Annotated in this window: 50 protein-coding genes and 1 riboswitch (1 of these 51 cut by a window edge); of the genes, 30 read left to right on the top strand and 20 right to left on the bottom strand. The window is 69.4% G+C overall.

Annotated elements, in window-relative coordinates:
• The first annotated feature begins 98 nt into the window (after nt 1-98).
• From ACFYPC_RS08000 to ACFYPC_RS07990, 3 genes are all read left to right on the top strand, one after another.
• The gene (locus ACFYPC_RS08000; protein ID WP_388672532.1) at nt 99-1259 is read left to right on the top strand and encodes an alkaline phosphatase PhoX; all 1161 of its coding nucleotides are present in this window, start codon (nt 99-101) and stop codon (nt 1257-1259) included.
• A 125-nt stretch (nt 1260-1384) separates the two neighbouring features.
• Nucleotides 1385-2341 (top strand): twin-arginine translocation signal domain-containing protein, encoded by a 957-nt coding sequence (locus ACFYPC_RS07995; RefSeq protein WP_388672530.1) that lies wholly within the window; start codon nt 1385-1387, stop codon nt 2339-2341.
• A 366-nt stretch (nt 2342-2707) separates the two neighbouring features.
• Complete coding sequence (locus ACFYPC_RS07990; RefSeq protein ID WP_388672528.1) at nt 2708-3622, top strand: carotenoid biosynthesis protein; 915 nt, start codon at nt 2708-2710, stop codon at nt 3620-3622.
• A gap of 131 nt (nt 3623-3753) precedes the next feature.
• On the opposite strand, the gene ppdK is transcribed toward ACFYPC_RS07990, so the two are convergent.
• Both ppdK and ACFYPC_RS07980 read right to left on the bottom strand, forming a co-directional pair.
• On the bottom strand, nt 3754-6495 hold the full coding sequence (gene ppdK, locus ACFYPC_RS07985) for a pyruvate, phosphate dikinase (RefSeq protein WP_388672526.1): 2742 nt from the start codon (nt 6493-6495) through the stop codon (nt 3754-3756).
• Nucleotides 6496-6960: 465 nt separating this feature from the next.
• The gene (locus tag ACFYPC_RS07980; protein WP_388672524.1) at nt 6961-8160 is read right to left on the bottom strand and encodes an ROK family protein; all 1200 of its coding nucleotides are present in this window, start codon (nt 8158-8160) and stop codon (nt 6961-6963) included.
• A gap of 143 nt (nt 8161-8303) precedes the next feature.
• On the opposite strand from ACFYPC_RS07980, the gene ACFYPC_RS07975 reads away from it, so the two are divergent.
• Both ACFYPC_RS07975 and ACFYPC_RS07970 read left to right on the top strand, forming a co-directional pair.
• Entirely contained in the window at nt 8304-10193 is a 1890-nt protein-coding gene (locus ACFYPC_RS07975) for a hypothetical protein (RefSeq protein WP_388672522.1), read from the top strand.
• Nucleotides 10190-12127 carry a glycogen debranching N-terminal domain-containing protein gene (locus ACFYPC_RS07970; protein WP_388672520.1) on the top strand — a complete coding sequence of 646 codons (1938 nt, stop codon included), beginning with the start codon at nt 10190-10192 and terminating at the stop codon, nt 12125-12127. Before ACFYPC_RS07975 ends, ACFYPC_RS07970 begins: the two co-directional genes overlap by 4 nt.
• Before the next feature lie 10 nt (nt 12128-12137).
• Here the strand turns inward: ACFYPC_RS07970 and ACFYPC_RS07965 are convergent, their stop codons facing one another.
• Nucleotides 12138-12602, bottom strand: a complete 465-nt coding sequence (locus tag ACFYPC_RS07965) for a VOC family protein (RefSeq protein ID WP_388672519.1) — start codon at nt 12600-12602, stop codon at nt 12138-12140.
• Between the two features lie 198 nt (nt 12603-12800).
• Between ACFYPC_RS07965 and ACFYPC_RS07960 the strand changes: the two genes are divergently transcribed.
• The gene (locus ACFYPC_RS07960; protein WP_388672517.1) at nt 12801-13493 is read left to right on the top strand and encodes a carbon-nitrogen hydrolase family protein; all 693 of its coding nucleotides are present in this window, start codon (nt 12801-12803) and stop codon (nt 13491-13493) included.
• Nucleotides 13494-13574: 81 nt separating this feature from the next.
• Here ACFYPC_RS07960 and dusB read toward each other — a convergent pair whose 3' ends face one another.
• Nucleotides 13575-14747, bottom strand: a complete 1173-nt coding sequence (dusB, locus tag ACFYPC_RS07955) for a tRNA dihydrouridine synthase DusB (RefSeq protein WP_388672515.1) — start codon at nt 14745-14747, stop codon at nt 13575-13577.
• 81 nt (nt 14748-14828) lie between these two features.
• Here dusB and ACFYPC_RS07950 point away from each other — a divergent pair, with 81 nt between their 5' ends.
• Entirely contained in the window at nt 14829-16280 is a 1452-nt protein-coding gene (locus ACFYPC_RS07950) for an MFS transporter (protein WP_388672513.1), read from the top strand.
• Nucleotides 16281-16431: 151 nt separating this feature from the next.
• On the top strand, nt 16432-17151 hold the full coding sequence (locus ACFYPC_RS07945) for a tetratricopeptide repeat protein (RefSeq protein ID WP_388672511.1): 720 nt from the start codon (nt 16432-16434) through the stop codon (nt 17149-17151).
• Nucleotides 17152-17425: 274 nt separating this feature from the next.
• Here ACFYPC_RS07945 and ACFYPC_RS07940 read toward each other — a convergent pair whose 3' ends face one another.
• Nucleotides 17426-18334 carry a helix-turn-helix transcriptional regulator gene (locus tag ACFYPC_RS07940; RefSeq protein ID WP_388672509.1) on the bottom strand — a complete coding sequence of 303 codons (909 nt, stop codon included), beginning with the start codon at nt 18332-18334 and terminating at the stop codon, nt 17426-17428.
• 101 nt (nt 18335-18435) lie between these two features.
• Here ACFYPC_RS07940 and ACFYPC_RS07935 point away from each other — a divergent pair, with 101 nt between their 5' ends.
• The gene (locus ACFYPC_RS07935; protein WP_388672507.1) at nt 18436-19866 is read left to right on the top strand and encodes an MFS transporter; all 1431 of its coding nucleotides are present in this window, start codon (nt 18436-18438) and stop codon (nt 19864-19866) included.
• A gap of 203 nt (nt 19867-20069) precedes the next feature.
• Entirely contained in the window at nt 20070-20276 is a 207-nt protein-coding gene (locus ACFYPC_RS07930; RefSeq protein WP_388672505.1) for a hypothetical protein, read from the top strand.
• 176 nt (nt 20277-20452) lie between these two features.
• On the opposite strand, the gene ACFYPC_RS07925 is transcribed toward ACFYPC_RS07930, so the two are convergent.
• Nucleotides 20453-21043, bottom strand: coding sequence for a TetR family transcriptional regulator (locus ACFYPC_RS07925; protein ID WP_388672503.1), 591 nt, complete (start codon nt 21041-21043; stop codon nt 20453-20455).
• 26 nt (nt 21044-21069) lie between these two features.
• Nucleotides 21070-22074, bottom strand: a complete 1005-nt coding sequence (locus ACFYPC_RS07920) for an aldo/keto reductase (protein ID WP_388672501.1) — start codon at nt 22072-22074, stop codon at nt 21070-21072.
• Nucleotides 22075-22353: 279 nt separating this feature from the next.
• Between ACFYPC_RS07920 and ACFYPC_RS07915 the strand changes: the two genes are divergently transcribed.
• Complete coding sequence (locus ACFYPC_RS07915; RefSeq protein WP_388672499.1) at nt 22354-23406, top strand: chitinase; 1053 nt, start codon at nt 22354-22356, stop codon at nt 23404-23406.
• 87 nt (nt 23407-23493) lie between these two features.
• On the opposite strand, the gene ACFYPC_RS07910 is transcribed toward ACFYPC_RS07915, so the two are convergent.
• Nucleotides 23494-24876 (bottom strand): glycine--tRNA ligase, encoded by a 1383-nt coding sequence (locus ACFYPC_RS07910; protein ID WP_388672497.1) that lies wholly within the window; start codon nt 24874-24876, stop codon nt 23494-23496.
• A 132-nt stretch (nt 24877-25008) separates the two neighbouring features.
• Here ACFYPC_RS07910 and ACFYPC_RS07905 point away from each other — a divergent pair, with 132 nt between their 5' ends.
• From ACFYPC_RS07905 to ACFYPC_RS07890, 4 genes are all read left to right on the top strand, one after another.
• On the top strand, nt 25009-25971 hold the full coding sequence (locus ACFYPC_RS07905; protein WP_388672495.1) for a metal ABC transporter substrate-binding protein: 963 nt from the start codon (nt 25009-25011) through the stop codon (nt 25969-25971).
• Nucleotides 25972-26063: 92 nt separating this feature from the next.
• Nucleotides 26064-26834 carry a metal ABC transporter ATP-binding protein gene (locus ACFYPC_RS07900; RefSeq protein ID WP_388672493.1) on the top strand — a complete coding sequence of 257 codons (771 nt, stop codon included), beginning with the start codon at nt 26064-26066 and terminating at the stop codon, nt 26832-26834.
• A 61-nt stretch (nt 26835-26895) separates the two neighbouring features.
• The gene (locus tag ACFYPC_RS07895; RefSeq protein WP_388672491.1) at nt 26896-27798 is read left to right on the top strand and encodes a metal ABC transporter permease; all 903 of its coding nucleotides are present in this window, start codon (nt 26896-26898) and stop codon (nt 27796-27798) included.
• Nucleotides 27799-27857: 59 nt separating this feature from the next.
• On the top strand, nt 27858-28274 hold the full coding sequence (locus tag ACFYPC_RS07890; RefSeq protein WP_388672489.1) for a Fur family transcriptional regulator: 417 nt from the start codon (nt 27858-27860) through the stop codon (nt 28272-28274).
• Nucleotides 28275-28426: 152 nt separating this feature from the next.
• On the opposite strand, the gene ACFYPC_RS07885 is transcribed toward ACFYPC_RS07890, so the two are convergent.
• The 3 genes from ACFYPC_RS07885 to ACFYPC_RS07875 all read right to left on the bottom strand — a co-directional run bounded on the left by ACFYPC_RS07885 (nt 28427) and on the right by ACFYPC_RS07875 (nt 30432).
• A complete protein-coding gene (locus ACFYPC_RS07885; protein ID WP_388672487.1) occupies nt 28427-29272 on the bottom strand; it encodes an isoprenyl transferase in 846 nt (281 codons plus the stop codon).
• Nucleotides 29273-29400: 128 nt separating this feature from the next.
• The gene (gene recO / locus ACFYPC_RS07880) at nt 29401-30147 is read right to left on the bottom strand and encodes a DNA repair protein RecO (protein WP_388672485.1); all 747 of its coding nucleotides are present in this window, start codon (nt 30145-30147) and stop codon (nt 29401-29403) included.
• A 69-nt stretch (nt 30148-30216) separates the two neighbouring features.
• The gene (locus ACFYPC_RS07875) at nt 30217-30432 is read right to left on the bottom strand and encodes a hypothetical protein (protein WP_388672483.1); all 216 of its coding nucleotides are present in this window, start codon (nt 30430-30432) and stop codon (nt 30217-30219) included.
• A gap of 319 nt (nt 30433-30751) precedes the next feature.
• Here ACFYPC_RS07875 and ACFYPC_RS07870 point away from each other — a divergent pair, with 319 nt between their 5' ends.
• The 3 genes from ACFYPC_RS07870 (at nt 30752) to ACFYPC_RS07860 (ending at nt 33427) form a co-directional block, all read left to right on the top strand.
• Nucleotides 30752-31585, top strand: a complete 834-nt coding sequence (locus ACFYPC_RS07870) for a Scr1 family TA system antitoxin-like transcriptional regulator (protein WP_388672481.1) — start codon at nt 30752-30754, stop codon at nt 31583-31585.
• Nucleotides 31567-31839: a DUF397 domain-containing protein gene (locus tag ACFYPC_RS07865; RefSeq protein ID WP_388672480.1), complete on the top strand. Its 273-nt coding sequence runs from the start codon at nt 31567-31569 to the stop codon at nt 31837-31839. Before ACFYPC_RS07870 ends, ACFYPC_RS07865 begins: the two co-directional genes overlap by 19 nt.
• A gap of 325 nt (nt 31840-32164) precedes the next feature.
• Nucleotides 32165-33427 carry an MFS transporter gene (locus ACFYPC_RS07860; protein ID WP_388672478.1) on the top strand — a complete coding sequence of 421 codons (1263 nt, stop codon included), beginning with the start codon at nt 32165-32167 and terminating at the stop codon, nt 33425-33427.
• Nucleotides 33428-33590: 163 nt separating this feature from the next.
• Here ACFYPC_RS07860 and ACFYPC_RS07855 read toward each other — a convergent pair whose 3' ends face one another.
• The 3 genes from ACFYPC_RS07855 to katG all read right to left on the bottom strand — a co-directional run bounded on the left by ACFYPC_RS07855 (nt 33591) and on the right by katG (nt 36788).
• Nucleotides 33591-33914, bottom strand: a complete 324-nt coding sequence (locus ACFYPC_RS07855) for a helix-turn-helix domain-containing protein (protein ID WP_388672477.1) — start codon at nt 33912-33914, stop codon at nt 33591-33593.
• Nucleotides 33911-34291 (bottom strand): type II toxin-antitoxin system RelE/ParE family toxin, encoded by a 381-nt coding sequence (locus ACFYPC_RS07850; RefSeq protein WP_388672475.1) that lies wholly within the window; start codon nt 34289-34291, stop codon nt 33911-33913. The genes ACFYPC_RS07855 and ACFYPC_RS07850 overlap by 4 nt, the downstream gene beginning before the upstream one ends.
• Nucleotides 34292-34568: 277 nt before the next feature.
• Nucleotides 34569-36788 (bottom strand): catalase/peroxidase HPI, encoded by a 2220-nt coding sequence (gene katG, locus ACFYPC_RS07845; RefSeq protein ID WP_388672473.1) that lies wholly within the window; start codon nt 36786-36788, stop codon nt 34569-34571.
• A 393-nt stretch (nt 36789-37181) separates the two neighbouring features.
• Between katG and ACFYPC_RS07840 the strand changes: the two genes are divergently transcribed.
• The 4 genes from ACFYPC_RS07840 (at nt 37182) to ACFYPC_RS07825 (ending at nt 40704) form a co-directional block, all read left to right on the top strand.
• Nucleotides 37182-37592, top strand: coding sequence for a Fur family transcriptional regulator (locus ACFYPC_RS07840; protein ID WP_365439009.1), 411 nt, complete (start codon nt 37182-37184; stop codon nt 37590-37592).
• Between the two features lie 20 nt (nt 37593-37612).
• A riboswitch (cobalamin riboswitch) is annotated at nt 37613-37765 on the top strand.
• A gap of 103 nt (nt 37766-37868) precedes the next feature.
• Nucleotides 37869-38906, top strand: a complete 1038-nt coding sequence (locus ACFYPC_RS07835) for a FecCD family ABC transporter permease (RefSeq protein ID WP_388672470.1) — start codon at nt 37869-37871, stop codon at nt 38904-38906.
• A gap of 3 nt (nt 38907-38909) precedes the next feature.
• A complete protein-coding gene (locus ACFYPC_RS07830) occupies nt 38910-39677 on the top strand; it encodes an ABC transporter ATP-binding protein (protein WP_388672469.1) in 768 nt (255 codons plus the stop codon).
• 13 nt (nt 39678-39690) lie between these two features.
• On the top strand, nt 39691-40704 hold the full coding sequence (locus ACFYPC_RS07825) for an ABC transporter substrate-binding protein (RefSeq protein WP_388672467.1): 1014 nt from the start codon (nt 39691-39693) through the stop codon (nt 40702-40704).
• 12 nt (nt 40705-40716) lie between these two features.
• Here the strand turns inward: ACFYPC_RS07825 and ACFYPC_RS07820 are convergent, their stop codons facing one another.
• Nucleotides 40717-41151 (bottom strand): protein-tyrosine phosphatase family protein, encoded by a 435-nt coding sequence (locus ACFYPC_RS07820; protein WP_388672465.1) that lies wholly within the window; start codon nt 41149-41151, stop codon nt 40717-40719.
• Nucleotides 41152-41156: 5 nt separating this feature from the next.
• Complete coding sequence (locus ACFYPC_RS07815; protein WP_388672463.1) at nt 41157-42023, bottom strand: FadR/GntR family transcriptional regulator; 867 nt, start codon at nt 42021-42023, stop codon at nt 41157-41159.
• A gap of 244 nt (nt 42024-42267) precedes the next feature.
• On the opposite strand from ACFYPC_RS07815, the gene ACFYPC_RS07810 reads away from it, so the two are divergent.
• From ACFYPC_RS07810 to ACFYPC_RS07790, 5 genes are all read left to right on the top strand, one after another.
• Nucleotides 42268-43896, top strand: coding sequence for an ABC transporter substrate-binding protein (locus tag ACFYPC_RS07810; RefSeq protein WP_388672461.1), 1629 nt, complete (start codon nt 42268-42270; stop codon nt 43894-43896).
• Nucleotides 43897-43914: 18 nt separating this feature from the next.
• Nucleotides 43915-44874 carry an ABC transporter permease gene (locus ACFYPC_RS07805; protein WP_388672459.1) on the top strand — a complete coding sequence of 320 codons (960 nt, stop codon included), beginning with the start codon at nt 43915-43917 and terminating at the stop codon, nt 44872-44874.
• Nucleotides 44874-46865, top strand: a complete 1992-nt coding sequence (locus ACFYPC_RS07800; protein ID WP_388672457.1) for a dipeptide/oligopeptide/nickel ABC transporter permease/ATP-binding protein — start codon at nt 44874-44876, stop codon at nt 46863-46865. The genes ACFYPC_RS07805 and ACFYPC_RS07800 overlap by 1 nt, the downstream gene beginning before the upstream one ends.
• Nucleotides 46866-46929: 64 nt before the next feature.
• Nucleotides 46930-48000, top strand: a complete 1071-nt coding sequence (locus ACFYPC_RS07795; RefSeq protein WP_388672455.1) for an oligopeptide/dipeptide ABC transporter ATP-binding protein — start codon at nt 46930-46932, stop codon at nt 47998-48000.
• Complete coding sequence (locus tag ACFYPC_RS07790) at nt 47997-48932, top strand: dihydrodipicolinate synthase family protein (protein ID WP_388672453.1); 936 nt, start codon at nt 47997-47999, stop codon at nt 48930-48932. The genes ACFYPC_RS07795 and ACFYPC_RS07790 overlap by 4 nt, the downstream gene beginning before the upstream one ends.
• 18 nt (nt 48933-48950) lie before the next feature.
• On the opposite strand, the gene ACFYPC_RS07785 is transcribed toward ACFYPC_RS07790, so the two are convergent.
• From ACFYPC_RS07785 to leuA, 3 genes are all read right to left on the bottom strand, one after another.
• Nucleotides 48951-50159, bottom strand: a complete 1209-nt coding sequence (locus ACFYPC_RS07785) for an exo-alpha-sialidase (RefSeq protein ID WP_388672451.1) — start codon at nt 50157-50159, stop codon at nt 48951-48953.
• 272 nt (nt 50160-50431) lie between these two features.
• The gene (locus tag ACFYPC_RS07780) at nt 50432-51127 is read right to left on the bottom strand and encodes a TerB family tellurite resistance protein (RefSeq protein WP_388672449.1); all 696 of its coding nucleotides are present in this window, start codon (nt 51125-51127) and stop codon (nt 50432-50434) included.
• 185 nt (nt 51128-51312) lie between these two features.
• Nucleotides 51313-53052, bottom strand: coding sequence for a 2-isopropylmalate synthase (leuA, locus tag ACFYPC_RS07775; protein ID WP_388672447.1), 1740 nt, complete (start codon nt 53050-53052; stop codon nt 51313-51315).
• 321 nt (nt 53053-53373) lie between these two features.
• On the opposite strand from leuA, the gene ACFYPC_RS07770 reads away from it, so the two are divergent.
• The 3 genes from ACFYPC_RS07770 to ACFYPC_RS07760 all read left to right on the top strand — a co-directional run bounded on the left by ACFYPC_RS07770 (nt 53374) and on the right by ACFYPC_RS07760 (nt 56211).
• Complete coding sequence (locus tag ACFYPC_RS07770) at nt 53374-54447, top strand: M4 family metallopeptidase (protein ID WP_388672445.1); 1074 nt, start codon at nt 53374-53376, stop codon at nt 54445-54447.
• A 74-nt stretch (nt 54448-54521) separates the two neighbouring features.
• The gene (locus ACFYPC_RS07765) at nt 54522-54788 is read left to right on the top strand and encodes a protealysin inhibitor emfourin (RefSeq protein WP_388672443.1); all 267 of its coding nucleotides are present in this window, start codon (nt 54522-54524) and stop codon (nt 54786-54788) included.
• A 106-nt stretch (nt 54789-54894) separates the two neighbouring features.
• Nucleotides 54895-56211, top strand: a complete 1317-nt coding sequence (locus ACFYPC_RS07760) for a GH1 family beta-glucosidase (RefSeq protein WP_388672440.1) — start codon at nt 54895-54897, stop codon at nt 56209-56211.
• Between the two features lie 217 nt (nt 56212-56428).
• Here the strand turns inward: ACFYPC_RS07760 and era are convergent, their stop codons facing one another.
• Nucleotides 56429-56841 carry the end of a GTPase Era gene (gene era / locus ACFYPC_RS07755; RefSeq protein WP_388672437.1) on the bottom strand. 547 nt of this gene lie beyond the right edge of the window, so only the last 413 of its 960 coding nucleotides appear in the window; its start codon lies off the right edge, out of view; it ends in the stop codon at nt 56429-56431.

The raw sequence follows: 56841 nt of genomic DNA, 5'->3' as shown, positions 1-56841 counted from the left end.
TGTCCATGACACGTCAACTCTGCGCCCCTAGGATCCGTCAGCGCGCGACCCCGCCGCCGACCCCGGCGGCGGGGCGGTCACGGCCCTCTGGAGCGAGAGTGGAACGTCGTACCCTTCTGCGTGCAGCCGTCCTCGGTGGTTCGTCCGCCGTCCTGGGCGGAACCCTGTGGCGCGGTGCCGCCTATGCCGCGCCCGCCCAGCCCGGCACCGGCCCCTACGGGGCACTCGGCGCGGCGGATGCCAACGGCATCCAGCTGCCGGCCGGATTCACCAGCCGGGTGATCGCCCGTTCCGGGCAGACGGTGCCCGGTACCTCGTACACCTGGCACAACGCCCCGGACGGCGGCGCCTGTTACGCCGACGGCACGGGCTGGATCTACGTCTCCAACTCGGAGATCAACCCGTCGGGCGGGGCGAGCGCGGTGAAGTTCTCCGCCACCGGCGCGATCACCGCGGCGTACCGCATCCTCGCCAACACCCAGCAGAACTGCGCGGGCGGCAAGACCCCGTGGAACACCTGGCTGTCCTGCGAGGAGGTGTCCCTCGGCCATGTCTACGAGACCGACCCGTGGGGTGTGAACGCGGCGGTGCTGCGGGCCGCGCTCGGCCGCTTCAAGCACGAGGCCGCCGCGGCCGACCCGGTGCGCCAGGTGATCTACCTGACCGAGGACGAGACCAACGGCTGCCTCTACCGCTTCGTCCCGAACACCTGGGGCAACCTGTCCTCCGGCACCCTCCAGGTCCTCGTCGCGGGCACCGCCACCTCCGGCTCCTTCACCTGGACCAACATCCCCGACCCGGACGGCTCCCCGACCACCACCCGCACCCAGGTCTCCGCGGCCAAGAAGTTCAACGGAGGCGAGGGCTGCCACTACGCCGACAACACTCTCTGGTTCACCACCAAAGGCGACAACCGCGTCTGGCAGCTCAACCTGGCGAACAACACGTACGAGTTGGCGTACGACGACTCCCTCGTGACGTCCGGCACGGCCCCGCTGACCGGCGTCGACAACATCACCGGCACCGCCTCCGGCGACCTCTTCGTCGCGGAGGACGGCGGCAACATGGAGATCTGCGTGATCACGCCCGACGACGTGATCGCCCCCTTCCTGCGCATCGGCGGCCAGTCGCTCTCGGAGATCACCGGCCCGGCCTTCTCCCCCGACGGCAGACGGCTCTACTTCTCCAGCCAGCGCGGCACCAGCGGCAGTTCGTCGGGCGGGATCACGTACGAGGTGACGGGTCCGTTCCGGTCGTAACCACCCCGAGGGAGGCGCGGGTGGGACATATGACGACCTCGACCGGACTTCACGAGGCTCTCAGGGTTCACTGCTTTCCTGTCCTCGCCATGTCCCATCCGCACTCTCCCCGGAGGCGTCGAGCCATGACTCGGAACCAACCCGTCCCCACCCGCCGCTCGTTCCTCGGCGGTGCCGCTCTCGCCACCCTCGCGCTGGCAGCCGGCGCCGGAACGGCGAACGCCTCGTCCGCGCCCCGGACGTCCGCGGCGTGGCCCACCGAGATCCCGCTCCCGAACGGCTTCCTCCCCGAGGGAGTCGCCATCGGCACCCAGCCGTACGCCTACTTCGGTTCACGCGCCAACGGTGCCGTCTACCGCGCCGACCTGCGCACCGGCGCGGGCGCCGTCCTCTACGCGGGCGCGACCGGCACGATCACCAACGGGCTGAAGGTGGACGACGGCGCCGGCCTGCTGTACCTCTCGTCGGGATCCGCCGGAGGCGCCGCGCGAGTCGTCGACTCCCGTACCGGCAGCCTGGTGGCCACCTACCAACTGACCGACCCGACGGGCCACTTCATCAACGACGTCGCCCTGCTCGGCGACCGCGCCTGGTTCACCGACTCCTACGGCGCCGTCCTCTACGGCGTACCGCGCGGCGGCACGGGAGCCGTCCGTGAGCTGCCGATCGGCGGCGCCTGGGTCCAGTCGGCCACGGGAATCAGCGCCAACGGCATCGTCGACACCCCCGACGGCAAGGCGCTGATCGTCGTCAACGGCGGCAAGCTCTACAACGTGCCGCTCGCGACCGGCACAGCAACCGAGATCACGCTGAGCGGCACCACCGCCGTCACCAACGGCGACGGCCTCCTGCGGGTCGGCCACACCCTGTACGTCGTCCAGAACCGCCTCAACCAGGTCAGCGTCCTCACCCTCAACGCCCAGGCGACCACCGCCACCCTGACCCGCACGATCACCGACTCACGCTTCAACATCCCCACCACCGCCGCGGTCTTCGGCAACCTCCTCTACGTCGCCAACGCCCAGTTGGGTGCCCCCACGACGCCGGACACACCGTTCAACGCGGTCGCGGTCTCCCTCTGACCTTCCGCGGTAATACCTGAAGCGCACAGGCGTCGAGCAGGTGGTCGGTCGGCCTTCGCGCCCTGCTCGGCGCCGAGCTGTCGCATGTACCCGGCCGGCGACCGCAGGCCTTCGGCGCCGAGTCGTCGGGCCACAAGCTTGTTGAACTCGGCGATGAAGAAGGCGAGTTCCCAAGAACGTCGCAGGAGCGGCCCGGCACCACGGTCGCCTGCTCGACCTTGGCGCCGAGTTCCCGCGAAAAGGTAAATTGGCCTTGCATTCCACCCACGCGGGTGTGGATCGGCCCTCTCGCCCTGTCCGGGCCGACGACAGATTTCCCCCCACCACCGACTGGTCGGACGACCGGCCAGGAAGCCGGAGTCGACAATGTCCATCCCCCCACGCTTCAACACGGCGACCACACTGTGGGTCCTCACCGCCGTCATCGGCTTCGGCCTGGCCGGCAACGGCGTCATTCCCAGCGTAGGCCGGCTGATAATCCTCCCCCAGGTCGCCTTCGCCCTGTTCCACGGCGCCCGACGCTACGGCTGGCGCGCCATCTGGGTTTTCGTCGCCGCGGGCCTCCTGATCAGCAATTTCCTGGAAAATCTCGCCATCGAGGTCGGCTTCCCGTTCGGCAACTACCACTACACAGGCGGCGGCAAGCTCTTTGACGTGCCCTGGTTCATAGGCCCGGCCTACCTGGCCACCGGTTACCTCGCCTGGATCGTCGCCACCGTGCTCCTCGGCGACGTCCGCCGCAACTCGCCCTGGCTGACCACGATCGGCACCCCGGTCGTCGCGGCCTTCGCGATGACCGTCTGGGACCTGTCGCTCGACCCCAGGGCCGCGACCATCAGCCAGACGTGGATCTGGGAGCACGGCGGCGGCTACTTCGGCGTACCCATGGGCAACTTCCTGGGCTGGACCTTCACCGTCTACCTCTTCATGCAGGTCTTCGCCCTCTACCTGCGCAGCCGGGGTCCGCTGCCCGTGGCCGAGCCGCGGGAGACCACCACCAGTGACCTGCAGGCCGTACTGCTCTACCTGCTGACCACGGTCTCCTTCTTCACCAGGCTCTTCACCGGCGAACACACGACCGTCACCGACGCCTCGGGCACCACCTGGCAGACCGCCGACATCTATGAGACATCAGCCCTGGTCACGGTCTACGGCATGTGCTTCATCGCCCTGCTGGCGCTGCTCCGGATCGCCCAACGGCACACCCCGGCACCGGCGCCGACCCCACCGGCCGAGACACCCGAACCGACGGAACGCGAGAAGGTGCGCCCGTCCGCGTAGCGCTCGTCGGCCATACACGAAGGAGGGGCTGCACCCCCGCACAGGGTGCAGCCCCTCCTTCGTGCACCGGGACCGTTGTCGAGTCGGTGAGGGTCGGGGTGACCGACAACAGTCCCGGGGGTTTCAGGGGGTCAGCGGTGGTCGCTGCCCGATGACGACGACGCCGCGCGGCCTGCCTCAAGGCGGGCCACCGGAATCCGGAACGGCGAGCAGGACACGTAGTCGAGTCCCACCTCGTGGAAGAAGTGGACCGACTCGGGATCGCCGCCGTGTTCGCCGCAGACGCCGAGTTTCAGGTCGGGGCGGGTCTCCCGGCCGGCGACGGCGGCGTCGCGTACCAGCTTGCCGACGCCCTCGCGGTCGATGGTCTCGAAGGGGGAGACGCCGAAGATGCCCTTCTCCAGGTAGGCGGTGAAGAAGGAGGCCTCGACGTCGTCGCGGGAGAAGCCCCAGACCGTCTGGGTGAGGTCGTTCGTGCCGAAGGAGAAGAACTCGGCGGCCTCGGCGATCTGCCCGGCGGTCAGCGCGGCGCGCGGGAGTTCGATCATCGTTCCGATGGCGAGCTTGAGGTCGGTGCCCGTCGCGGCCTGGACCTCGGCGATGACCTCGTCCGCCTCCTCGCGGACGATCTCCAGCTCCTGCACGGTGCCGACGAGCGGGATCATGATCTCGGCGCGAGGGTCGCCCTTGGCGGTCCTGCGCTCGGCGGCGGCCTCGGCGATCGCCCGTACCTGCATGGTGAAGAGGCCGGGGATGACCAGGCCGAGGCGTACGCCGCGCAGCCCCAGCATCGGGTTCGACTCGTGTAGCCGGTGGACGGCCTGGAGGAGACGCAGGTCGTTCTCGTTGGAGTCCTTGCGGGACTCCGCGAGGGCCACCCGGACCGACAGCTCGGTGATGTCCGGCAGGAACTCGTGCAGCGGCGGGTCGAGAAGACGGACCGTCACCGGCAGGCCGTCCATCGCCTCGAACAGCTCGATGAAGTCCTGCTTCTGGAGCGGCAGCAGCTCCTTGAGCGACTCCTCGCGCTCGGCGTCGGTGTCGGCCAGGATCAGCCGCTCCACGAGCTCGCGCCGGTCGCCGAGGAACATGTGCTCGGTGCGGCACAGGCCGATGCCCTGAGCGCCGAAGCGCCGGGCCCGCAGCGCGTCCTCCGCGTTGTCCGCGTTGGCGCGCACTCGCAGCCGACGGACGCGGTCGGCGTACGCCATGATCCGGTGCACGGCGGCGACCAGTTCGTCGGCGTCGTCAGCGCCCGCGTGCATCCGGCCCTCGAAGTACTCGACGACCGGGGACGGGACGACGGGGACCTCACCGAGGTACACCTTGCCGGTGGAGCCGTCGATGGAGACGACGTCGCCCTCCTCGATGACGGTCCCGCCCGGCGCGGTCATCCGCCGCCGCTTGGTGTCGACTTCGAGCTCCTCCGCGCCGCACACACACGTCTTGCCCATACCGCGCGCGACCACGGCCGCGTGGGAGGTCTTGCCGCCGCGGCTGGTCAGGATGCCCTCGGCCGCGATCATGCCGTCGAGGTCGTCCGGGTTCGTCTCGCGGCGGATCAGGATGACCTTCTCGCCCGAACGCGACCACTTGATCGCGGTGTACGAGTCGAAGACCGCCTTGCCGACCGCCGCACCCGGCGACGCGGCGATGCCCCGGCCGAGCTGCTCGACCTTCGCCTGGTCGTCGAACCGCGGGAACATCAACTGGGCCAGCTGCGCGCCCGTCACCCGCTGGAGCGCCTCCGCCTCGTCGATCAGACCCTGGTCGACGAGCTGTGTGGCGATACGGAAGGCCGCGCCCGCCGTGCGCTTGCCCACCCGCGTCTGGAGCATCCACAACTGGCCGCGCTCGATGGTGAACTCGATGTCGCAGAGGTCCTTGTAGTGGTTCTCCAGGGTCTCCATGATCTGCATGAGCTGGTCGTACGACTTCTTGTCGATCTGCTCCAGCTCGGCGAGCGGGACCGTGTTGCGGATGCCCGCGACGACGTCCTCTCCCTGCGCGTTCTGGAGGTAGTCGCCGTACACGCCCTGGTGTCCTGAGGCCGGGTCACGGGTGAAGGCGACTCCGGTGCCCGAGTCGGGGCCGAGGTTGCCGAAGACCATCGAGCAGACGTTGACCGCCGTGCCGAGGTCGTGCGGGATGCGCTCCTGGCGGCGGTAGAGCTTGGCGCGGTCGGTGTTCCAGGAGTCGAAGACCGCGTGGATGGCGAGGTCCATCTGCTCACGCGGCTCCTGCGGGAAGTCCCGCCCGGCCTCGGCCTTGACGATCTTCTTGAACTTCGAGACCAGCTTCTTCAGATCCGCCGCTTCGAGGTCCGTGTCGACGGTGACCTTCTTGGCCGCCTTCGCCGCCTCCAGCGCGTCCTCGAAGAGGTCGCCGTCGACGCCGAGGACCGTCTTGCCGAACATCTGGATGAGACGGCGGTACGAGTCCCACGCGAAGCGTTCGTCACCGGCCTGCTTGGCCAGGCCCTGCACCGACTTGTCGGAGAGCCCGATGTTCAGGACGGTGTCCATCATGCCGGGCATGGAGAACTTCGCCCCGGAACGGACGGATACGAGCAGCGGGTTATCGGCCTGCCCGAGTGTCTTTCCCATCCGCTGCTCCAGCGCGTCGAGGTGCGCACTCACCTCGTCACGCAGTGCCGCCGGCTCCTCGCCGCTGTCGAGGTAGGTCTTGCAGGCCTCGGTGGAGATCGTGAAGCCCGGAGGGACGGGAAGCCCCAGGTTGGTCATCTCGGCGAGGTTCGCTCCCTTGCCGCCGAGGAGGTCCTTGAGGTCCTTGTTGCCCTCGGTGAAGTCGTAAACGAACTTCACGCCCTCGACCGCGCTCTCAGCTACGTGGGGATCTTTGTTTTCCGACACGAGTCTCGACTCCTCGACGTCGCGGTGGCTGCCCTGACGAGGGGGAACATACCCAGATCGAAGGCGTCTGGGTACGTCCACTTGCGCGTCATGTGCCTGTAACCACTCGTCCGCCACCAGATCGAAAGTCAAGGCTTGGCAAGCGATGAGGTGGCGAGGTTTTCACTTCTTGAACGGGTGGAAACCCACAGACGGGTTTACCTACTCATCTGAGCGGCTCACGCCACGCCTGAGTTCAGTTGCTGAACGATCAAAGGGTGGCACTGAGTGCCACTCCTTGGAGAAGTGCAGTCGCTCATGAGCTGCTCATCTGAGCTTACTCCCTATCAGGCGTGGCGAGAATCACGCCGGAGCGAAGGCCGGATTTCACCATGCGGACCACCATGTGGACACGTCACACAGATGTCACACGACGCCGGGGAGGGGACGAGATGGGACACCGCGCGGAGCCGAGGACAGCGCCAGTCACACCCCCAGCACCGCCAGCCGCTCCTCGACCCGCTCCGGTGCGTACAGGTACTCCACGACCTGCGCCCCGGCTCCGACCAGACCGGCCCGCTCGCCGAGCCGCGAGGTCACCACGTCCAGGTGAGCCGTGGAGCGGGGCAGCGCCCGCTGATACAGCAGCTCACGAACGCCCGTGAGGAAGGGAGTTCCGGCCAAATCTCCGGCGATCATCAGGACACCGGGGTTGAGCAGCGTCACCACCGTCGCCAGTACGTCACCCACCTGGCGTCCCGCCTCCCGTGCGAGCGCCATCGCTTCCGGGTGCCCGGACGTCAGCAGGTCCCGCACATCCGATCCGGAGGCCGCAGGCACCCCGGACTCGGCGAGCCGTCGCGCCACCGCGCCGCCACTGGCCACGGCGGCCAGACAGCCGTACGAGCCGCACCGGCACAGCGCTTCCGCGCCCACCCGGATGTGCCCGATGTCACCGGCGCCGCCGTCGATCCCCCGGTAGATGGTGCCGCCCACGACCATTCCCGCGCCGATACCTGTGGAGACCTTGACCAGCGCGAACGCCGAACAGTCCGGGTAGCCGGTGCGCTGCTCCCCGTACGCCATGAGGTTGGCGTCGTTGTCGACGAGTACGGGGACGCCGGGCGTGGTGCCCGTGTGCTGGGCGAACGCGCGGCCCAGCCGGCCTCTTATGTCGTAGCCGTCCCAGCCCGGCATGATCGGCGGCTGCACGACCCGGCCGGTGTCCCTGTCGACCGGCCCCGGCACCGCCAGTCCGATACCGCACACGGACTCCGCGGGCTTTCCGGCCTTCACCAGCAGGTCGGCGAACCAGCGGCCGAGTTCGCCGAGGACCGCCTCCGGGCCCTCGTCGATGACCAGGAGACCCGACTGCTCGGCGAGGATCTCGCCGGTCAGGGTGAGGACGGCCGCCCGGCCGTGCCGGGTGTCGAGGTCGGCGGCGAGGACGACGGCGTGGGCGTCGTCGAACTCAAGGGTGATCGAGGGGCGCCCGCCCAGTGGGGAGTCCACCGGGCCGCCGGCGCCCTCGCGCAGCCAGCCCGCCCGGAAGAGCCGGTCGAGGCGCTGGCCGACCGTGGCCCGGGACAGACCGGTGGCCTGTTGCAACGCGCCGCGTGTCGTGGCCCGGCCGCTGCGCACCAGTTCGAGCAGCTCTCCGGCGGTTGCCTGATTCCCTGCCCTCATGGTCCTGTCCGCCCTTCCTGACATGCCCACCCTCTTGCGTTCCTCAACTCTGCATTACATATTGAGTTTTGCGTGTTAAATAGACGTAACCCTACGGTAGCTACAGCCGAACTGGTCGGCAGGATGTCTTCCGGGAGACCCGAGTGGACCGCACAACCCAGCTCACCGCCTTGCGCACGGGAATCACCACCTCCGTGCGCACCTCCGGCACACCCCTGGCCGCCTCCGGACCACCCTCCTCGCCCGGTCGGGCCGAGGCGACCCGTAGCGGAACACTTGTATACGATCCTGCCGAGACGGCGGGTTCGCTGCACCTCAGGGCGGCCCGGGTGCTGAACGGCAACTGGACAGGAACGTCCACCGTGCCCTCGCGCGGTCTGTACCCGCACCAGTGGTCCTGGGACTCCGCATTCATCTCCATCGGGCTGCGCCACCTGTCCCCCCTGCGGGCACAGACGGAGCTGGAGACGCTGCTCGGCGCGCAGTGGGGCGACGGCAGGATCCCGCACATCGTCTTCAACCCCTCCGTGCCGCTCGACGCGTACTTCCCGAGCCCCGACTTCTGGCGTTCCTCGACCGCGGGGGCCGCCGCGGGTGCCCCGCGCACCGTACAGACGTCCGGCATCGTGCAGCCACCCGTGCACGCGCTCGCCGCGTGGCTGGTGCACCAGGCCGACCCGGGCCTCTCCCGGGCCCGCGGCTTCCTCTCCCGCGCCTATCCCCGGCTGGCGGCCTGGCACCGCTATCTGCTGCACCGCCGGGACCTGGGCGGCGCGGGTCTGGCCTCCGTGGTCCACCCCTGGGAGCAGGGCATGGACAACAGCCCCTGCTGGGACGCCCCACTGAGCCGGATCACCCCGGCCCCGCCCCGCTCCTTCCGCCGCGCCGACCTCGACCACGGGGCCCCCGAGGACCGGCCGACGGATCTGGACTACGGGCGGTATGTGCGGCTGGCGACGGACTACCGGGACGGTGGGTACGCGGACGGAGGCGGCGAGTTCGCGGTCGAGGACCCTTCGTTCAACGCACTGCTGATCGCCTCCGAGCACGCCCTCGCCCACATCGCACAGGAGCTGGGCGCGGCCGGGACCGCCCGGCACGCCCGCGCGGAGCGCCTCACGGCGGCACTGGTGGATCGGCTGTGGGACCCGACAGAGGGGATGTTCTTCTGCCGGGACGTGTACGGGGGTGACGGGGGGAGCGGTGCTCTCGGAGCGGAGCGGGGCTCTCGGAACGGTGCTCTCGCTTCTGAGCAGCGCTCTCGGAGCGGTGCTCTCGGAACAGAGCGTCGCTCACAGAGCAGCACTTTCGAAGCGGAGCGGGGTTCACGGAGCGGCGCTCTCGAAGCGGAGCAGCGCTCTCGGGGCAGTGTTCTCGGAGCCGGGCGGAGGGCAGAGAGCAGCGCTCTCGAAGCGGAGCGGCGCTCTCAGAGCAGTGCCCTCGAATTGGAGCACCGCTCTCAGAGCAGTGCCCTCGGAACAGAGCAGCGCTCGCAGCAGCGCGGTGCTCTCATCCCCGAGCGCAGTGTCTCGGGCCTGATCCCGCTGCTCCTGCCCGCGCTGCCCCGAGACATCGCGGCCACTCTCGTGCGCACCGCGAGCGGGCGGCACTTCGGGCTCGGTGACACCACCCGGCTCGCGCCGAGTTACGACCTGAGCGGGGAGGCATTCGATCCGCACCGCTACTGGCGCGGTCCCGCCTGGTTCAACACCAACTGGCTGCTGGAGCGCGGTCTGCGGCTGCACGGCGAGCAGACGCGCGCGGACGAGCTGCGAGCAGCGCTGCTCGACACGGCCGGGGAGTCCGGATTCGCGGAGTACGTGGACCCGTACACCGGCGAGGCCTGCGGAGCACTCGGCTTCAGCTGGACGGCCGCGCTGACGCTGGATCTGCTGCACTCACCCGCGGGGGCGGACCAGTTCGCGTCCCACCCGGGACACGAGACGTTCGACAGGGCACACAGCGCAGGCACCTACGGGAACGCGCGCGCGTACGCATTCGAGACGGGCGCCAAGGGAGGGGACCGGGGATGACGGATCGGCATCATCTGCTCGTGCACGGTGGGACGTTCGCCGCCGTGGGCGACGGCGGGGACATCAGCGGGGTACGGGGCGGCAGCTCCCCCGACGGCTTATTCGTGCGCGACGCACGGCACTTGAGCCGCTGGCAACTGACCCTGGACGGCGCGGTGCCCGAAGCACTGACGCCGGTCGCGGACGGCGACACGGCGCGCTGTGTGCTCGTACCCCGAGGCGGCCGCAACGAGCCGCCCGCGTACACGGTCTTCCGTGAACAGGCCGTCGCCGAGGGCGCGTTCGTGGAGGCGCTGCGCGTCACCAGCAACCGCCCTGCCCGCACGACGGTCCGCGTCGCGGTCACCGCGGACGCCGACTTCACAGACCAGTTCGAACTGCGCTCCGACTACCGTACGTACGCCAAGACGGGCGTCGTCCGCTCCCGCGAAGTCCTCGACGACGGCGTGCGGTTCGGCTATCAGCGCGGCGAATGGCGGTCCTGTACGACGGTCACCTCCGAGCCCGCCCCGGACGGCGTGGAGGAGACGGGCACGGGCGCCCGTCGTCTCGTATGGACCCTGGAACTCGAACCGCACGGCAGCGCGGAGCTGTCGCTTCGGGTGGCGGCGCGTCCGCACGGCGCCTCGCACGATCCCGACGTACCACCCTCCCCCGCCGCCGCGAACGACCAACTCCTCGTTCTCGAAGGTGAGTTCACGGAAGGCGTGGCCTTCCCGACCGGCTGGCCGGAGCTGGCCGCGGCCTGCGCGCGGGGTCTGTCCGACCTCGCCGCGCTGCAGGTCCCGGCCCGCGGCCCGGACGGCGAGGAGCTGCGCGTCCCGGCGGCCGGAGTCCCGTGGTTCCTGGCCCTGTTGGGCCGAGACGCGCTCCTGACCTCCCTCTTCGCCCTTCCCTACCGTCCCCAACTCGCCGCCGCCACGCTCCCGGCACTCGCCGCGACTCAGGCGACCGAGGTGGGCGCGGAGGCGGTGTGCCAGCCCGGCAAGATCGTGCACGAGGTGCGGCACGGGGAGCTGGCGCACTTCGGGCAGGTGCCGTACGGGCGTTACTACGGTTCGGTGGACGCGACGCCACTGTTCCTGGTGCTGCTCGGCGCGTACACCGAGCAGACCGGTGATGTGAGCGTGGCCCGCCGTCTGGAGGCCAACGCCCGTGCGGCGATCGGCTGGATGCTGGACCACGGCGGGCTGACCTCGCGCGGCTATCTCGTCTACCGCGCGGACGGCGGCGGGCTCGCCAACCAGAACTGGAAGGACTCCCCGGGCGCCATCTGCTCGGCCGACGGCAGCCGCCCCTCCGGTCCGGTGATGGCGGCGGGCGCGCAGGGGTACGCGTACGACGCGTTGCGCCGCACCGCGCACCTGTCCCGCACGGTCTGGGACGACGAGGTCTACGCGGCCCTCCTCGAACAGGCCGCCGCCGACCTCCGGGACCGCTTCCAGCGGGACTTCTGGATGCCCGAACACGCCTTCCCCGCGCTGGCGTTGGACGGTGACGGGCGCCATGTGGACGCCCTCGCCTCCGACGCGGGTCACCTGCTCTGGTCGGGTCTGCTCGACAAGGAGTACGGCGAGCTGGTCGGCCGACGTCTCCTCGAACCCGACTTCTTCTCCGGCTGGGGCGTCCGTACCCTCGCCTCCGGCCAGGCGGCGTACCACCCGCTCTCGTACCACCGCGGCTCGGTCTGGCCGCACGACAACGCCCTGATCGCCCTGGGCCTGGCGAGGTACGGCCTGCACGACGAGGCCCGCACCGTCGCCAACGCCCTGGTCGACGCCGCCACATCCGCCGGCCACCGGCTCCCCGAGGTTCTCGCGGGCTACGGCCGCGACACCCACGGCGAGCCGGTGCCCTACCCGCACGCGTGCGTACGGGAGTCGAGGTCGGCGGCGGCACCGCTGGCGCTGCTGACGGCGGTGGGGGGAGCGTAGACCTCCAGCTCTAGTCGTCGGATTCAGTGAACCCGTCGAGCTCGGTGAAGAGGGTCAGCTGAAGGGCTCCCGGTGCTTCCAGCCGGGAGTTCAGCGAGTTCCAGGGGGTACGCGTCGGCTCCGCGATCACCTCAGCTCCGGCTGCGGCCAGCCTCACCGTGGCGGCGGCGGAGTCGTCGACCTGGAAGGCGACCCGTACATGGCCGGCCACCCGCCGCCCGACCTCGACCTCGTCGATGAAGGCGGCGTGGTTCGGGTCGGTCAGCTCCAAGGTGGCCCGGCCGGCGTCGAGGATGGTGACCCGCCCGTCGGGCGAGGAGTACGCTCCGCGCTCGGTCAGGCCGAGTACGTCGCGGTAGAAGTGCAGCGCGGCGTCGTAGTCGGCCGCCGTGACGACGAGGCGGAGTTCGCTGACGGCGGGTTCGGCCGCAGCGGGCTTTTCGCCTGCGGCGGGCTTATCGTCGGCGTCGGACATTGCGGCTCCTTGGGGGATCGCGAGTACGAGGAAGTACGAGCGAGTACGAACTGGTCAACCGACCCATCGAGCGGGCGATTCCCCTGTGCGGCGCCACAAGGCGATCATGCTCGCGCCGCTACAGGCGTTGGTTGCGCAAATGCTCGCCGTGTGGCCGCTCTGTAGGGTGATCGTGCGAATCGACGAGGGGAGTTCGGGGTGGAGCAGGCGTTGAGCATCGCGGTGGCGCAGCCGAGGTGCACGGCTTACGACGTGACGGCCAACGCGGTGGCCCACGCGGAGGCTGTTCGCGCGGCGGACGCGCGGGTGGTGGTTTTCCCCGAGATGTCCCTGACGGGATACGAGCTGGACGCGGAGCCGGTCGTTCCGGACGACCAACGGCTGGCTCCGATCGTCGCCGCATGCGCCGAGACCGGGACGCTTGCCCTTGTCGGCGCGCCTGTGCCGGGTCCGCACATCGGCATCCTGGCCGTGGACCGAGACGGCGCGCGGGTGGCTTATGGGAAGGCGTACCTCCACGGCAGCGAGGCCGCTCACTTTGTGCCCGGGGAGCCGGCCGTGATCGTAGTGGACGGGTGGCGGCTGGGGCTTGCCGTCTGCCGCGACACGGGTATCCCCGAGCACGCCGCGAAGACGGCCGCGCTGGGCATCGACGGGTACGTCGCTGGGGTTGTCCACGCCGATCACGAGGCTGAGGTCCACGGCGAGCGGGCCCGCCGGGTCGCAGCCGACCACGGTGTGTGGGTCGCCGCGGCCGCCTTCGCAGGTCCGACCGGTGGCGGCTTCGACCGCACGTCCGGCCGTTCGGGCATCTGGTCCGCCGACGGGAAACTCCTCGCGGAGGCGAGCGCCGCCCCCGATGAGATCGCGCGGGCGGTTTTCACCAAATGAGTCCGAGTCACAGCCCGTGGTCGAGGCCGGGAGATCGGAAGCAGTGCCCTGGCGGTCCCGCGCAGCCCCGGGCAGCCCCAACTACCCCCCGGACGTGTCCAGTTCCGCGTCCTCGCCGATCCCCGAGCAGTCGTACGGGTCCTTGAGCCAACCCTCCGGCAGGACAACCCTGTTGTTGCCGGACGTACGGCCGCGGGGTCCGTCCGCGCCGAGCGGCCAGGGCTGGTCGAGGTCCAACTCGGCGAGCCCGTCGGAGAGTTCGGCGATGGACGAGCTGATGGCGAGACGCCCCCGCATCTCGGAGCCGACGGCGAAGCCCTTGAGGTACCAGGCGACGTGCTTGCGGAAGTCGATGACGCCTCGCGCCTCGTCGCCGATCCACTCGCCGAGCAGCGTCGCATGCCGGACCATCACGGCCGCGACCTCACGGAGCGTCGGGCGGGCGTACCCACCAGGGCCACCGGCTCCGGCCTCGCGCCCCTCGAAGGCCGCCACCAGATCCCCGAACAGCCACGGCCGCCCCAGGCACCCTCGCCCGACCACCACTCCGTCACAGCCGGTCTCGCGCACCATCCGCAACGCGTCGTCGGCGGACCAGATGTCGCCGTTGCCGAGGACGGGAATCTCCGGCACATGCTCCTTGAGGCGCGCGATGGCGTCCCAGTCCGCCGTGCCGCCGTAGTGCTGGGCGGCGGTCCGGCCATGCAGGGCGATCGCCGTGACACCTTCCTCGACCGCGATCCGTCCGGCGTCCAGGTAGGTGATGTGGTCGTCGTTGATGCCCTTGCGCATTTTCATCGTGACGGGGAGATCACCGGCCCCGCCGACGGCCTCCCGGAGGATCGCCCGCAGCAGGTTCCGCTTGTACGGGAGGGCGGACCCACCGCCCTTGCGCGTCACCTTCGGGACCGGGCAGCCGAAGTTCAGGTCGATGTGGTCGGCGAGGCCCTCCTCCGCGATCATGCGGACGGCCTTGCCGACGGTCGCCGGGTCCACTCCGTACAGCTGGATCGAACGCGGCTTCTCTGTCGCGTCGAAGTGGATCAGCTGCATGGTCTTCTCGTTGCGCTCGACCAGCGCCCGCGTGGTGATCATCTCGCTGACGAAGAGCCCCTTGCCGCCGCTGAACTCCCGGCACAGTGTGCGGAAGGGCGCGTTCGTGATACCGGCCATGGGTGCCAGGACGACGGGCGGCTGGACGGTGTGCGGGCCGATCGACAGCGGGGGCGCGGGAGCGAGGGTGGGCGTGGACATTCCCCCATTGTCACGTACGCGGGCGAGTGGAGCGACAGTCATTAGTTAGACGCACTATTGAAATGGTCGTACCATGGTGGAATGCCCGAGCTCAGCCCCCGCCACCGCATGCTGGTGCTCGCGATCTGCTGCATGAGTCTGCTGATCGTGAGCCTCGACAACACCGTGCTGAACGTCGCCCTGCCCTCCATGCAGAAGGAACTGCACGCGAGCCTGGCAGGCCTCCAGTGGACGATCGACGCGTACACGCTGGTTCTCGCCTCCCTGCTGATGCTGGCGGGCTCGACCGCCGATCGCATCGGCCGCCGGAAGGTCTTCATCGCGGGCCTGGTCATTTTCACGCTCGGCTCGCTGCTGTGCTCGCTCGCCCCGAACCTCGAATCGCTCGTGGCGTTCCGCATGGTGCAGGCGGTCGGCGGTTCGATGCTGAACCCGGTGGCGATGTCGATCATCACCAATACGTTCACGGATCCGCGCGAGCGCGCCCGGGCGATCGGTGCGTGGGGCAGCGTGGTCGGCATATCGATGGCCCTGGGGCCCCTGGTCGGCGGGCTGCTCGTGGACTCGGTCGGCTGGCGTTCGATCTTCTGGATCAACCTCCCGGTCGGCCTGGCCGCACTCCTGCTCACCCTGCGCTACGTCCCCGAGTCCCGCGCCCCCAAGGCCCGCCGCCCCGACCCGGTCGGCCAGCTCCTTGTCATCGCGCTTCTCGGCTCCCTCACCTACGCGATCATCGAGGCGCCCACCTCGGGCGCCGTCAAGATCGTGGCCTTCGGCGCGGTCGCCGTCGCTTCACTGATCGGCTTCCTCCGGTACGAGCGTCGGCGCGACGAACCCCTCATCGACCTGCGCTTCTTCCGTTCCGCGCCGTTCAGCGGGGCCACCGTCATAGCCGTCTGCGGATTCGCGGCGCTGAGCGGATTCCTGTTCCTCTCGACGCTCTACCTGCAGAACGTGCGCGGCCTGGACGCGCTGCACGCGGGCCTGTGGATGCTGCCGATGGCGGCCATGTGCTTCGTCTGCGCCCCGCTGTCGGGCCGGCTGGTCGGCAGCCGCGGCCCCCGCCTGCCCCTGCTGATCGCCGGAGTCGCGATGACCGCGAGCGGGGTGCTGTTCGCCGCGTTCGAGGGCGAGACCTCGAACACCACGCTGGTCATCGGCTACGTCCTCTTCGGCCTCGGCTTCGGCTTCGTGAACGCGCCCATCACCAACACCGCCGTCTCCGGCATGCCCCGCGCCCAGGCCGGCGTCGCCTCCGCCATCGCCTCCACCAGCCGCCAGATCGGCGGCACCCTCGGCGTCGCGGTGATCGGCGCGGTGCTGGCCTCCGGAGTGAGCACGACGGCGTACAAGGACACCTTCGTGGCGGCCGCCGCCCCCGCCTGGTGGATCATCGCCGGATGCGGCCTCGCCGTCCTCCTCCTGGGCGCCCTGACCAGCGGAGCCTGGGCACGGAAGACGGCCGAGCAGACGGCGGCCCGGCTGCAGCCGGAACCCGTGCGGACACGGGACTCGACGGGCGTACAGGCCTGACACCGCGTTCCCGTCCGCGCGCCCGGACCGGCCAGCCCCGGCCGGCCAACCGCTGCCTGGCCCGGGCCCACCCTGCCCGGCCAACCTCTGCCGGTATGACGTTCCTGGCAACCTCTGCCGGTATGACCTTGGCTGGTTAACCTCTGCCGGTATGACCTTCTACGAAGAGGCCGTCGAAGCGTTTCGGCGCCGCGAAATCGACGTGGTGCAGCGCCTGAGCGAGGAAGAGATCACCCGCGCCCAGGCCGCCGGTGACGTCGCCGCCGAGGTTGAAGCGGTGGGCTGCCTGGCACGTATCGCCATCGTGGACGGCGACCTTCCCGAGGCCCGGCGTCTGGCCGGGGAGGCCCGGGAGCTCGCCCGGCGAACCAGCGACCGCCGCCTGGAACGGACCCCTCTGCACATCCTGGCGGGCACCGCACGCATGGATGGTGACGTACCGGCCGCTCGTCGCCTGCTCGCGGAGAGCATCGCTCTCAACGAGTCCCTGGGCGAGCGCAGAAGCGTCGCGAACGAACGGCACAACCTGGCGTATCTGGAACTGCACGCGGGCGAGGTCCAGAAGGCCCGAGAGCTGTTCTCCGCGGCCCGACGCGAGGTGGTGGAGGGCGAGATGACGAACATGTACCCGCAGGTGGCTCTGAGCACAGCGGTCATCGCGGCCGCCGACGGCGACCACCGCCGTGCGACCCGGTACCTGGCGGCAGTCGACAGCGAACTGCGAAGGATCGGGCATCACCTGGACCCTGATGACGCCCAGGAGCACCAGGCCCTCCGTGAACGGCTGGTGGAGGAGCTCGGCCGCGACTCGTTCGACGCCGAGTACCGGACGGGATCCAGCCTTGCCCTCCTGGAAGTGATCTCCGGGTAGACCACCGCGGCCGGTCGGCCCGGACCGCCACGGCCACCGACGCCAGTGGGCCCGGACCGCCATGGCCACCACGGCCGGTGGACCCGGACCGCCATGGCCACCCGCCGCCCTCGCCGTGGTCCACACTCGCGAAACCGGGCATGACATCACCGGAAACCGCCCGCTCGGGTACGAACCCCGTACCGACAGCCGCGCGCGTACGAAGCCCAAACTGATGACGAGGCCAAACCGCCTACGAAGCCCAAACCGATGACGAAGCCCAAGCCGATGAGGCTCAAGCCATGACCGCCGCCCCGCGCTCCTGGGCGATCGCGTGCAGCTTCTCCAGCCGCTCGCGCGACTCCACGTCCGCGGGCACGTAGGTCACCAGGCGTGTCCCCACGTCCGGACCGAGCCACAGGTCGGTGTGGTCGACGGTGATGCGACCGACGTACGCGTTGCGGAACTCCTTGCGCTTGGTGCTCGCGCCGACCACCTCGTGGCGGTCCCAGGCCGCGCAGAAGTCCGGCGACTCCGCACGCAGCCGCTTGAGAAGCGTCTTCCAGGCGGGCGAGGCGAGATGCCCGGCCATCGAGGCGCGGAACTTGGCCGCCATGAGGCGGGTGGTCTCGTCCAGATGCACGATCGACGAGCGCCACTCCTCGTTCGTGTAGGCGAGGACCATGCAGTTCCGGTCCTCGCTCGGTACGGCGTCGAGGTCGCAGAGCAGCAGGCTGTACGTGCGGTTGTACGCGAGGATGTCGTACCGGCTGTTCTGGACACAGGCCGGCATCGGCTCGAGCTGCTCCAGGATGGTCCGCAGGGCTGGGGACACCGTCGGGCAGGTCATGGGGGGCGCCGGGTCGACGGCTCCGGCCAGCTGGAAGAGGTGCCCTCGCTCGCTCTGGTCGAGCATCAGAGTGCGGGCGAGTGCGTCGAGCACCTGCACGGAGACATGGATGTCGCGGGCCTGTTCCAGCCACGTGTACCAGGTGACCCCGACGGCGGCGAGCTGTGCGACCTCCTCGCGGCGCAGGCCGGGGGTTCGCCGGCGGGGGCCGCGGGACAGACCGACCTGTTCGGGGGTGACGTGCTCGCGGCGGTGGCGCAGGAAGGCGGCCAGCTCGTGCCGCCGGATCTCCGCCTCGCGACCGCCGTACCGCCTGGTCGCCGCCCCCGGATAGTCGTATGCCATCGTTGTCATGCTCCTAGCCTGCCGCACGTCCTACCCTGTTGCCAGGTACTCCCTCTACCAGGATAAGTAAACTCTGGTACCAGCCTGGGACCGGGAGCAGGCTGGAGCACGTGACCGAAACCGGAACCGTCGCCACCCCCGTCCGATCCCCCGCCTCCCCACCCGTGCTTGGCGGCCTCGGACTCTTCACGGTGCTGATCGGCGCGGCCCTGCCGCTGATCGACTTCTTCATTGTGAACGTCGCGCTGCCGACCATGGGCCAGGACCTGCACGCGAGCGCGTCCGTCCTGGAACTCGTCATCGCCGGGTACGGAGTCTCGTACGCCGTCCTCCTCGTCCTCGGCGGCAGGCTCGGCGACCTCTTCGGCCGGCGTCGGCTCTTCCTCGTCGGCATGGCGGCCTTCGGCCTGACCTCGCTGGCGTGCGGCCTCGCGCCCAGCGCCTGGACGCTGGTGGCCGCCCGGGTCGCGCAGGGTGCGGCGTCCGCCGCGATGCTGCCGCAGGTGCTCGCCACCATCCAGTCGGCGACCGCCGGGCCGCGCCGCGCCAAGGCGATGAGCCTGTACGGCGCGACAGCCGGGCTCTCCATGGTGGCCGGGCAGATCCTCGGCGGCGTACTCATCGCCGCCGACATCGCGGGCACCGGCTGGCGCGCGGTGTTCCTCGTCAATGTGCCCGTGGTGATCCTCGGTCTGGTGCTGGCCACGCGCGCGGTCCCCGAGACGCGCTCGCAGCACCCGGAGCCGATCGACGGCCCCGGCACGGTACTTCTCGCCATAGCGTTGCTCGCGCTGCTGGCCCCGCTCACCGAGGGCAGGGCGGCGGGCTGGCCGCTGTGGACCTGGCTGTCGCTGGCACTGTTCCCCGTCGCGGCGGCGGCGTTCTACTTCGTCGAACGCCGGGCGGACCGCAGAGGCCGTACGCCACTGGTGCCGCCGAGCCTGCTCGCGCTGCCGTCGTTGCGCCGGGGTCTGGTGATGATCGTGCCGTTCTCGATCGGCTTCAGCGGGTTCATGTTCGTGATCGCGGTGGCCCTGCAGGACGGTGCGGGGCTCGGTCCGGTCCAGGCGGGGCTGGCCCTCGCGCCGATGGCGGCGGCGTTCTTCGTGGTCTCGCTGTGCGGTCCGCGGCTGATCGCTCGTTACGGCACCCGGGTCGTCACCGCCGGCGGAGTCGTGCAGGCGGTGGGCGTGGCCCTCATGGCGCTGGCCGCCTGGCGGTCCTGGCCGGACCTGGGTATCTGGGAGCTGGTGCCGGGTGCGGCGGTGGCGGGCGCGGGCCAGGCCCTCCAACTCCCCGTTCTCTTCCGGATCATCCTCTCCGAGGTCCCGCCCGCACGCGGGGGCGTGGGCAGCGGCGTCATGATCACCACCCAGCAGTCCGCCCTCGCCCTCGGTGTGGCCACCCTGGGCACCCTCTTCCTGTCCCTCGTCCCGGGTCACGGAATGCAGGACGCGCTGGTGACAACGCTGCTGGTCCAGCTCGCGATCGGGATCCTGACCACGGGCCTGAGCCTGCGGCTGCCGCGCACGATCAGCTGACGGCCCACCCCTTGGTCACCAACTCCCGTACGGACACCGAGCATGAGAGTCTCATCACGCTGATGCGGCGGATCGTGACGACGGACGACCGCGCCGCCAACTCACGGCCAAAGAATCCCCGTTGATCTTCGCCATGCTGCACACTCCTTGCTGCGTAAGGGAATGCGGTAACGCGGCATCACTCGGTATCACCAGGAGGTGGCATGCTGCAGATCAACACGAGCAAGGTAAGCCGCTGGGACCAGCACGGCCGCGAGCACGTCGTACGGGTTCAGCGGGCGGGCGTACAGCGCACGATCAAGTGCGACACGTGCGGGTGGCGCAAGGCGGCGCAGTTCCTGCCCTGGCTGAAGGCGGAGGAACACCTGACAGAGGCGCACCAGGCGACGGTGGACCCGACGGAGAGGTAGCCGCTCCACGGCGGTTGCGTGCCGGCCCCGGAGCCTCACGGCGCCGGATCGCCGGGGCGGTGGGCATCTCCACCGGCACCGCTCGTGACGTCCGTCCCCACCGCCTGGTGAGAACCCCGTGGTCACGGCCCGCGCACCCGGTGCCGCGAGCAGGGACTCGCGGTCAGGCGTGCACGTCAGGCGCGCACCCCTCGTACGACCAGGTCCACGAGCGCCTCGAACTCCCCGTCGATGCCGGGCTGTTCCCACTCCCGGGAGTAGGCGGGGTCGTGGAAACGATTGGTGGCGTCGAAGAGGGCGCGGGCCGTGACGGCCGGGGCGTCGGACGCGAAGACGCCGCGCCGCACCCCGTCCTCGACGATCTCGACGAGCTGGCCGGTGAGGTCGGCGATGTGGTGGTCGACGACGCCGCCGTTCTCGCCGGTCAGCAACACCAGGTAGGTGGCGAAGAGTTGGGGGTCGTCGCCGGCCTTTCGGCGCTTGGCGGCGAAGAGCGCCGTGAACCAGTCACGCAGGCGGGACTCGGGGTCGCGGTCCTCGGCGACGATGCCCGCCAGGGACTCCGACGTACGGTCCAGCCAACGCTTCGTGACCGCCTCGCGCAGCGCCGCCTTCGTGGCGAAGTGGCGGTAGACGCTGCCGTGACTGACGCCGAGCGCGCGCGCCACGTCCACCACGGTGGCCTTGGCGGGACCGTGGCGGCGCAGCACCTCCTCGGTCGCTTCGAGGATGCGCTCGGCGGTCAGTGCTTCGGTGGTCGGTGCCATGACGAGGACGGTACCTGCCGGTACCGTCAGCGCTCCGTGCCGAGGTGCGCCATCTGCGCCTGCGGGTAACGGTCGCCCGCGGCGGCGCCGTCCGGCACGGCCTCCTCGATGGCGGCGAGGTCGTCGGCGCCGAGCGTCACGTCCAGCGCGCCCAGCGCCTCCGTCAGCCGGTCGCGGCGCCGGGCGCCCACCAGCGGCACGATGTCCTCGCCGCGCGAGAGCACCCAGGCGATGGCGATCTGCGCGACGCTGACGCCCTTCTGCTCGGCGACCTTCCGCAGCGCGTCGACCAGGTCAAGGTTGTGCTGGAGGTTGTCGCCCTGGAATCGGGGGCTCATCCCGCGGAAGTCGTCAGCGGCCAGCTGCCGGTCCCGCGTGAAGTGCCCGGAGATCAGCCCGCGCGACAGCACGCCGTACGCGGTGATGCCGATGCCCAGCTCACGGGTGGTCGGCAGAATCTCGTCCTCGATGCCGCGCGAGATGAGCGAGTACTCGATCTGGAGGTCCGAGACGGGGGCGGTGGCGGCAGCCCGGCGGATGGTCCCGGCGCCCACCTCGCTGAGCCCGATGTGCCGTACGTGCCCGGCCTCCACCAGCTCCGCGATCGCCCCCACCGTCTCCTCGATCGGCACATCGGTGTCGGCACGGGCGATCCGGTACACGTCGATGTGGTCCACGCCGAGCCGCCGCAACGAGTACGCGGCGAAGTTCTTCACGGCCGCAGGGCGCCCGTCGTACCCCACCCAGCCGCCGTCCGGGTCACGCAGCGCGCCGAACTTGACGCTCGTCAGCGCCTGCTCCCGCCGAGCCGCGGGCGCAGTACGCAAGGCCTCGCCGATCAGCAGCTCGTTGTGGCCCATGGCGTAGAAGTCACCGGTGTCGAGCAGGGTCACACCCGCTTCGAGCGCGGCGTGGATGGTGGCGATGGACTCGGCCCGGTCCGCATCGCCGTACAGCGCGGACATGCCCATACAGCCGAGACCGAGGGCGGAGACCTGAGGGCCGGTGGATCCGAGAGGACGGGTTCGCATGAGGGCTCCTTGGGGTTCTCCGGGCGCGGAAAGCGCTCGGAGGATGTCGTGCGTCCACCATGGCATGACAGCTGACAGATTTCAATATCTGTCAGCTGTCATCTGTCAGCTGTTACCTGTCAGATACCGTCTGCCGTCTGCCGTCCGCCGTCTGCCATCTGTCATCTGTCATCTGCCAGTCCCCGCGCGATCCAGGGCCTCTTGACGAATGGTCTGGACCAAGAGCACTGTCATGCCTACGACACCTCACCCCCCGCACCCCCCACCGGGAGGCCTCGCATGATCCGTCGGAAGCTGCGTCTGCTCGCCGTGGCGCTGGCGGCAGTGGTATTCACCCCACTGTCGATCGCCACCGCCCCGAGCGCATCCGCTGCCGATACCTGCGCCGTGAAGTCCCGCCCGTCCGGCAAGGTCCTCCAGGGTTACTGGGAGAACTGGGACGGCTCGTCCAACGGCGTTCACCCGCCCTTCGGCTGGACCCCGATCACCGACTCCCGTATCGCGGCGCACGGTTACAACGTGATCAACGCGGCGTTCCCGGTGATCCGTTCCGACGGGACCGCGCTGTGGGCGGACGGGATGGACACGGGCGTGAAGGTCGCGACGCCCGCCGAGATGTGCGCGGCGAAGGCGTCGGGGCAGACGATCCTGATGTCCATCGGCGGGGCGGCGGCCGGGATCGACCTCAGTTCCGCCACCGTGGCCGACAAGTTCGTCGCGACGATCGTCCCGATCCTCAAGCAGTACAACTTCGACGGTATCGACATCGACATCGAGACCGGCCTGGTCGGCAGCGGCAACATCAACACGCTCTCCGCCTCGCAGGCCAACCTGATCCGCATCATCGACGGGGTGCTGGCCCAGATGCCGTCGAACTTCGGGCTCACCATGGCCCCCGAGACCGCCTACGTCACCGGCGGCAGCGTCGCGTACGGCTCGATCTGGGGCTCGTACCTGCCGATCGTGAAGAAGTACGCGGACAACGGGCGCCTGTGGTGGCTGAACATGCAGTACTACAACGGCAGCATGTACGGCTGCTCCGCCGACTCCTACTCCGCGGGTACCGTCCAGGGTTTCACCGCCCAGACCGACTGCCTGAACAAGGGACTTGTCGTCCAGGGCACCACGATCAAGGTGCCGTACGACAAGCAGGTCCCCGGCCTCCCGGCCCAGTCCGGCGCCGGCGGCGGCTACATGACCCCGAGCCTCGTCTCCCAGGCATGGCGCACCTACGGCACCTCCCTCAAGGGCCTGATGACCTGGTCCATCAACTGGGACGGCTCGAAGAACTGGACGTTCGGCGACAACGTCAAGGCGCTGCAAGGCCGTTGAGAAGCCCCCGCGGGACCGGTTGAAACACTGGTGCCGGGCCCCCGTCGATCCGGGGCCCGGCACCAGTGATGTTGTCGACGACCTGACTCAGCAGCCGATCAGCCGCGTGGCGAGGTAGCCCTCGATCTGGTCGAGCGACACACGCTCCTGCTTCATCGTGTCGCGCTCGCGCACGGTCACCGCGTTGTCGTCGAGCGTGTCGAAGTCGACCGTGACGCAGAACGGGGTGCCGATCTCGTCCTGGCGGCGGTAGCGGCGGCCGATGGCGCCGGCGTCGTCGAAGTCGATGTTCCAGTTCTGCCGGAGCGCGGCGGCAAGGCCCTTGGCCTTCGGGGAGAGCTCCGGGTTGCGGGACAGCGGGAGAACCGCGACCTTGACCGGGGCCAGGCGCGGGTCGAGGCGCAGCACCGTGCGCTTCTCCATCTTGCCCTTGGCGTTCGGGGCCTCGTCCTCGATGTAGGCGTCGAGGAGGAAGGCGAGCATCGAGCGGCCGACACCGGCGGCGGGCTCGATGACGTACGGGGTCCAGCGCTCGCCGGCCTCCTGGTCGAAGTAGGAGAGGTCCTGGCCGGAGGCCTTGGAGTGCGCGTTCAGGTCGTAGTCGGTGCGGTTGGCGACGCCCTCCAGCTCACCCCATTCGTTGCCGCCGAACTGGAAGCGGTACTCGATGTCGGCGGTGCGCTTGGAGTAGTGCGAGAGCTTCTCGGCCGGGTGCTCGAACCAGCGCATGTTCTCCTCGCGCATACCGAGGCCGGTGTACCAGTTCCAGCGCTCCTGCATCCAGTACTCCTGCCACTTCTCGTCCTCGCCCGGCTTGACGAAGAACTCCATCTCCATCTGCTCGAACTCGCGGGTGCGGAAGATGAAGTTGCCGGGCGTGATCTCGTTGCGGAAGGACTTGCCCATCTGCGCGATGCCGAAGGGCGGCTTGCGGCGCGAAGTCTGCTGCACCTGGGCGAAGTTGGTGAAGATGCCCTGCGCGGTCTCGGGGCGCAGGTAGGCGACGGAGCCGCTGTCCTGCGTCACACCGAGGTGGGTGGAGAGCAGGCCGGAGAACTGCTTGGGCTCGGTGAACTGGCCCTTGTTACCGCAGTTGGGGCAGTTGACGTCCGCGAGGCCGTTCTCCGGGAGGCGCTTGTGCTTCGCCTCGTAGGCCTCCTCCAGGTGGTCGGCGCGGTAGCGCTTGTGGCAGGAGGTGCACTCGGTGAGGGGGTCGGTGAACGTGGCGACGTGGCCGGAGGCGACCCAGACCTCGGTTGCCAGGATCACGGACGAGTCGATACCGACGACGTCCTCACGGGAGGTGACCATGTAACGCCACCACTGGCGCTTGAGGTTCTCCTTGAGCTCGACGCCGAGCGGGCCGTAGTCCCAGGCGGCCTTCTGTCCACCGTAGATCTCACTACAGGGATAGACGAAGCCACGGCGCTTGCTCAGGCTGACGATGGTGTCGATCTTGTCGGCGGCCACGGTGCTCTCTTCATTACGAACGGACGGCAGCGAATGACTTAGGTTACCGGCGCCTCCCACCCCGGTATCAAATCGGTTGGTTGACGGAACCCTTGTTGACAATCGTTTCCAAATTTGTTGAAAATGAGTGTCATGAACGTACGACGACGCCTCATATCCGGGACTGCTGTGACCGCGGCCACAGTCCTCGGTCTCGGCACCCTCTCCGCCTGCTCGGACTCGTCCGCCGCCGACAACAACAGCAGCGGGAAGCTCGACGTCGTGGCGTCGTTCTACCCCCTGCAGTATCTCGCCCAGGAGATCGGCGGGAACCACGTGAGTGTCACGAACCTGACCGAGCCCGGCCAGGAGCCGCACGACCTGGAGATCAGCGCCAAGCAGACCGCGCAGCTCCAGGAGGCCGACGCCGTCCTCTACCTGAAGAACCTCCAGCCGGCCGTCGACGACGCCGTGGCGCAGTCCGAGGTCAAGACCAAGATCGACGCCGCGACGCTGACCACCCTGGAGAAGCACGGCAACGAGGTCGGCGGCCACGCGGCCGAGCACGACGACACCGAGGGCGAGGAGACCGGCGCCACCGACCCGCACATCTGGCTGGACCCGGTGAAGTACGCCGAGGTCGCCGAGGGTGTCGGCAAGGCCTTCGAGAAGGAGGACCCGGACAACGCCGCCGACTACAAGGCGAACACGGACGCGCTGGTCAAGAAGCTCGACGCCCTCAACACCCAGTACGAGGACGGGCTCAAGAACACCACGAGCAAGGTCTTCATCACCACCCACGCGGCCTTCGGCTACCTCGCCGAGCGCTACGGCCTCACCGAGGAGGCCATCAACGGCCTGGACCCGGAATCGGAGCCCAGCGCGAACCGCGTCAAGGACCTTGAGACCATGGCCAAGGCGGACGGTGTCACCACCGTGTTCTACGAGACCCTGGTCAGCGACGACACCGCCAAGACCATCGCCAACGACGCGGGCCTGAAGACCGACGTCCTCGACCCCATCGAGGGCATCACCGACAAGTCCAGGGGCGACGACTACCTGCAGGTCATGGAGTCGAACCTGAAGGCTCTGGAGACGGCACTGGGCGCCAAATGACAGACGGCGCCCGGTGAGCGAACGCACCACGAAGTAACGCACCACGAAGTGACGCACCACGAAGTGACGCAACGAACACGGAGGACGGCGGAATGAAGAGCGAGCCCGTCATATCCCTGCGCGGAGTGACCGCGGAACTCGGCTCACGCCCCGTCCTGCGCGGTATCGACCTCACCGTGAACCACGGCGAGGTCGTCGCCCTGCTCGGCGCCAACGGCTCCGGCAAGTCCACCGCCGTCCGCAGCATCATCGGCCAAGTGCCGGTCAGCGGCGGCGAGATCGAGATCTTCGGCACCCCGCGCCGCCGCTTCGACGACTGGGCGCGCGTGGGCTACGTACCGCAGCGCACCACGGCCGCGGGTGGCGTGCCCGCGACGGTGACCGAGATCGTCGCCTCGGGGCGGCTGTCCCGCGCCCGCTTCGGCGTGCTGCGCAAGGCCGACCACGAGGCCGTGCAGAAGGCCATCGCGCTCGTCGGCCTGGCCGACCGCGCCAAGGACTCCGTGAACGCGCTGTCCGGCGGCCAGCACCAGCGGGTGCTGATCGCCCGCGCGCTGGCCTCCGAGCCCGAACTGCTGATCATGGACGAGCCGATGGCGGGCGTCGACCTGGCGAGCCAGGAGGTGCTGGCCTCGACCCTGCGCAAGCAGGTCGCCCAGGGCACCTCCGTCCTCCTCGTCCTGCACGAACTGGGCCCGCTGGAGCCGCTGATCGACCGCGCGGTCGTCCTGCGCGACGGCTGCGTCATGCACGACGGCCCGCCCCCGGCCGCGGTCGGCCAGCACGCGCTGCCCGGCCACGACCACGTACACCCGCACGCGGCTCACGACGCCGAACCGATCCGGACGGGACTGCTGAGCTGATGGGACCGAAGAAACTGGTGGAGCCGATGAAGCCGATGAAGCCGATGGGGCTGAAGAGCTGATGGACTTCCTCGATTACGCCTTCATGCAGCGGGCCCTGCTCGCCGCCGTCCTCGTCGGCATCACCGCGCCCGCCGTCGGCATCTACCTCGTGCAGCGCCGCCAGGCCCTGATGGGCGACGGAATCGGCCACGTGGCGATGACCGGCGTCGGCCTCGGCTTCCTGCTCTCCTGGTCTCCGGTGTGGATGGCGACGGCCGTCTCCGTGGTCGGCGCGGTCCTCATGGAGCTGATCCGCTGGTACGGCAAGACGCGCGGCGACATCGCCCTCGCCATGCTCTTCTACGGCGGCATGGCCGGCGGCGTGATGTTCATCAACCTCGCGCCGACCGGCTCGAACGCCAACCTCACCTCGTACCTCTTCGGCTCGCTGTCCACCGTCTCGGAGTCCGACGTGACGGCGATCTGCGTCCTGGCGGCCTTCGTCGTACTGGTCACGGTGGGCCTGCGCCGCCAGCTGTTCGCGGTCAGCCAGGACGAGGAGTTCGCGCGTGTGACGGGCCTGCCGGTGCGCGCCCTGAACCTGCTCACGGCCGTCACGGCGGCGGTCACGGTGACCGTCGCGATGCGCGTCGTGGGCCTGCTGCTGGTGTCCGCCCTGATGGTCGTTCCGGTCGCCGCGGCGCAGCAGCTCAGCCGGAGTTTCGCCGCCACCTTCGCGATCGCGGTGGCCATCGGCGTGAGCGTGACGATCGGCGGCACCGTGACCTCGTACTACCAGGACGTGCCGCCGGGCGCGACCATCGTGCTGCTGACCATCGGCACGTTCATCGTGCTGACCGCGCTGGCGACACCGCTCGCACGGCGCAGGGCCCGGGCGCTGGCGGTCTCGCAGGCTGCCGGGGACCCGGCGGAGTGCGCGATTCCGGCCACCCGTGGGACGGACGGGAAGGTCGGCGTCTGACTGGGCACATCCCGGACTGGCACAATGGCCTGGCAAGTGCAGACGTGGAGGAGGCAACGGTGACAACCGCTGGATCGCCCGTACGGGGCCGTTCGACCCGGCAACGTACCGCCGTGGCGGCGGCGCTGGACGAGGTGGACGAGTTCCGCAGCGCGCAAGAACTCCACGACATGCTGAAGCACAAGGGCGACTCCGTCGGGCTGACCACCGTCTATCGCACGCTGCAGTCCCTCGCCGACGCCGGCGAGGTCGATGTCCTGCGCACCTCCGACGGTGAGTCCGTCTACCGTCGCTGCTCCACCGGCGACCACCACCACCACCTCGTCTGCCGCGTCTGCGGCAAGGCCGTCGAGGTGGAGGGCCCGGCCGTCGAGACCTGGGCCGAGGCGATCGCGGCGGAGCACGGCTATGTGAACGTGGCGCACACGGTCGAGATCTTCGGCACGTGCGCGGAGTGCGCTGCCGCCAAAGGGTAGCTAGCCGGGGATCGCCTCTGTCTGCGGGCAGGTAGCCCCAGGGACCGCCTCTGTCTGCGGGCTCAGCGGGGTCGGCCCGCAGTGCCCCGCGCCCCTGAAGGGGCGCTCCGTTGGCGCCCCTTCAGAAGGTCCGGATGTCCGGCTGCTCCGGGCTACTCCGGCCGGCCCTTCATGGCCTCCTCCATCGCGAGCAGTTGCTCGTTCGGGACGGCGCCGCCGAAGCGGCGGTCGCGGGAGGCGAACTCGACGCACGCGCGCCACAGATCGCGCCGGTCGAAGTCCGGCCACAGCACGTTCTGGAAGACCATCTCGGCGTAAGCGCTCTGCCAGAGCAGGTAGTTGGAGGTGCGCTGCTCACCGCTCGGCCGCAGGAACAGGTCCACGTCCGGCATGTCCGGGTAGTAGAGGTACTTCGCGAAGGTCTTCTCGCTGACCTTCGACGGGTCGAGCCGGCCGGCCTTGATGTCCTGCGCCATGGCCTGCGCGGCATCGGCGATCTCGGCGCGGCCGCCGTAGTTCATGCAGAAATACAGCGTCAGCCGGTCGTTGTCCTTGGTCTGCTCCTGGGCGACCTGGAGTTCCTTGGCCACCGATTTCCACAGCTTGGGCATCCGGCCCACCCAGCGGACCCGGATGCCGAGTTCGTCGAGCTGGCCCCGCGTCTTGCGGATGAAATCGCGGTTGAAGTTCATCAGAAAGCGCACCTCGTCGGGCGAGCGCTTCCAGTTCTCGGTGGAGAATGCGTACAGCGAGATGGAACCGACTCCCACCTCGATCGCTCCCTGCAGTACGTCCAGTACGCGCTCGGCGCCGACCTTGTGCCCCTCGGTACGCGGCAGCCCACGGTCCTTGGCCCAGCGTCCGTTGCCGTCCATGACGATCGCCACATGGTTCGGCACGAGCTCACCGGGGAGTTTGGGCGCACGGGCACCGGACGGATGCGGTTCCGGCGTCCTGTACTCGCGGCGCTGGCGTCCCAGGATCCCGCGTACAGCCATGTGTTTCTCGTCTCCTTTGGTTCTTTGGTTCTTGGTTCTTGGCTCTTGGTTCTTCAGCTGGCTCTTTGGTTCTTTGGTTCTTTGGTTCTTCAGTTGGTTTTTTGGTTCTCTGTTGCTTCTCTGCGCAATTACTTCTCTACGTAACGCAGTGAGCGAAGGCCGCGTTCCAGATGCCAGTGCAGGTAGGCCGACACCAGCCCGCTGCCCTCCCGGACATGCCGCGGCTCGGCGGCGTCCGCGGTCTCCCAGTCCCCCGTCAGCAGCGCGGCGAGCAGTTCGAGGGCCTGGGCCGAGGGTACGACGCTGCCGGGCACCCGGCAGTCGGCGCAGACGGAACCTCCCGCCGCGACCGAGAAGAACCGATTCGGTCCCGGCATCCCGCACTTCGCGCAGGCGCTGAAACTGGGCGCGTAGCCGTTCACCGCGAGGGAGCGCAGCAGGAAGGCGTCGAGGACGAGATGCGGCTCGTGCTCACCGCGGGCGAGTGTGCGCAGGCCGCCGACCAGCAGCAGATACTGCTGCACCGCCGGCTCCCCCTCATGGTCGGTGAACCGCTCGGCGGTCTCCAGCATGGCCGTCCCGGAGGTGTACCGCGCGTAGTCGGTCACGATCCCGCCACCGTACGGAGCGATCGTCTCGCTCTGCGTACACAGCGGCAGCCCGCGCCCGACCAGTTCGCTCCCCCGCGCGAAGAACTGCACGTCCACGTGCGAGAACGGCTCCAGCCGCGCCCCGAACTTCGACTTGGTCCGCCGCACCCCCCGCGCCACAGCGCGTACGCGCCCGTGACCGCGGGTGAGCAAGGTGATGATGCGGTCCGCTTCACCCAGCTTCTGGGTGCGCAGCACGATGCCGTCGTCGCGGAACAGGCTCATGGAGTCCATTCTCGCCTACGGCACGGACGCCCCGGGCCGAGTGGCCCGAAGCGCCCCGGCCGGCCCCGTTCAAGGGACCTCGCCGCGGCTGCGTGCGTTGGCATACGCCGTCGCCGCGCTGAGCCGCTCCGCCACGGTGGCTCCCCGGACGGCGTCCGGTTCACAGTCCCACTCCTTGCCGCCGCCGTACGGTCTCAGCTGGACGTACGGCCCCTCGTGCCCCATGACCATCCCCACCCTTCCGGTCCGTGTGTCCATCGCGTACGAGCCGATCGCCGGCCTCACCGCAGGGCCGCCGCGAGCCGGGCCGCCAACTCGACGGAACAGCCGCCCAATTCGATCCGCGGACAAGGCGCCTCTCGCGCCAAACTCGCCTGGTCGATCCGCAGTGACGGCAACGTAATTCCGGCGTTCGTGAGCGCCGCCCGCAATTCCTTCACCGTTTCCTCCGCCTCTTCGACGCACCGCGCCGAGTGTTGTGCCTTCACCCTGCTCCCCTGTCTTTTCGACTTTCACTCTTACCATCCCCAGGATGACGCTCCGCACCTACACTCGGCAGGAGTCTGTCCTCTACAAGTGCAGGGCAGTGCAAGGGGGTTGACCTGTGGCCAAGGGTTCGCGGCAGGCGGCGTGGGAGTTCTTCGGAACCGAGCTGAAACGGCGCAGGGAGGACGCGGGTTTCTCCCAGGTGGAGTTGGGCGTCCGGGTATTCGTCTCCGGGGGTTACATCGGCCAGTTCGAACAGGCTATTCGGAAACCGCAGTTGGACGTCGCGCAGAGGATCGACGAGATCCTACGAACCGGCGGCTTTTTCGAACGGACATGGCGAAAGCTGATTGACGACAAACGGTACGCGGATTACTTCGCGGAGGTTGTGGAGCTTGAGCGGCTGGCGACGAAGATCGCCGAGTTCGCGCCCACGCTGGTGCCGGGGTTGTTGCAGACGGCTGCGTACACACGTGCCGTGATGCTGGCAGGAAACCCGTTCGTCACTGACCTCTACGTCGAGGAAAAGGTGGCAGCCCGCAGGGAACGGGCGCGGATCCTGGACGACGCTACAAGGCCCGTGTATTGGACGATCCTGCATGAGCACGTGCTGAGGATTCCGGTCGACAGCGAGGCGGAGATGGCCGAGCAGCTCGACCACATCGCGGACCTGGTGCGGCAGCGGAAAGTGCTGGTGCAGGTGTTGCCGTACGCGGTGGGGGCGTATCCCCTCATGGGCCGGATGGTTCAGCTCATGGAGTTCGAGGACGCCCCGCCAACTGCCTATACAGAGGCCGTGTATTCGGGGAACCTGCTGGACGATCCGGCCCTGGTTAAGCGAGTGCAAGAGGCATACGATCTGCTCAGGGCCGCCGCACTGCCGCCGGAGGCGTCCCTGGCCCTGATCGAGTCGGCGGCGGAGGACCACAGACGATGCGCGAGTACGACCTGAGCTCCGCTCGGTGGCGCAAGAGCAGCTACAGCGACGACAACGGCGGCGAGTGCGTCGAGGTCGCGTACGACTTCGTGGGCGCCGCCCAGTGGCGCAAGAGCACTTACAGCGACGACAACGGCGGCAGCTGCGTCGAAGTCGCCGACGGATTCCCCGGCGTCGTCCCCGTCCGTGACAGCAAGACCCCGGACGGTCCCGTCCTCGTGATCGGATCCGCCGCCTGGACGGAGTTCACGCGCGCCGTGGCGGAGTGACCCCCCTCCCCGCTGAGCCCATGCCGGTGCCCAGGTCTCGGCCTCAGGCGTGCTCGGGCCACCAGGAGCAGAGATGGTCGCGGAGTACGGCAGGACCGGTGTCGGATCCCGCAGCGGGGTGCGTCGCAGGCCGTGGTCGGCGGGCCGGACGAGGTGGGTACGCTCGCCGACGAAGGTCACCAGTGACCGGGAGTCTGCGAGGGTGTCCAGCAGTGGCCTGGTGCCGAAGCCGGGGCCGGTGACCTCGATGGTCAGCCCGAACGCGGCGGCGAGGTCGTCGTAGGGCGCCCCATCCGGTTCCGGGGCGGCGAGAGGTGCGGTGGGTATGGCGGGGGGACGGGCGCTGGGGCGGCGGTTCGGGTGGTTGTGGGCGTCGTTCGCCGTCAGCTCGTACGGTACGGCGCTCGGGTTCGGCGCGTTTCCCATGATCGCGGTGCTCGTGCTGCACTCCGGGCCGACCCAGGTGGCGGCGCTGGCTGCCGCGGGGCGGGCGGTGGGGGCCGTGGTGGCGGTGCCGCTCGGTCCGTGGGTGGAGTTCCGCCGCAAGCGGCCGGTCATGGTCGCGATGGACCTGACCCGGTTCGCGGCGTTGCTGAGCGTCCCCCTCGCGTTCGCGCTCGGCCTGCTCAGCTTCGCCCAGCTCCTCGTCGTCTCCGTGGTCGTCGCCGCGGCCAACATCGCCTTCAACGCGGCAAGCGGTGCGTATCTGAAGGCGCTCGTACCACCCGAGGACCTGATCGTCGCGAACAGCCGCTTCGAGTCCACGACATGGACCGCGACGACGGTCGGACCACCGCTCGGCGGAGCCGCGATCGGGATCTTCGGCCCGGTGACGACCGTGACCGCGGATGCGGTCAGCTACCTGCTCTCGGCCCTGGGCATCCGCGCGATCGGCGGAACGGATCCACAGCCCACAAGGCCCACCGCACCACAACTACGAGCGGGCGACCTGCTCGACGGCTGGCGCCACATCCTCGCCCACCCCACCCTCCGCCCCCTGTTCTTCAACGTGCTCGCGGTCAACGGCCTGATCATGGCCTCCGAGCCGCTGATCCTCGTACTCCTGCTGGGCGACCTCGGCTTCGCCCCCTGGCAGTACGGCCTCGTGTTCGCGTCCCCCTGCATCGGCGGCCTCATCGGCGCACGCCTCTCACGCCGGCTCGTACCGCGTTTCGGTCAGCACAGGGTGATACGCGTCTCCGGGGTGCTGCGCGCCTGCTGGCCCCTCGGACTGGCGTTCGTCCAGCCCGGTGTCCCCGGGATCGTGCTCGTCATCGCCGTTCAGTTCGGCCTGGTGACCTGCATCGGCCTCTTCAACCCGGTAGTGGCCACCTACCGCCTCGCCCACACCGCCCCCGAGCGGGTCGCCCGCACCCTGACCGCGTGGTCGGTCAGCAGCAGCGCCACCATCGCGGCCCTGACCGCCGTATGGGGGCTGCTCGCCGCCGTCACCACGCCACGCACCGCAATCGCGATCGCGGGAGTCCTCCTCCTGGCCACCCCGCTGCTGCTACCGCGCCACGAGTCCTCGCCCCAGGACAACCGCACAGCCGATACCGAAACCTCAGAAGCCGTCGACCGCATCTGAGCCCTGGACGGACGGTCCCGTCCCGATGACCACATCCACCACCTGAACGAAGTCCACTCGCGGCGTGGCCAGGTGACCCCACCCCGGTCCTCAAGTGACTGTCGGGGCCGCCCCACACCCCTGGCCGACAGGCACCCCCGCACGCCCCATCACCCACGCCCGGTCACCCGACCTTGCGCAACTCCCCGTCACCAAAGACCGCGACCAGCACCAGATTCCCACCCAGCGCCTCGACGTAGCGCGCCACGACATCCGTACCGGATACCTGACCACTCTCGATCTGGGAGACCCGTCCCTTGCTCACACCCATACGCTCAGCCACTTGGGCCTGGGTGAACCCGCGTTCCTGACGCATGTCGACCAGCCGCCAGGCCCGTGCCTCGGCAAGCATGCGCTGGGCGCCTTCGAGAAACGCGTCCCGACCACCCGCCAGCTCCTCCGCCCGCTCCCGGTGCCCACTGGCCGACCAACTGACGTATCCGCTCACTTTCCCGGCTCCTTCTTCCGATCAGCCACGTACTCCGCATACCGAAGTTCGGCCAACGGGATCGCCTCGTCGTACCAGGCGCTCCAGTTCCCCGCCTTGTCTCCCGCCACCAACAGGATCGCGGAGCGCCAAGGGTCGAACATGAACAGGACACGCACCTCGCTCCGGCCCGCCGAACCGGGCCGCAACTCCTTGAGATTGTGCAAGGCCGAGCCCTTGATCCGGTCGACAAGAGGACGCCCCTCGGCCGGGCCGTGGCAGGCAAGGATCCAGATCGCCTGGTTGACAAGCGTGTACGAGCCGGGGTCGGCCTTTTCCAAATCGTGCAGCCACTGATCCACCTCGTCCGTCAGGTAGACGTCCCACTGCTCTTCCACCTTCAATCCCTTCGCGAGTTTAGCATTTGCTAAACACGCGGGAGGTGGAGCCGCAAGTCCGAACCCCGAGCCTTCACTCGTACGAGGCCGACGCGCTCATCAGTCATCAGGCTCCGCCGCCTGGACTCCGTTTGGTGAAGGACCGCACAGGCACGTCGAAGCCAGATGGCCAGGACTCGCAGGCACCGGAAACAGGAACGTCCAGGCCGACCCCTGCGGGCCGGCCTGGACGTTCCTTACCGCCGGATCACCGATGGATCCGAGTGGTCAGACCGGATCAGACCAGGTCGAACCGGTCCAGGTTCGAGACCTTGACCCACGCGGCGACGAAGTCGTTCACGAACTTCTCCTTCGCGTCATCGCTGGCGTAGACCTCCGCGACGGCGCGCAGCTCGGAGTTGGAGCCGAAGACCAGGTCGGCGCGGGTACCGGTCCACTTGACCTCGCCCGAGGCGTCGCGGCCCTCGAAGGTGTTCTGGTCCTCGGACGTCGCCGACCACGTCGTGCCCAGTTCGAGCAGGTTGACGAAGAAGTCGTTGGTCAGGATCCCCGGGGTCGTGGTGAAGACGCCGTGCTTGGAGTCCCCGTGGTTCGCACCCAGGACGCGCAGGCCGCCGACGAGGACCGTCAGCTCGGGCGCGCTCAGGTTCAGCAGGTTCGCCTTGTCGATCAGCAGGTACTCGGCGGGCAGGCGGTTGCCCTTGCCGAGGTAGTTGCGGAAGCCGTCGACGGTGGGCTCGAGCGCGGCGAACGACTCCACGTCCGTCTGCTCCTGCGAGGCGTCCACGCGGCCCGGCGTGAAGGGGACCTCGATGTCGAAGCCCGCGTCCTTGGCGGCCTTCTCGACGCCCGCGGCACCCGCGAGGACGATCAGGTCGGCCAGCGAGATCTGCTTGCCGCCGGCGTTGAAGGACGTCTGGATGCCCTCCAGGGTGCGCAGCACCTGCGCGAGCTGGTCCGGCTCGTTGACCTCCCAGCCGATCTGCGGCTGGAGGCGGATGCGCGCGCCGTTGGCGCCGCCGCGCTTGTCGCTGCCACGGAAGGACGAGGTCGCCGCCCACGTGGTCGAGACGAGCTGGGAGACCGACAGACCCGAGGCGAGGACCTGGGCCTTGAGGGCGGCGATGTCCGCGGCGTCGACGAGCTCGTGGGTCACCGCGGGCAGCGGGTCCTGCCACAGGAGCGTCTCGGAGGGGACCTCGGAGCCGAGGTAGCGCACGATCGGGCCCAGGTCGCGGTGGGTCAGCTTGAACCACGCGCGGGCGAAGGCGTCCGCGAACTGGTCGGGGTTCTCGTAGAAGCGCCGCGAGATCTCCTCGTACGCCGGGTCGACCTTCAGCGCGAGGTCGGTGGTCAGCATCATCGGAGCCTTGGTCTTCGACGGGTCGTGCGCGTCGGGGATGGTGCCCGCGCCCGCTCCGTCCTTCGCCACCCACTGGTTGGCGCCGGCGGGGCTGGACGTCAGCTCCCACTCGTAGCCGAACAGGTTCTGGAAGAAGTGGTTGCTCCACTGGGTCGGCGTCTGCGTCCAGGTGACCTCCAGGCCACTGGTGATCGCGTCGCCGCCCTTGCCGGTGCCGTAGGTGCTCTTCCAGCCGAAGCCCTGCGCCTCGATCGGGGCGGCCTCGGGGTCGGCGCCGACGGCGTCCGCCGGGCCCGCGCCGTGGGTCTTGCCGAAGGTGTGACCGCCCGCGATCAGGGCGACCGTCTCCTCGTCGTTCATCGCCATCCGGCGGAAGGTCTCACGGATGTCGCGGGCCGCGGCCAGCGGGTCCGGGTTTCCGTTCGGGCCCTCGGGGTTGACGTAGATGAGGCCCATCTGGACGGCGCCGAGCGGGTTCTCCAGCTCGCGGTCGCCGGTGTAGCGCTGGTCGTCGAGCCAGGTGGTCTCGGGACCCCAGTAGACGTCCTCGTCGGGCTCCCAGACGTCCGCGCGGCCGCCGGCGAAGCCGAAGGTCTCGAAGCCCATCGACTCCAGGGCGACGTTGCCGGTGAGGATCATGAGGTCGGCCCAGGAGATGCTCTGGCCGTACTTCTTCTTGACCGGCCACAGCAGCCGGCGGGCCTTGTCGAGGTTGCCGTTGTCCGGCCAGCTGTTGAGGGGGGCGAAGCGCTGCTGGCCGGCGCCGGCGCCGCCGCGGCCGTCGCTGATGCGGTAGGTGCCCGCGCTGTGCCAGGCCATCCGGATCATGAACGGGCCGTAGTGCCCGAAGTCGGCCGGCCACCACTCCTGCGAGTCCGTCAGCACCTCGGCGATGTCCGCCTTCACGGCGGCGAGGTCGAGGGTCTTGAACGCGGCGGCGTAGTCGAAGTCCTCGCCGAGGGGGTTGGAGACGGCGGGGTTCTTGGCAAGGATCTTCAGGTTGAGCCGCTCCGGCCACCACTGGCGGTTTCCGCCGCCCTGGGTCGGGTGCGGGGCTCGGTCGTGCGCGACCGGGCAGCCACCGCCGCCCTCCGTTTTCGCGTCGGTGACAATTGCGTCGTGGTTCTCAGTCATGGGAATCCTTCCGGACCTGCCGGGTCACGGGATCAAGGAGCTGCGGGCGGTGGAACGGTCGGGCGGGGGGTACGAAGACTGGGGTGGGCGGCGGCGGAGTCGGGGTGACCGGCCTCGCCGACCTGCGGAGGGCCTCACATACGGCCGGGAGGGAGATATGGCTCGCGCGACCGCGCATCCCGGAGGGGATGGATCGCCTCGAAGCCGAGGTGGTCCCGTCACGTCTCTGTCTCATGCCGTACTGGAGTCTTCCTGTCCCTTGGCTATCGCCGGAACCGATCCTACGATGGACCGAGTCCAAGTCAAGAAGCGGGCCAAGCCCATATCCAACCGGAACCCGGACCTCGACCGGTAAACTCCGGGCATCCACTGAACCTGAATAGGTGAACCGATATGAGTGACCTGCTGGAGCGACTGCGAGGACGTGGCTGGCGGATGACCTCCCAGCGACGTGTGGTCGCGGAGGTCCTCGACGGCGAGCACGTACACCTCACGGCCGACGAGGTGCACGCCCGCGCGGCACAGCGGCTGCCGGAGATCTCCCGCGCGACGGTCTACAACGCCCTGGGCGAGCTGGTCTCCCTCGGCGAGGTCCTGGAGGTCTCCACCGACGGCCGCGCCAAGCGATACGACCCGAACGCCCACCATCCCCACCAGCACCTGGTGTGTTCCAACTGCGGCACCATCCGCGACGTCCACCCGGCCGGCAACCCGCTGGCCGACCTCCCGGCGGAGGAGCGGTTCGGCTTCACGGTCTCCGAGGTCGAGGTCACCTACCGCGGCCTGTGCCCGTCCTGCGCCTAGGACTGTCCGGCACCGGCACCGGCCCTTGGCTCTTCGCCCGTTTGTTACGCTCATGACGCGTCCCGTGGGGGAAGTCCGGTGAGAGTCCGGCGCTGACCCGCAACGGTAAGCGTGACCGGCCGCCTGAGCCCGTCGCGTGAGCCCGATTACCCGCGGGGTGGCATGTGACCCGATGACGCTCGCCGCGGACTGCGAGAGGGGACCGCACGGTTCGGCTGTGCTGCCCATCCCCTGCTTGTGTTCACGAGGCGGCCCGAGGCTTAGGACCCGCCGCCCGTGCGCCGAACACCCGTCGTGCCGCTGGTCGTCGGGCTGGCGCTGTTGCTGTGTCTGTCACTGCTCTGCGGGGTCGGACTGGGCGCTTCGGGGATCGGGTGGGGGCAGGTACTGCGGTTTCTGTGGGCCGGGGTGACCGGGGGCGATATCCAGCCCGGTGACGTCGCCCCGTACACCATCGTCTGGGAGATCCGGCTGCCTCGTGCGGTGCTCTCCGCCGTCGTCGGCGCCGGGCTCGCGGCCGTCGGCGTCGCCGTACAGGCCATGGTGCGCAATGCGCTCGCGGATCCGTTCGTGCTCGGGATCTCCTCCGGCGCGGCCGTGGGTGCCAACGCCGTCATCCTGCTCGGGCTGTTCGCCGGGCTCGGGGTGTGGGCGCTGTCCGTCGCCGCCTTCGGCTCGGCACTGGCCGCCATGGCGCTCGTCTACGCGGTGGCCAGGTCGCCGCTCGGGCTCACACCGCTGCGCCTGGTGCTGACCGGGACGGCACTCGCGTACGGCTTCGAGGCCCTCACCACCGTCATGGTCTTCGGCGCCGCCCGCGGTGAGGCCGCCCGGTCGGCGATGATGTGGCTCCTTGGCAGCCTCGGCGGCGCGACCTGGGAGAAGGTGCCGCTCGCGGCCGCGGTGGCGCTCGCGGGGTGGGCCTGGCTGCTGCGGCGGGCCGAGTCGCTCAACGCCCTCGCCATGGGCGACGAGACCGCCGCCGCGCTCGGCGTGCCGCCCGGACGGTTGCGCCGGGAGCTGTTCCTCGTCACGGCCGCTGTGACCGGGTGCGTGGTCGCCGTGAGCGGAGCCATCGGCTTCGTCGGGCTGATGGTGCCGCATGTCGTACGGATGCTCGTCGGCGCCGATCACCGCCGGGTGCTGGTGGTGGCGCCGCTCGCCGGAGCCGTGCTGCTGGTGTGGGCCGATGTGCTGTCCCGGCTGCTGCTCGCCCCGTCCGAGCTGCCGGTCGGCGTGATCACCGCCGTGGTCGGGGTGCCCGCCTTCCTGCTGCTGATGCGGCGCGGCGGCTACGCGTTCGGAGGGCGCTGACCGATGCGGCTCGATGTGGAGGGTGTGTCGGTCGACGCCGGTGCGGTCCGGCTCGTGGACGACATTCGACTGAGCGTGGGCAGTGGGGACTTCGTCGGGCTCGTCGGGCCCAACGGGAGCGGCAAGTCGACGCTGTTGCGGTGCGTGTACCGGGCCTTGCGGCCGGCGGGCGGGGTGGTGCGGCTCGACGGGGACGACGTGCACACGATGGACGCGCGGGCCGCCGCCCGGCTGCTCGCCGCGCTGCCGCAGGAGTCGTCGGCCGAGTTCGACTTCACCGTCGCCGAGGTGGTCGGGATGGGGCGGCTGCCGCATCAGGGGCGCACCGCCAAGGAGGACCGGGCGATCCGCGCCGACGCCATGGCCCGTACCGGAGTCGCGCATCTCGCCGAACGCGGCTTCCTCGCGCTCTCGGGTGGCGAGAAGCAGCGCGTCCTGATCGCGCGGGCGCTCACCCAGCAGCCGCGCGTGCTGGTGCTCGACGAACCGACCAACCACCTTGACATCGCGCACCAGTTGGACGTGCTGTCGCTGGTCCGGGCCAGTGGCCTGACCGTGCTGGCCGCCCTGCACGACCTCAATCTCGCCGCCGCCCACTGCGATCTGCTGTACGTGATCGACGGGGGGCGTGTCGTCGCGTCGGGCCCGCCGCACGACGTGCTCCAACCGGCGTTGCTGGCCGAGGTGTTCGGGGTCCGCGCCCATCCGGTGCGACATCCGGAGACCGGTGCCGTGCAGTTGCTCTTCGACCTTCTCCCCTCGGCCCGATAAAGGAACTCCCCGTATGCGCAAGCCCGTTGCAGCCGTCGCCGTGTGTCTCGTCACCCTCGTCACCGGATGCGGCGCCCAGGTCAAGACGTCGGAGTCGAAACCGGCGTCGTCGACCGTCACCCTCACCAACTGCGGCCAGAAGGTGACGTACGAGAAGGTCCCCGAACGTGTCGTCACGAACGACGTCGGCATCACCGAGATCATGTTCGCGCTGGGCCTGGAGGACCGCATGGCCGGGTTCGCCATGCCGGACGACAAGGGCGATCTGACCGGCGTGCCCTGGAAGGACGGCTACGACGAGGTGAAGTGGCTGTCCAAGCAGCAGCTCACCCAGGAGAACGTCCTCGACGCCCGCGCCGATCTGGTCTTCGCCGGCTGGAACTACGGCTTCCGCGAGGACAGCGGCGTCACCCCGGATGCCCTGAAGAAGCTCGGCGTCCCCTCGTACATCCTCACCGAGTCCTGCCGCAACGGCCGTACCGAGTCCTCGCGCGGCATCATGCCGCCGCTGGACGCCCTGTACGCCGACCTCACCAACCTCGGGAAGCTCTTCGGCGTCGAGCAGCGGGCGGCCACACTGGTCGCGGACTTCAAGAAGCAGGTCGCCGCCGTGCAGGCCGAGGCACCGACGGGCGCGGACCGGCCGAAGGTCTTCCTCTACGACAGCGGCCAGGACCAGCCCTTCACCTCCGGGCGGTACGCCGCCCCCGAGGAGATCATCAGTAGGGCGGGCGGCGTGAACATCACGCACGACCTCGACGACTCCTGGACGACGGTGGGCTGGGAGACCGTCGTCGAGCGGGACCCTGACGTCATCGTGATCTGCGACTACGGGGACGTCAGCGCCGAGGAGAAGCGGAAGTTCCTGCTGTCGTACGCGCCGTTGCGGAACGTCTCCGCCGTCAAGAACAAGCGGATCTTCGTCCTCGACTACGTCGACCTCGTCGAGAGCCCGCGCAACCCGTCGGCGATCGCCCGCCTGGGCGCGTACGTGCGGACGGTGGCGGGGACCGGCGCCGCCTCATAGCCCGCGTGGCTTTCAGGCGGCGAAGCGCCGTACGTACCTCCGCTGCCACGGCGTCTCCACCGCGTGCCGGTCGTAGTGGCGGCGTACGAAGTCCACGGCCTCCTCGGGCGGCACCCCGTCCAGGACGGCCAGGCAGGCCAGGGCGGTGCCCGTGCGGCCCCGGCCGCCACCGCAGGCGAGCTCGACGCGATCGGCGAGGGTTCGGCTCCAGGCCTCGGTGAGGAGTTCGACGGCGCGGGCCCGGTCGGCGGGCAGCCGGAAGTCCGGCCAGCGCAACCAGTGGGTCTCCCAGGGGACTTCGGGGGGCTGCTTGCCGAGGAGGTACACGGCGTACGTCGGTGCAGGGCCGTCGGCGGGCAGCGGGCGGCTCAGGGCGCGGCCTCGGACCAGGCGGCCGGAGGGGAGGCGCAGGACGCCTGCGCCGTTGGGGTCCCAGGGCTCCGTCACGAGAATCAACTTACTCCGCGTGACTCCTGCGCCGCCCGCGCTTCGACGCCCCGGAAGTGGACCGCCATGGCCCGCTGCGCGCCCTCGACGTCGTGGGCGCGCAGTGCGGTGACGATGTCGCGGTGGCGGCGGACGGTGACCTCGGGGGCCGGGTCGTCGGTCCAGCCGCGGATGCCGGAGACGCGGCGGAAGACGGTCCAGAAGGCGCCGAGAAGCTGGGGGACGAGGGCGTTGCCGAGTGAGGCGTACAGCAACTCGTGGAATTCGCGGTCGAGTTCGGCGAAGGGGCCGCCCTCCGGGCCGACGGCCTCCATCCGGGTCACGGTCACCATCCGACTCTCGGACTTCATCGGGGTCACGCTCTCCGTCCGGCCCGCGGAGTCATTGCCGCCCGCGGTCTCCACCCCACCCGCGGACTCCATCCGGGTCACGATGGATTCGAGCCGGTCCAGCTCGGCTTCGGAGAGCGTGCCCGCGACCCGGCGGATCAGCCCCTCCTCCAGCACCTCGCGGACCTGGAGTATCTCGGCCAGCGCGCTCGCGTCGTCGCCGGGCCGTGCGAGTGTCCGGAAGGTCAGGCCGTCCACCAGCGGGGTCAGCGACGCCTCACCGACGTAGGTGCCGTAGCCGTGCCTTATGTCGACTATGTCGAGGGCCTGGAGAGCCTTGAGGGCCTCGCGGACGGAGTTGCGGCTGACGCCGAGGTCCTCCATCAGCTCGGTCTCGGTCGGCAGCGGCGCACCGGCCCTGAGGCCGCGGTCGAGGATGAGCTGCATCACCTCGCGCTGTATCTGGCCGCCCAGCCGGCGCTCGGGCCTGCGCCGGCCACCGGTCTGCTCGGGGATGCGCCGGCCACCGTTCTCCTCGGGCATGCGCCGCATCGTACGCTCGCTGGACATCCGACGTCCCACCTCCGGAATGAAGAAACGTCAATCAGTCATTGACAAGTCGTCAATTAGGCCTATTTCTCTGTGCCATTGGTCGCACCTTTGGAACATACGCCATTCGTGTGTGTTCTCTTGACCCCCCTTACGCCCCCTCTTATGGTCACGCTGCCCCCTATGACGTAGGACGTCGTATCTCCCACTCACTGGACCACTCCTCACTGGAGGAACCGTGCGCGACGTGACCCCCACTCCGGCGCTGCACCGCCGGTCGTTCCTGAAGTACACCGGCGCGCTGGGCGCGGCCGCCGCCGTCTCGTCGTCGCTGTCGGCCTGCTCGATGGGGCCGGAGTCCACGAACGACACCGGTGGCGGAGGCAGCGGCGGGAACGGGACGCTGACCGCCGTCATCGGCTACGGGAACGACGGAAGCTGGGATCCGACGCAGACGGCGTCCGCCTTCTCCATGGCCGCCAACAACCACATCTACGAGGGCCTGCTCGACACGGACCCGATCTCCCGCGAGCCGTACGCCGCGCTCGCCACCCAGGTGCCCGCCGACCTCACCGGCACCTCCTGGAAGTTCGAGCTGCGGCCGGGCGCCAGGTTCCACGACGGCAAGCCCGTCACCGCCGACGACGTGGTCTTCGTGTTCGACCGGATCCTCGATCCGAAGACGCAGACGCTCGGCAAGGGCTTCTTCGCGAGCTGGCTGCAGGAAGTCCGGAAGATCGACGCGATGAACGTCGAGCTGCTGCTCAAGTTCCCCTTCCCTGAAGGGGTTTCGCGGCTCACCCTCGCGAAGGTCATGCCCAAGCACGTCTTCTCGCAGCCCGGCGCCTGGGACGACGCGATCAGGGGCAAGGCGATCGGCTCGGGGCCGTACCGGCAGACCGCCCATCACCCGAAGTCGAACACCACCTTCGAGGCCTTCGCCGACTACAACGGCCCGCGCAGGGCGGCCTTCAAGAAGATGAACTGGCTGACGATGGTGGACGCCGCGCCGCGCGTCGCGAAGATCTCGGGGGCGAGCGCCGGGGCGCCGATCGCCGACAACATCCCGTACGCCAACATCCAGCAGCTCAAGAAGGGCGGCATGGTGGTCGAGGGCGGCGCGGGGATGAACAACCTCTTCCTGATGTTCAACACCCGGCGCAAGCCGTTCGACGACGTGCGGGTGCGGCAGGCGCTGCACTACGCCATCGACACCGACAAGATGGTCCAGGTCGCCCTCAAGGGGCACGGCAGGGCGGCGAGTTCGTTCCTCAACGAGGGCAACCCGAGCTACCGGCCGGCGAAGACCGTCTACGCGTACGACCCGGAGAAGGCGAAAGCTCTCCTGGCGGAGGCCGGGGTCAAGGGGCTCAAGGTCGACATCATGGCGGTCAACGTCAGTTGGATCGTGGACTGCCTGCCGACGATCAAGGCGTCCTGGGACGCGATCGGCGTGCAGACGACACTCGACCCGCAGGAGACGACGGCCGTCTTCACGAAGATGGACCAGAAGCAGGACTACCAGGTGGTCGCCGCGGCCTCGAACCCCAACCAGTTCGGCCTCGACGCGGACCTGATCATGCACTACAACTACGGCCCGCAGAACCTGTGGATGGGCTACGCCCGCTGGACCGACAACTCCGTGGCCAAGAAGCTCTTCAAGGACATGGACCAGGCGACCCGGGAGTCGGACGCCACCCGGAAGAAGACGATGATCCAGGACTACATCGACGTCGTCGCCGAACAGGCCGTGCTCTATCCGGTCGTGCACAACGAGCTGATGACCGCCTGGGACCCGAAGAAACTCACGGGGATAAGGGCACAGCCGTACCCCGGCATCAACCTTCTGCAAGCCAAGTGGGTTTAGACCGGAGGTAGTCAGCACGTGGTCACCGTCGTCAGAATCCTGCTCCGCCGCATCGCCCTGCTCGTGCCGCTGATGCTCGGGATCGTCCTCTTCGTGTTCATCGTGATGCGGTTCTCGGACGTCGATCCGGCGTCGGCGTTCTTCCAGGGCGCCAATCCGACTCCGCAGCAGCTGAACGACTTCCGGGAACAGAACGGGCTCCTCGATCCGTTCCCGGTCCGCTATTTCTCCTTCGTCGGTGACCTGCTCCACGGCGACCTGGGCACCAGCGCGCTGACCAGGTCGCCGGTACTCGAACAGATCACCACCGCGCTGCCGCTCACGCTCCAGCTCACCTTCCTGGGGCTCGGCATCGCCGTGGTGCTCGCGCTGCTCGGCGGCGTCACCGCCGCGATCTACCGCGACCGGCTGCCCGACCAGATCATCCGCGTCGTCTCACTGACCGGCGTCGCGGCGCCCGGCTTCTGGCTGGCGCTGCTGATGATCCAGTATCTGGCCGTCGACCTGGGCTGGTTCCCGACCGGTGGCTACATCAACCCGGCCGACTCACTGACCGGCTGGCTCAAGACGATGACGCTGCCCGCGCTCGCGCTGTCGCTGCCGGTCGCCGCGCAGCTCACCCGGATCGTGCGCACGTCGGTGGTCGAGGAGCTGGACAAGGACTACGTGCGGACGGCGATCGGCAGCGGCCTGCCGCCGCACGTAGTCGTCGGCCGCAACGTCCTGCGCAACGCCCTGATGAACCCGCTCACCGTGCTCGGGCTGCGCGTGGGCTATCTGCTCGGCGGGGCGGTCGTCATCGAGACGATCTTCTCGCTGCCCGGCATGGGGAAGCTGATGATCGACGCCGTGAAGAACGGTGACCCGGCGGTCGTGCAGGGCGTCGTCCTGACCACGGCCACCGGCTTCGTCGTCGTGAACCTCGCCATCGACATCCTGTATCTGCTGGTCAACCCGCGGCTGAGGGAGGCCACCTGATGTTCACGCCCTTCAGTCGCAAGCGTCTCACCGAAGTCCTGTCCCGGCCCGGCATCCGGCTGCGCGGCTGGCGCCGGCTGCCGCTGCTGTCCCGGGTCGCCGTGTGTTTCCTCGCCCTGGTGGTGCTGGTGGCGGTGTTCGCGCCGCTGCTCGCCCCCGACGACCCGCTCGACCAGCAGACGCCGGTCGGCGGCACCGGCGCCCCGTCCGCGAGCCACTGGATGGGGCAGGACAGCCTCGGCCGGGACATCATGAGCAGGCTGATGTACGGCGCCCGCTGGTCGCTGGCCATCGGCCTGGGCGCCACCGCGCTCGCCCTCGTCGTGGGAGCGCTCCTCGGCGCGGTCGCCGCGACCTCGCGCAAGGCGGTCGACGAGACGCTGATGCGCTGCCTGGACGTGGTCATGGCGTTCCCGGGTATCGCGCTGGCCGCCGTCCTGGTCGCCGTGTTCGGCGGCGGGATCACCGTGCTGATCTGCGCGATCGCCTTCCTGTTCACGCCGTCGGTCGCCAGGGTCGTACGGGCGAACGTCCTCGACCAGTACGGCGAGGACTACGTCACCGCCGAGCACGTCATCGGCGCCCGCACCCCGCACATCGTCATCAAGCACGTGGCCGTCAACTGCGCCGCACCGATCCTGGTGTTCTGCACCGTGCAGGTCGCCGAGGCCATCGTCTTCGAGGCCTCGCTGTCCTTCATCGGCGCGGGCGTGAGGCCCCCGGACCCGTCCTGGGGCAGCGTCATCGCGGACGGCAAGAACATGGTGCTGACCGGCGGCTGGTGGGCCACCGTCTTCCCGGGGCTGCTGATGCTGGTCACCGTGCTGTCGCTGAACATCCTCTCCGAGGGCGTCTCGGACGCGTGGGCCGCGCCCGTCGCACGAGACGTTCCGGCACGGGAGGCGAAGGACCGCCTTGAGGCCCCCGAGCCCGGCAGCGGCAAGGTCCTGGACCTGCCGGGGCTCACGGAGGCCGCCGCCCGGCTGCGCAGCCGGGCCCGCCCCCTTCCCGAGGGCGCCCTGCCCGTCCTGGCCGTCGAGAACCTGGCCATCGGCTTCGATGCCCGCCACGGGGGTGTGGACATCGTCGACGGCATCAGTTTCGAGGTGCGGCCGGGTGAGGTGCTCGGGCTGGTGGGCGAGTCCGGCTGCGGCAAGTCGCTGACGGCGCTGACGCTGATGGGCCTGGAGCCGAAGGGCGCCCGGGTCCGGGGCCATGTCCGTTTCAACCAGCGGCAGTTGGTCGGCGAGCCGATGCGTGTGCGGCGCAAGCTGCTCGGCCACGAGATGGCGATGATCTACCAGGACGCGCTGTCGTCCCTCAACCCTGCGATGACGATCAGGTCGCAGCTGAAACAGGTCGTACGGCGGGGTGGCAGTCGCACCCCCACGGAGCTCCTCGATCTGGTCGGTCTCGACCCCGAACGCACCCTGCGCAGCTACCCCCACGAGCTCTCCGGCGGCCAGCGCCAGCGCGTCCTCATCGCCATGGCCCTGTCCCGCGACCCCAAGCTCATCGTCGCCGACGAACCGACGACCGCCCTCGACGTGACCGTCCAGGCACAGGTCATGGAGCTGCTGTTGCGGCTGCGCGCCGAGCTGGACTTCGCGCTGATCCTCGTCTCGCACGACCTGGCGCTGATCTCGGCGGTCACCGACCGGGTGGTCGTCATGTACGGCGGCCAGATCGTCGAGGTGGGCGTGACCGCCGACCTCGTGGAGGAGCCGGCCCACCACTACACGCGCGGCCTGCTCGGCAGCGTCCTGTCACTGGAGACGGCGGCCGAACGGATGACGCAGATCAAGGGCGTCGTCCCCTCCCCCGCCGACTTCCCGGCGGGCTGCCGCTTCGCCGACCGCTGCCCGATGGCGAGCGAACGGTGCCGCGACACCGCACCCGACCTGCTGGGCAACCGCTACCACCTGGCGGCCTGCCACCACCCGGCGATCGACCTGACGCCGGAGCCGACCGGAAGCGAGGTCGTGAATTGAACGCGCCGGCTGGGGAAGGCGGGACCGTACGGTGAATGCGCCGACCCTCGAAGACGGGGCCCCCGTGACGAACGCCTTGCTGACACTCTCCGACGCCCACGTCGTCCACAAGGCCCGCACCGGCGGGCTGTTCTCCCGCGACCGGGTGTACGCCCTGACCGGCGCCGATCTCACCATCGCGCCCGGCGAGACGGTCGGCGTCGTCGGCGAGTCCGGCTGCGGCAAGTCGACACTCGCCAAGGTGCTGGTAGGGGTACAGCAGCCGACGTACGGCACGGTGACGTTCGGCGGCCGGGACCTGTGGTCGCTGAACCCCGCCGAGCGACGCAAGGCCGTCGGCGGGAGCACCGGCATGATCTTCCAGGACCCGTCGACCGCCCTGAACCGGCGCCTGACGATCCGGCGCATCCTGCGGGACCCGCTGGACGTCCACAAGCGCGGTACGCCGGCCCAGCGCGAGGAGCGGGTCAAGGAGCTGATGGAACTGGTCGGCCTGCCCCGCGTGCTGGCCGACGGGCTGCCGGGCCAGCTCTCCGGCGGCCAGCGCCAGCGCGTGGCCATCGCCCGCGCGCTGGCCCTGGACCCCGACCTCGTCGTGGCCGACGAGCCGACGAGCGCGCTGGACGTGTCCGTTCGCGCCCAGATCCTGAACCTCCTCCTGGACCTGAAGGAACGCCTGGGCCTGGCCCTCGTCTTCGTCTCGCACGACATCCAGACGGTACGCAGGATGAGCGACCGGGTGATCACGATGTACCTCGGCAGGATCGTCGAGGAGTCCCCGGCCCACGAGGTCACCGACAGCTCCCGGCACCCGTACACCCGTGCCCTCTTCTCGGCCACCCCCGGCCTCCTCGACCCCATCGACCCGATCCCCCTGGTGGGCCCCGTCCCCTCGGCCACCCGCCCGCCGTCCGGCTGCCCGTTCCGTACCCGGTGCTGGAAGGCGGACGAGGTGTGCGCGGGCGCCATGCCGGACTTCACGGCCGCGTCACGCCCCGATCACCGCTACCGGTGCCACCATCCTGTGGAGGAGGGCCAGTCCACGCGCGACCTGGTCGCGCAGGCGCTGTCCGCCTCGCCGGCCGCCGTCATGGCCGACGTCCCGCCCGAGCACCACCCCAGGGAGCCCTCATGACGATCCCCGCGCCGCTGACCGGTGTCGTTCCGCCCGTCTGCACGCCCCTGACACCGGCCCGCGAGGTGGACGTCCCCTCGCTCATCAGGCTCGTGGACCACCTGGTGGAGGGCGGGGTGCACGGCCTGTTCGTACTCGGCTCGTCGTCCGAGGCCGCGTACCTGACGGACACCCAACGACGGCTCGTCGTCTCCACGGTCGTCTCGCACGTCGGCGGACAGCTCCCTGTCCTTGCCGGGGCGATCGACATGACAACGCCGCGCGTGCTCGACCACATCGGGTACGCGACCGCGGCAGGCGCGGACGCCGTCGTCGTGACCGCCCCCTTCTACACCCGTACCCATCCCGCCGAGATCGCCCGCCACTTCCGCGTCCTCGGCGCGCGGTCGTCCCTGCCCGTCTTCGCCTACGACCTCCCGATGTCCGTCCACACCAAGCTCGGCCCGGAGTTGGTCCTCGAACTCGCCGCCGACGGCGCCCTCGCGGGTCTGAAGGACTCCAGCGGCGACCTCGCGAGCTTCCGCTCCGTCGTCATCGGCGCCCGCTCACACCCCGGCATCACCGGCTTCAGCGTCCTCACCGGCTCCGAACTCGTCGTCGACTCCGCGCTCGCGCTCGGGGCGGACGGGGTCGTGCCCGGGCTGGCGAACGTCGACCCCGCGGGATACGTACGGCTGTACCGGCTCTGCCTGGACGGCGACTGGGGGCGGGCTCGTGTCGAGCAGGAGCGGCTGTGTTCCCTGTTCGGGATGGTGGGGGTCGGCGATCCCGCCCGGATGGGGGGCAGTTCGGCCGGACTCGGCGCCTTCAAGGCGGGGCTGTATCTGCGGGGGATCATCGACTGCCCGGTCACGGCGGAGCCGCAGGTCGCCTTGTCGGAGGGGGAGATTGAGCGGGTGGGGAAGTATCTGGCGACGGCGGGGTTGCTGTAGGGGTTTTTCGCCCCCACCTCACCCCCGCAGGTCAGCGACCCGCACCCGCCGGAACTCGATCCCCTCGTACGTCCCCGTCGCCCCCGTCTCGTAGAGAATCCCCACCCGGCTGGTCCCCAGCTGCACCAGATCCGAATACGCTGCCGGCCGCTGCGACAGCGTGATCGCCTTGGTGAACGTCGAACCCCCGTCCGTGCTGCGCCAGACAGCCATCGACCGCCGAGCGGTGGGCACGGAAGGCCCGGAGAAGAGCAGCCCCGCCCCCGCTCCCCGAAGCTGAAGAACACTGCCCTGGACAACGGGAACGTCGTTCAGCATGGGCTGGACGGCATACGGACGGTCCAGGCTCTCGCCACCGTCACCGGAGTAGGAGTCGAGCCGGTTGCCGGCACTCGTGCCGTGCTGGTCGCGGGAACTGAAGTACAGCCGCCCGTCAGGGAGTTCGGCCGCGATGCTCTCGTTCGCGTTGTCGACCCCGTCGTACGAGTCGTCGACGAACCCGACCCGCCAGCTCAGCCCGCCGTCGTCGCTGTAGATGGCGTGGGCGCCGTAGTACTTGCGTTCCTGCCCGGTGTCACCGGAGCCGGCCACCGGCGCGGCGGAGTGATTGGCGGCGACCACCAGCCGCCCGGCATGCGGACCGTGCCGAAGGGCGACCGCGTGCCCGGGCCCGGTGGCGTACCACCGCCAGCCCGGCAGCTTCACCTCCGCCGTGATGTCGCGGGGAGCGGAGAAGCTGAGGCCGTCGTCACGGCTCGTCTGCACGAAGACGCGCCGGCTCTGTGCCGCCGTGACCTCGCCGCGCATGATCTGCCCCTCGGTCACGGTCCCACTGTTGTACGAGGTGACAAGGACGATCTGGCCGGTACTCGGGTCCACGACCGGCGCCGGGTTGCCCCGGGTGTCGCCGTCCCCGGAAGCGACGACGCGCAGCTCACCCCACGTACAGCCGTTGTCGTAGGACGGCCTGACGACGACGTCGATGTTGCCGGTGTCGCCCGCGCCGCTGTGCCTCCCCTCGGCGAAGGCGAGCAGCGTGCGGGCCGGGGTGGTGACCGTGGCCGGGATGCGGAAGGTGTCGTAACCGCCCTGGCCCGCTGTGTACGGCACGGAGGAGGTGCAGTCGGGCGAGGACAGCGGGATGGCGGACGCGCTGCCGAGGCCGGCGACGGCCGTGAGGAGTGCGGTGGCTGCCGCGAACGCGGCCGTGCGGCTCATGACGGTCATGACACTCCCTGGACTTCGACGGACGGCGCTCGCAGAAGGACAGACATGGGACGCGGGACGTGGAATGTGGGATGTGGGATGTCCAGCAGAACCTAATCTGCCCGCTGGGACACAGTGATACGCACGCCGACACGGCGTTTTGACGTGCCGTCAGCTCGCAGTGCGCCCGGAGCGACCAGCCCCGACTCGTACGCCACGATCACCAGCTGAGCCCGGTCGCGGGCGCGCAGCTTGCCCATGATGAGGTGATCAGGGTGATGGGCCGGGTGCCCTTAGGACGGTGTACGCGCCGCCGCCAGCAGCCGTGTCACATCGTCCGAGCGGATCATCAGAGCCGCGCCCACCGTCGCCAGTGCGTCCCGCTCGGCGGGCGTGTACGGGCCGTCGGCCAACGCGATGCGGGCCCCCTGGAGGAGGATCGCCTCCCGGCCCGTGGGGGCGAGGTGCGGGGCCAGCGGGTCCAGCGCCTCATGGAGCTCTATGGCCAGACTCGCGCCGCACGGTTCGCCCAGCACGCGCCCGGTGTCCGCGGCGAGCGCCTCGACGAGGGCGCCGAGCTGGTCCTCCGTGCAGTCGTCGAAGCCGGCCGAGCGGACGGCCGAGGCAGCGGTCTCCAGGGACGTACGGGCACAGTTGGCGTCCGCGGCGAGCACGGCGAGGGCGACCGTGTGGACGGCGTCGCGGAGCATCGCGGAGAAGCGGGTGGTGGTGGGGTGGTCCAGGACGTCGGCGCCGTAGTGGTGGCGGCAGGCGGCGCATTCGATGACGGGCCCGGTCTCGCCGCGCGGGAGGAGGGGAACGCCGAGGCAGGTGATGCGGCGCCGGCCGGTGAGCCGCTGGTAGTTGCGGTCGCCTCCGCAGCCCGGGCAGAAGAACTCGCCGTCGCCGACGGTGGTCCACGCGGTACGGGTGCCCAGGATCCGGGAAACCGGAACTGCACGGCCGTTTCGTCCCCATCCTGGCAGCACGTCGCACACCTCCGTAATGCCGCGGCAACATCGCCGCGCTGGCGTGATGTTAGCCACATTGTTGATGTCGAGTCAGCCCCCAGGACGAGACCCACCCGTGACCTGCACATGGAATGGCCGGTAAACGACACGGCCCCGCCCGCCTCGAAAGGCGGACGGGGCCGGGAAACGCCAGGTGAACGAGGTCAGCGGCCCGCGCGGTTGACGGCGGAGACCACGGCCTTCAGCGAGGCACGTGTCGTATTCGAGTCGATCCCGATTCCCCACAGAACCTTGTCGCCGATAGCGCATTCGATGTACGAGGCGGCCTGCGCGGAGGCGCCCTCGCTCATCGTGTGCTCCTGGTAGTCCAGCAGGCGGGCGTCGACGCCGATGCCCTGCAGCGCGTGGAAGAACGCGGAGATCGGACCGTTGCCGCTGCCGACCAGGACGGTCTCGACGCCGTCCACCTCGGCCTCGACGGTGAGCGTGTCGATGCCGTCGCGGTCGGTCGTGCTCTGGCCGTTGCGGACCTGGATGCGGCCCCACGGGTTCCCGGCGTCCGGCAGGTACTCGTCCTGGAAGATCGCCCAGATGTCCTTCGGGGTGACCTCGCCGCCCTCGGTGTCCGTCTTCGCCTGGATGATCTTCGAGAACTCGATCTGCATCCGGCGCGGCAGGTCCAGCTTGTGGTCGTTCTTCAGGACGTACGCGATACCGCCCTTGCCCGACTGCGAGTTGACCCGGATGACCGCTTCGTAGGAGCGCCCGACGTCCTTCGGGTCGATCGGCAGGTAGGGGACCGCCCACTCGATGTCGTCGACGGTGACGCCCTTGGCGGCCGCGTCGGCCTCCATGGCGTCGAAGCCCTTCTTGATGGCGTCCTGGTGCGAGCCGGAGAAGGAGGTGTAGACGAGGTCGCCGACGTACGGGTGACGGGGGTGAACCTCCATCTGGTTGCAGTACTCGGCGGTGCGGCGGACCTCGTCGATGTTCGAGAAGTCGATCTGCGGGTCGACGCCCTGCGAGAACAGGTTCATGCCCAGGGTGACCAGATCGACGTTGCCGGTGCGCTCGCCCTGCCCGAACAGACAGCCCTCGATGCGGTCGGCGCCGGCCATCAGCGCCAGCTCGGCCGCCGCTACCGCCGTACCGCGGTCGTTGTGCGGGTGGACGGAGACGCACACGTACTCGCGGCGGGAGAGGTTCCGCGACATCCACTCGAAGCGGTCCGCGTGCGTGGAGGGGGTCGAACGCTCCACCGTGGCGGGCAGGTTGAGGATGATCTCGCGGTCCGGGCCCGGCTGCCAGACGTCCATGACGGCCTCGCAGACCTCCAGGGCGAAGTCCAGCTCGGTGTCGGTGAAGATCTCGGGGCTGTACTGGTAGCCGAACGTCGTGCGCTCGTCCAGCAGCTTCTCGGCGTACTCCACGACCAGCCGGGTGCCGTCGACGGCGATCTGCTTGATCTGGTCCTTGGAACCGCGGAAGACGACCCGGCGGAAGACGGGGGCGGTGGCGTTGTAGAGGTGGACGTTGGCGCGCTTCGCGCCGACCAGGGACTCCACGGTCCGCTCGATCAGGTCCTCGCGGGCCTGGGTCAGTACGGAGATCGTGACGTCGTCCGGGATCGCGCCCTCTTCCTCGATGATCGAGCGCACGAAGTCGAAGTCGGTCTGGCCGGAGGCCGGGAAACCGACCTCGATCTCCTTGTAGCCCATCTTCACCAGCAGGTCGAACATCTCGCGCTTGCGGGCGGGCGACATCGGGTCGATCAGGGCCTGGTTGCCGTCACGCAGGTCGGTGGAGAGCCAGCGGGGGGCGACGGTGATCCGGTTGTCCGGCCACGTACGGTCGGGGATGTCGACCTGGTCGTACGGACGGTACTTGTGGACCGGCATGGAGGTGGACTGCTGGCGGTTCTGACTGCGCTGGCTGTTCGCCATGATGCGTGGGCTCCTCGAAGGTGTCCGGAAGGACGGCCGACGGCGCAACACCAGACTCCGCGGGGAGGGGGTCGGCCTCGACTTACAGGCCCTCGCCGCGGCAGCTAAGGAGGAGCAGCCCGAAACGCATGATGCTCCGCATGCTAGCCGAGCCGAGCCGGATACGGGGGCCCGTATCAGTATGCGGGACCGCTTGCACATATCAGGTAAAAGGTGTGCCATACCACTTCAGGGTCGCCTCAGGAGACCCTTATCGTCCCATTTCACCAATCATGGTTGCCGGTAGTGACAGAGGCATGACTCGGTGCAAATGTGCCCGGCATGACCGCCAATCCGTCAGGCTTCGAGCCTGTCTTCTGCACCATCGTGCCGCCCCATGTCCTCGACAAGCTGGCCCGGGCCGAAGACCCGGCGCTCGCCGGGCCCGCCCGCCGCACCCTGGAGCGCGACGCTCTCGAACGCACCCACCGCCGGCTGACCACGGTCATCGGGGCGCCCGCCGTGGCCCCGGCCGGGGAGGCCGCCGACGACAAGCCGCACCGCACGATCCACGACGCCCGCCACCGCACGGACCTGCCCGGCAGGAAGGTCCGCAGCGAGGGTGACAAGCCCGGCAAGGACGCCACCGTCAACCGTGCGTACGCCGGCCTCGGCGCGACCTTCGAGCTGTACGTGAACGCCTACCGGCGCAACTCGATCAACGGCGAGGGTCTGCCGCTGAACGCGACCGTGCACTACGACGAGAACTACAACAACGCCTTCTGGAACGGCGAGCAGATGGTGTTCGGCGACGGTGACGGCGAGATCTTCCTCGACTTCACCATTCCGGTCGACGTCATCGGCCACGAGCTGACCCACGGCGTCACCCAGTACACCGCGAACCTCACCTACTTCGGCCAGCCCGGCGCCCTCAACGAGTCCCTGTCCGACGTCTTCGGCTCGCTCATCAAGCAGTACACACTCGGCCAGAGCGCCGCCGAGGCCGACTGGCTGATCGGCGCGGGCCTGCTCGCCCCGCGCGTCACCGGCACCGCGCTGCGCTCCATGAAGGAGCCGGGCACGGCGTACGACGACGACGTGCTCGGCAAGGACCCGCAGCCCGCCACGATGGACGACTTCGTGAACACGGGCCGCGACAACGGCGGCGTCCACATCAACTCCGGCATCCCCAACCACGCCTTCTACCTGGCCGCCACCGCCCTCGGCGGTCACGCCTGGGAGCGGGCGGGCCAGATCTGGTACGACGTGCTGACCGGCGGTGAGCTGGGCCAGCAGGCCCTGTTCAGCGACTTCGCCAGGCTCACGATCGCCGCGGCGCGCACCCGCTTCAACGACGGCGAGGAACTCCAGGCCGTCCTCAAGGCGTGGGAACAGGTCGGGGTACCCACCTCATAGCCGGGGGTACCCACCTCATTGCCCGGGGTACCCGCCTCCTAGCCTCCCGCCCCGACTCGCACTAGACAGGACCCATGCGTATTCAGGTACGGCGCACGGGCGGATTCGCGGGCATCGAGCGCCACGCCGAGGTGAACACCTCGGGACGCCCCGATGCCCACGAGTGGCACACCCTGGCCGAGCAGGCGGTGGCCGCGGGCCGGGGCACGCCGCCCATAGGCGTCCCCGACGGTTTCAGCTACCAGATCACGGTCGACGGCAGAACGGTGTACGCCGCGGACCCGAGACTGACTCAGGAGCAACGAAGCCTGATTTCTAGGGTGTTGAAGGAGGGGGCATAGGAGATCGCGGGCTCGGGTGAGATGTCAGCCACCCCACTGGGCGCCCGCGGAATCCGTAACTCGCAGTTCACACCTGCCCGGTTGACTTCCGTTACTGCGGGTAAGGATGATCGCGCGCATGGCGACGAGTCCCCTCCCGCAGTTCCCGCCCACCTTCCTCTGGGGCGTATCCACCTCGGCCCACCAGATCGAGGGGGCCACCGACGAACGCGCCCCCTCGGTATGGGACACCTTCACCGCGGAACCGGGCCACGTGAAGGACGGCTCCACCGCCGAGGTGGCCTGCGACCACTACCACCGCTACCGCGAGGACGTCACGCTCCTGCGCAACCTCGGCGTGGACGCGTACCGCTTCTCCATCTCCTGGCCCCGGGTGAACTCCCCCGGCGGCCTGGACTTCTACGACCGTCTGGTCGACGAACTCTGCGCGGCCGGCGTACGTCCGGTGCCGACCCTCTTCCACTGGGACCTGCCCGCCGACCTCGACTGGCTGGACCGCTCGACAGCGGAGCGTTTCGCCGAGTACGCGGCCGTCGTCGCCGCCCGTCTCAGCGACCGCGTCACGAAGTGGATCACTCTCAACGAACCCGCCGAACACACCCTGCTGGGCCACGCGCTGGGCGCACACGCACCCGGCAAAAAGCTGCTCTTCGACGCCCTCCCGGTGGCCCACCACCAACTTCTGGGCCACGGTCTGGCCGTACGGGCCCTGCGCGCGGCCGGAGTCACCGACATCGGGATCGCCAACTCGCACGGACCGACCTGGGCCGCGTCGGACAGCACGGAGGACGTGCAGGCCGCCGACTTCTACGACCTGCTCCTCAACCGCCTGTTCGCCGACCCGCTCCTGCTGGGCCGGTACCCGGACGGCATCGCCGACCTGCTCCCCGGCGACATCGAGTCCGACCTGAAGATCATCTCGGAGCCGCTGGACTGGTACGGCATCAACTACTACCAGCCGACCAAGGTGGGCGCCCCGGAGGGCGCGGAGATCGCGTTCGGCGGACTGACGCTGCCCGCCGAACTCCCCTTCTCCGTACGTGAACTGGCGGGCTACCCGGTCACGGACTTCGGCTGGCCGGTGGTTCCCGAGGCGCTGACCGAGCTGCTCACCGGCTTCCACGAGCGCTACGGCGACCGGCTGCCGCCCGTGGTCATCACCGAGAACGGCTGCAGTTACGAGGGCATCGACGACCAGGAGCGGATCACGTTCCTGGACGGTCATGTGCGGGCGCTGCACCGGGCGTTGGAGGCGGGCGTCGACGTTCGCGGCTACTTCGTGTGGTCGCTCCTCGACAACTTCGAGTGGGCGGAGGGGTACACGCGCCGCTTCGGCCTCGTCCATGTCGACTACCAGACGCTGAAGCGGACGCCGAAGGCGTCGTACGCGTGGCTGCGCGACGCGCTGCGGGCCCAGAAGTAACGGCACCCTGGGCCGGTTTCGGGGGGACCGCACGGGCGGTGTCGGCAGCGCGGGATCGCTGCCGTCCCCAGCCCCCCGCTCTCGGCCTGGACGGCCTCGTCCTCGAACGCCGGACGGGCTGAGCAGTTCAGCCCGTCCGGCGTTCGAGGAACGGGGTCTGGGGCGGAGCCCCAGGAACAAGGGACGGGCAGGGGCGGAGGGGGCGAGAACCCTCCCCTCAGAACCCCAGCTTTCGCAGCTGGCGAGGGTCCCGTTGCCAGTCCTTGGCGACCTTCACATGGAGGTCGAGGAAGACCGGCGTGCCGAGGAGCGCCTCGATCTGCTTGCGGGACTTGATGCCGACTTCCTTCAGCCGCTTGCCCTTGGGGCCGATGATGATGCCCTTCTGGCTGGGCCGCTCGATGTAGACGAAGGCGTGGATGTCGAGGAGCGGCTTGTCGGCGGGCCGGTCCTCGCGCGGCAGCATCTCCTCCACCACGACGGCGATGGAGTGCGGCAGCTCGTCCCGCACGCCTTCGAGCGCGGCCTCACGGATCAGCTCCGCGACCATGACCTGCTCGGGCTCGTCGGTGAGGTCACCCTCCGGATACAGCGCCGGCCCCTCCGGAAGGAGCGGCACGATCAGGTCGG

The sequence above is a fragment of the Streptomyces sp. NPDC005808 genome (assembly GCF_042871385.1).
Taxonomy (GTDB): domain Bacteria; phylum Actinomycetota; class Actinomycetes; order Streptomycetales; family Streptomycetaceae; genus Streptomyces.
Note: the sequence above shows the minus strand (reverse complement) of the source record. Positions and strands in the feature narration are given on the sequence as shown.

Excerpts from the sequence above, each read along its gene's own strand:
- ACFYPC_RS07995 (WP_388672530.1), top strand. The coding sequence starts at position 1,385 with ATGACTCGGAACCAACCCGTCCCCACCCGCCGCTCGTTCCTCGGCGGT.
- ACFYPC_RS07990 (WP_388672528.1), top strand. The coding sequence starts at position 2,708 with ATGTCCATCCCCCCACGCTTCAACACGGCGACCACACTGTGGGTCCTC.
- ACFYPC_RS07980 (WP_388672524.1), bottom strand. The coding sequence starts at position 8,160 with ATGAGGGCAGGGAATCAGGCAACCGCCGGAGAGCTGCTCGAACTGGTG.
- ACFYPC_RS07970 (WP_388672520.1), top strand. The coding sequence starts at position 10,190 with ATGACGGATCGGCATCATCTGCTCGTGCACGGTGGGACGTTCGCCGCC.
- ACFYPC_RS07965 (WP_388672519.1), bottom strand. The coding sequence starts at position 12,602 with ATGTCCGACGCCGACGATAAGCCCGCCGCAGGCGAAAAGCCCGCTGCG.
- dusB (WP_388672515.1), bottom strand. The coding sequence starts at position 14,747 with ATGTCCACGCCCACCCTCGCTCCCGCGCCCCCGCTGTCGATCGGCCCG.
- ACFYPC_RS07950 (WP_388672513.1), top strand. The coding sequence starts at position 14,829 with ATGCCCGAGCTCAGCCCCCGCCACCGCATGCTGGTGCTCGCGATCTGC.
- ACFYPC_RS07945 (WP_388672511.1), top strand. The coding sequence starts at position 16,432 with ATGACCTTCTACGAAGAGGCCGTCGAAGCGTTTCGGCGCCGCGAAATC.
- ACFYPC_RS07940 (WP_388672509.1), bottom strand. The coding sequence starts at position 18,334 with ATGACAACGATGGCATACGACTATCCGGGGGCGGCGACCAGGCGGTAC.
- ACFYPC_RS07930 (WP_388672505.1), top strand. The coding sequence starts at position 20,070 with ATGCTGCAGATCAACACGAGCAAGGTAAGCCGCTGGGACCAGCACGGC.
- ACFYPC_RS07925 (WP_388672503.1), bottom strand. The coding sequence starts at position 21,043 with ATGGCACCGACCACCGAAGCACTGACCGCCGAGCGCATCCTCGAAGCG.
- ACFYPC_RS07920 (WP_388672501.1), bottom strand. The coding sequence starts at position 22,074 with ATGCGAACCCGTCCTCTCGGATCCACCGGCCCTCAGGTCTCCGCCCTC.
- ACFYPC_RS07915 (WP_388672499.1), top strand. The coding sequence starts at position 22,354 with ATGATCCGTCGGAAGCTGCGTCTGCTCGCCGTGGCGCTGGCGGCAGTG.
- ACFYPC_RS07905 (WP_388672495.1), top strand. The coding sequence starts at position 25,009 with ATGAACGTACGACGACGCCTCATATCCGGGACTGCTGTGACCGCGGCC.
- ACFYPC_RS07900 (WP_388672493.1), top strand. The coding sequence starts at position 26,064 with ATGAAGAGCGAGCCCGTCATATCCCTGCGCGGAGTGACCGCGGAACTC.
- ACFYPC_RS07895 (WP_388672491.1), top strand. The coding sequence starts at position 26,896 with ATGGACTTCCTCGATTACGCCTTCATGCAGCGGGCCCTGCTCGCCGCC.
- ACFYPC_RS07885 (WP_388672487.1), bottom strand. The coding sequence starts at position 29,272 with ATGGCTGTACGCGGGATCCTGGGACGCCAGCGCCGCGAGTACAGGACG.
- recO (WP_388672485.1), bottom strand. The coding sequence starts at position 30,147 with ATGAGCCTGTTCCGCGACGACGGCATCGTGCTGCGCACCCAGAAGCTG.
- ACFYPC_RS07865 (WP_388672480.1), top strand. The coding sequence starts at position 31,567 with ATGCGCGAGTACGACCTGAGCTCCGCTCGGTGGCGCAAGAGCAGCTAC.
- ACFYPC_RS07860 (WP_388672478.1), top strand. The coding sequence starts at position 32,165 with ATGGCGGGGGGACGGGCGCTGGGGCGGCGGTTCGGGTGGTTGTGGGCG.
- katG (WP_388672473.1), bottom strand. The coding sequence starts at position 36,788 with ATGACTGAGAACCACGACGCAATTGTCACCGACGCGAAAACGGAGGGC.
- ACFYPC_RS07840 (WP_365439009.1), top strand. The coding sequence starts at position 37,182 with ATGAGTGACCTGCTGGAGCGACTGCGAGGACGTGGCTGGCGGATGACC.
- ACFYPC_RS07830 (WP_388672469.1), top strand. The coding sequence starts at position 38,910 with ATGCGGCTCGATGTGGAGGGTGTGTCGGTCGACGCCGGTGCGGTCCGG.
- ACFYPC_RS07825 (WP_388672467.1), top strand. The coding sequence starts at position 39,691 with ATGCGCAAGCCCGTTGCAGCCGTCGCCGTGTGTCTCGTCACCCTCGTC.
- ACFYPC_RS07815 (WP_388672463.1), bottom strand. The coding sequence starts at position 42,023 with ATGCCCGAGGAGAACGGTGGCCGGCGCATCCCCGAGCAGACCGGTGGC.
- ACFYPC_RS07800 (WP_388672457.1), top strand. The coding sequence starts at position 44,874 with ATGTTCACGCCCTTCAGTCGCAAGCGTCTCACCGAAGTCCTGTCCCGG.
- ACFYPC_RS07790 (WP_388672453.1), top strand. The coding sequence starts at position 47,997 with ATGACGATCCCCGCGCCGCTGACCGGTGTCGTTCCGCCCGTCTGCACG.
- ACFYPC_RS07785 (WP_388672451.1), bottom strand. The coding sequence starts at position 50,159 with ATGACCGTCATGAGCCGCACGGCCGCGTTCGCGGCAGCCACCGCACTC.
- leuA (WP_388672447.1), bottom strand. The coding sequence starts at position 53,052 with ATGGCGAACAGCCAGCGCAGTCAGAACCGCCAGCAGTCCACCTCCATG.
- ACFYPC_RS07770 (WP_388672445.1), top strand. The coding sequence starts at position 53,374 with ATGACCGCCAATCCGTCAGGCTTCGAGCCTGTCTTCTGCACCATCGTG.
- ACFYPC_RS07765 (WP_388672443.1), top strand. The coding sequence starts at position 54,522 with ATGCGTATTCAGGTACGGCGCACGGGCGGATTCGCGGGCATCGAGCGC.
- ACFYPC_RS07760 (WP_388672440.1), top strand. The coding sequence starts at position 54,895 with ATGATCGCGCGCATGGCGACGAGTCCCCTCCCGCAGTTCCCGCCCACC.